This is a genomic window from Xylanibacter brevis ATCC 19188 (assembly GCF_000621725.1).
Classification (GTDB): Bacteria; Bacteroidota; Bacteroidia; order Bacteroidales; family Bacteroidaceae; genus Prevotella; species Prevotella brevis.
Window position 1 is genome coordinate 115,344 of record NZ_JHXM01000008.1, and the last position, 55,743, is coordinate 171,086.

The following is a 55,743-nucleotide window of genomic DNA, read 5'->3' on the forward strand; positions in this document are numbered from 1 at the left end:
GAATCTTGATGCCGTTTTCGGTCTGATTGTTCTCAAGCAATGCAGCTACGATGCGTGGCAGAGCCAAGGCCGAGCCGTTCAGCGTGTGACAGAGTTCGGTCTTCTTTGTCTCGCTGTTGCGATAACGGCACTTCAAGCGGTTGGCCTGATAGGTGTCGAAGTTGGAAACTGACGATACCTCGAGCCAGCGGCCCTGAGCCTCAGAGTAAACCTCGAAGTCGTAGCAGATAGACGATGTGAACGACTGGTCGCCACCGCAGAGCAACAAGATACGATAGGGCAGTTCCAATTTCTGGAGCAGACCCTCTACATGAGCCAGCATCTCTTTGTGGCTCTCCTTTGAGTGCTCGGGCTTGTCGATGCGTACAATCTCAATCTTAGAGAACTCGTGCAGACGGTTCAAACCGCGAACGTCCTTACCATAAGAACCTGCCTCGCGACGGAAACACTCGGTGTATGCGCAGTTCTTGATAGGCAGATCTTTCTCGTCGAGAATCACGTCGCGGTAGATGTTTGTGACGGGTACCTCGGCAGTGGGGATGAGATAGAAGTCGTCAACTTCACAGTGGTACATCTGGCCTTCTTTGTCGGGCAGCTGTCCTGTGCCGTAGCCAGAAGCTGCATTTACTACTGTAGGAGGCATAATCTCGGTGTAACCACTCTTGCGAGCCTCATCGAGGAAGAAATTGATGAGTGCACGCTGCAGACGAGCACCTTTGCCGATGTAAACGGGGAAGCCGGCACCTGTAATTTTTACACCCAAATCGAAGTCGATGAGGTTGTATTTCTTAGCCAGTTCCCAGTGGGGCAGGGGATTGGCGATGCCCAGCGATGGGTTGACGTCCCAGTTGCCAACAGTGTCGTTGGCAGTGCACTCCTTGAGGTTGCTCTTTACCACGCGGTTGTCCTCGGCAGCAGCACCCTCAGGTACTTCATCGTAAGGTATGTTAGGAATCTGGCAAAGCAGGCGAGTCATCTCTTCCTGAGCCTGATTCATAGTTTCTTCCAGTTGCTTATTGGTTTCTTTCATCTTAGAAACCTGCTCTTTGATGGTATCAGCTTCAGCTTTCTTGCCTTCCTTCATCAATCCACCAATCTGTGCAGCCATCTTTTTTGCTTCCGACAGATTCTTGTCGAGCTCCTGTTGGGCCTCGCGACGCTGCTTGTCAACAGCCAGAACCTGATCGATAGCTTCTTTGGCTCCCTTGAAATGTTTTTTCTCCAAACCGCGAATCACGCGCTCGGTTTCCTCAGTAATGAGTTTCAGTGTAAGCATAATTATTTTATTTTTGTTTTAGTTCATTGAGACGGGCAATATACTTACCCAAAATATCAAATTCAAGATTGACAACGCTGCCTATCTTAATATCCTGGAAATTGGTATGTTCCAATGTGTAAGGAATGATTGCCACCTGGAATGAATGTGACGTAGGATTGCAAACCGTCAGCGAAACACCGTTGACTGTTACCGAACCCTTATCTACTGTAAAATAGCCATGAAGGGCCATTTCGCGGTTTTCAGGATAGTCGAATGTGAAATAGGTAGAACCATCAGCATCTTCCATGTTGATGCAAGTGGCCGTTTGGTCCACGTGTCCCTGAACGATATGACCGTCAAGTCGGCCATTCATAATCATTGAACGTTCTACGTTTACCTTGTCACCCACCTTCAGCAATCCCAAGTTGGTGCGATCGAGGGTCTCTTTCATGGCAGTAACCACATAGTTGTTGCCATCAATTTTTACTACCGTCAGACATACGCCATTATGAGCTACACTTTGGTCGATGCTCAACTCGTTAGTAAAAGAACAAGTGAGTGTGAAATCAATATTTTCCCTGTCGTGTTCAATGGCTACGACAGTGGCGAATTCTTCGATAATTCCTGAGAACATATTGCTTATTGTCCTTTCTTAAAAATAAAAATGGGGCCGTAAGGGTGATGTGATGAAAACTCCTTTGTTAAAAGATAAGGGCGCTCTCCGTCTTTGTAATCCATCGGCATTTCGAAAAAAGCTTGGTTAATGGCCCGCCATTGACAAGAGAAGACATCCCGAGTTTCAATGTTATTTGATGAGTATCCCGATCGAACCAATACGGCCCCGATGTCTTGTTTCTGGCTGCAAAGTTACTAAATAATTTAGAAATAGTGTACCTTTTCTAAAAAAAATATGTACCTTTGTCTTCGAAATAAATAACTGACTACTTAAAATAAACAATGAGAAAACTTCTTTTCTGCGCAGCAGCTTTATTATTTACGTTATCATCTGTGGCACAACGTCGTATTTCATCCAGTCTTGATTTCGGTTGGCGCTTTATGTCGGGCGATGTTCCTGGTGCTTCTTCCGCCCAGTTTGATGATAGTCAATGGCGTATTATCAACGTCCCTCATGACTTTCAGATTGAACAGCCTTGGGTGGCACCTTCAGCAGATGAAAAGGCCGATAACGACGATCCTGCAGCCAATATTAAGAGCCGACTATCGAGTCGCGGCTTCAAGGAGATGGGAACTGCCTGGTATCGCTATCATCTCACGCCTAATGACTCCTTGAAAAATCGCAGGATACTGCTCGATTTTGGCGGTATTATGTATGTTGGTGATGTTTTCTTAAATGGCGAGTATATAGGTGGAACGAACTATGGCTATGTAGGATTTGAAATTGATATCACCAATAAACTGAAGTTTAATCAGGATAATGTGATTGCTGTTAAAGCCGATACACGCGATCCCTTCAGCTCGCGCTGGTACACGGGTGGCGGATTGTTCCGACAAGTGCGCCTGATTAGCACTGCAAAAGAGGCCTTTTTACAACGCAATCCTTTGCGAATCGTAACGCATGACAACCGCTTCTCCACCATCTATGCAGAGGTGGCAATGATGGGTAAGGAGAAGGTACTGCCGATTGATGTTGTTATAAAGGATCCTAAGGGCAACTGCGTGTACAGTGGTAAAACGGAAATTAAGCGTAATACACCCACACGTTTTGTAGAACAGAAAATAGCCGAAGTGGAGATTGCCAATGCAGAGTTGTGGGATTGCGAACATCCTAATCTCTATACAGTAGAGGTCGTGTTGCACAATGCCAAGGGAGATGTGCTAGATTCTTATAGCGAACATTTCGGATTTCGTACTATCGAGATTACGCCCGAGCATGGTTTGAAACTAAATGGTAAGAAGGTTCTTCTAAAGGGTTATGCTAACCATCATTCACTAGGCGCTTTGGGCGCTGCCGCCTATCCTCGCGCCATAGAGAAGCGTATTCAACTGATGAAGAAATATGGTATCAATCATATTCGTACTTCTCACAATCCCTATAGTCGCGAGTTTATTGAACTTTGTGACAAGTATGGCATCTTGGTTGTAGATGAGCTCTATGACAAATGGACACGCCAGCATACAGGCGGTCGAGTGGCTTTCGAAGAGCTATGGCAGCATGATGTGCCGGAATGGGTGAAACGTGATCGCAACTCTCCCAGTGTAGTGCTGTGGAGCTTAGGCAATGAGCTTCAGCAAGATCCAAATCAGCCCTTTAATGATTTTGGTGTCACCATGTATCAACTGATGAAAACATTGGTGCTGCGCTACGATAGTACTCGTCTTGTGACTGTAGCTATGCATCCCCGCTATCGCAACTGGGCGACAGATTCTCTACCTTGTGACCTGGCCATGAAGACCGACGTTCAGGCATATAATTATAGGTATATGTATTTCCCTGGTGACGGACGTCGTTTCCCATGGATGAAGTTCTATCAGAGCGAGGCATCCGTTTCGGCTATGGGACAGAACTATTTCGAGATGGATCGTGAGAAGGTCATCGGTTTGGCTTATTGGGGCGCTATCGATTACTTAGGCGAGAGTCAGGGGTGGCCTGCCAAAGGATGGAGCCAGGGCGTTTTCGATTTGGAGCTGAATCCCAAACCCAAGGCTTACTACATGAAGAGTTTCTTCTGTCCTGACGAGCCTGTGGTTCATATCGGAGTGATAGAGAAAAAAGGTGATCAGATGTGGAATGGTGTGCAGACGGGTAATGATGGTTTGAGCGACCACTGGAACCGTATTGCAGGACAACATCTTTCGCTGGTAACTTATACCAATGCCGATGAGGTAGAACTGCTTTTGAACGGCAAGAGTCTTGGCGTGAAGAAAAATGATGTAAAGAATGCCAAGATGCGTAACCAAATTCGTTGGAACGATATTGTTTATCAGCCTGGTAAGTTGGAAGCCATTGCCCGTACTAAAGGAAAAATTGTTGCTCGACACCAGATAGAAACGACAAAAGCTCCTGTTAGACTAAAGGCTGAATCGGATAATAACAACTGGAAGGCCGATGGCATAGATCTGCAACATATTCGTATTACTGCTCTTGACGCAAAAGGTCGCCTCGTGCAGACAACAAATGAAGATGTGACTTTTACAGTAGATGGAAATGCGCAGATAGTAGGTGTTGTTAATGGTGACATCAACTCAGATGAACTACATGTTGACAATCATCGTCGTCTGTTCAATGGCTCTTGTACCGTTATACTTCGTTCAACTCGCGAGGCTGGTGTTATTACACTTAAAGCGCAGGCTGCAGGTATGAAACCTGTTGTGCTTAAGCTTTCAACAAAAGAGTGATTGGTCGTTGATTATTGACCATCGGCCATCGGCCATTATCGCGTCCGTTCGGTTGCAAGTGAGCATAGGCGATTGGAATATTCTTGTCATTGCCAAGCGATGAAGTCGATGGGAACATTTAATAGCATTGGTTTTGCATTGCAAAAGCATTGTAATTGATGTTCAATAGTTATTGTTTAATCGCGTAAAACTGGCACTATTGGTTCGCTTCCAGACTCTAGAATTGCGTATTCCAGAGTCTGGAAGTTCTCGTTCTAGAGTCTGGATCTATTTGTTCTAGAGTCTAGAAATATGTTATCTAAAGTCTAGAGCTAAAGCAAGAGTTCTTGTCTTGGTTTCAGAAGGCTCTTCTTTAAGCCTGCAAGACGGCTAGAATTGGGCGACTGTTCAGCTTAAATTGAAGGGGAATACAATCGTTATTTGGGTTCAACGTGCACCGCTATGTGAGTTTCTTGTCCATAGCGATTGCGTAGTAACTCTTCTACTTCCGAAGCTTTATCGTGAGCTTTGCGCAGAGGCATATCTCCATCCATAAGAATATGAAACTCAATGGCATAGTGATTTCCTATGCGTCGCGTTCGCAAATCATGAGGAGAAGATACACCAGGAATAGATTCTGCCAGTTGTATAATTTCGTTTTCTACGGAATCTGGAAGAGAATGCTCCATCAGGTCACCGATGCTATCACGTAACAACTCAATAGATATTTTCAAGATAAACGCGCCAACGATGACAGAAGCCAGAGGATCTAATACCGTCCATTCTTGTCCTAAGTATATAGCTCCCCCGATACCGATGGCTGTTCCAATCGATGATAGAGCATCGCTGCGATGATGCCACGCATTGGCTTCTACTGCTTGTGATTGCAGTTTTCTTGCTTTTATCATGGAATATTGGTAAACGGCTTCCTTCAAAATGATAGAAATGAGTGCTGCCCAAAGCGCTAGCAGGCCAGGCGCTTTCAAGCACGCCCCATTGGTCCACGCTATAATCTTGGTAACACCACTATACATGATGCCAGCTGCCACCATTAGCAAAGCAATTCCTATTATCGTCATCGCCAATGTCTCGTATTTACCGTGCCCATAATCATGCGACTTGTCTTGAGGTAGGCAGCTGATTCTGACGAAAATAAGAACGATGATATCGGTAAGAAAGTCGGATAGAGAATGTACAGCATCGGCTATCATAGCTGCACTATGTCCCAAGATGCCTGCTATAAACTTGAATAGCAGTAGCAGAACATTGACAGCGCTTCCGATGAGTGTGACTCTATAGATTTCCTTACTTCTTTCCATATGTCCTATTGCAACTCTTGTTTCAGGAAAATAGGCGTAAAGCCTTTCTTGCTTTTGGCAACATCCTCGGGCGTACCCTCGCAAAGTAAAGTGCCGCCTTTACGTCCACCTTCTGGTCCCATATCAATAATATAGTCGGCCTGTTTGATAACATCCAGGTTGTGCTCGATGATAACAACCGTATTACCACGATCCACCAATTTATGGATGACCTGCATCAGAATGCGTATGTCTTCAAAATGAAGGCCGGTGGTCGGTTCGTCCAGGATGTAAAGCGTCTTTCCAGTGTCTTTCTTCGAAAGCTCTGTAGCCAGTTTTACGCGCTGACTCTCACCGCCAGAGAGGGTAGTGGAGGGCTGTCCAAGTTTGATGTAACCCAGTCCTACGTCCTGAATGGTCTTTATTTTACGAAGGATATCCGGCACATTCTCGAAGAACTCCACGGCTTGATTGATGGTCATATCCAGCACATCGGCAATCGATTTGCCTTTATAGCGAACTTCCAGCGTCTCACGATTATATCGTTTGCCATGACATGCTTCGCATGGTACCTGGATATCAGGCAAGAAGTTCATTTCTATTGTCTTGTATCCATTTCCGCCACAGGTCTCGCATCGTCCGCCCTTGACGTTGAAAGAGAAGCGTCCAGGTTTGTAGCCACGAATCTTTGCTTCAGGCAGATTGACGAACAGAGAGCGAATATCAGAGAAAACGCCCGTATATGTGGCAGGGTTTGAACGAGGAGTACGTCCCAGTGGTGACTGATCAACATTTACCACCTTATCTATATTCTCTACGCCTTCAATTGATTCATATGGCATCGGTTTTTTGACAGAATGGTAGAAGTGCTGTGACAAGATGGGCTGAAGTGTCTCGTTGATAAGTGTTGATTTTCCAGAACCACTGACACCTGTCACTACGATGAGCTTTCCTAATGGGAAACTAACATCTACATGTTTAAGGTTGTTGCCAGTACATCCGCGAATAACAAGACTCTTACCAGAGCCTTTTCGCCTTTCAGTCGTGTCACTACATTGAAGAATACCACTCAGATACTGAGCTGTAATGGTGTTGGTTTTCATCATCTCCTCGGGCGTACCTTGGAAGACCACTTCACCACCTTTTCTGCCAGCGCGCGGACCGATGTCTATCACATAGTCTGCTGCCAGCATCATGTCTTTATCGTGTTCTACCACAATGACCGTGTTTCCAAGGTCTCGCAGTTCCTTCAAAGAATTAATGAGGCGTTCGTTGTCGCGTTGATGTAAACCGATAGAAGGCTCGTCGAGAATATATAGTACGTTTACAAGCTGTGAGCCAATCTGTGTAGCCAGACGAATACGCTGACTCTCACCTCCCGACAGCGAAGCTGATTGACGATTCAAAGAGAGATAATCAAGACCTACATCCAGCAGGAAATCCAAGCGAGTACGTATCTCTTTTAGTATCTCAGCTGCTATCTGCTTCTGCTGATTGTCCAAGTGCTTTTCAGCCTCATCCAGCCATTGGCGCAGTTCGCTGATGTCCATCGACGATAGTTCGCTGATGTTTTTATCCCATATTTTGTATGATAGTGCTTCGCGGTTCAGACGTTGGCCATGACATTCGGGACATTCACATTCAGCCATAAATTGGTCGGCCCATTTCTGCGCACTCGACGAATCATCACTTTCCATGATGTCACGAAGATATTTGATGATACCATCGAAACGAACAAAGTAGTCGCTTGATGTTTTGACCACGTCTTTGTCGATGCGTACATCTTCAAGCGAGCCATACAATATCTCGTTCATTGCCTCATCTGGAATATCCTTGATAGGTATTTTGATGTCGCAATCATATTTTTTGAGAATGGCGTCTATCTGCCAGAAAATCAATTGGTTCTTGTATTTTCCTAAAGGAATTATTCCACCGTCATGTATGCTTGCTTTCTTATCGGGAATAATCTTGTTCAGGTCTATCTCGTTAATTTTGCCTAACCCTTTGCATCGCGGACAAGCACCTTGTGGCGAGTTAAACGAGAAGTTGTTGGGAGCAGGGTCACTATATGAGATACCAGTAGTTGGACACATCAATCTTTTAGAGAAGTATTTCACTTCACCAGAATCTTTGTCGAGTATCATGATCAGGCCTTCTCCTTGCTTCATGGCTAAGGCAACCGATTTTCTTAGGCGTTCATCTGCACCACCTTCCGTTGGCGTCTTGGGAAGGGCCATCTTGTCAATGACTACCTCGATGTCGTGGTTCTTGTAGCGATCAACCTTCATGCCAAGCTTTATCTCAACGAGTTCTCCATCAATACGCATGTTGAGATATCCCTTACGACGCATAGCCTCGAAGAGTTCGCGATAATGGCCCTTTCTTGAACGGACTAGTGGTGCTAGGATAAAGATGCGTTTGCCAGCGTAATCGTTCAGAATCATCTCTTGCACCTTCTCTTCAGTATATTTCACCATTGGTTCGCCCGTTTCGTAGCTATAGGCTTTGCCAGCACGAGCAAAAAGCAGACGCATATAGTCGTAGATCTCTGTGGTCGTACCTACTGTAGAACGAGGGTTCTTGTTAGTCGTCTTTTGTTCTATGCTTATTACAGGCGATAGGCCAGTAATCTTATCAACGTCAGGACGTTCCATTCCTCCCAAGAAGTTGCGAGCATAAGCAGAGAATGTCTCAATGTAACGTCGTTGTCCTTCTGCAAATATCGTGTCAAAGGCCAGTGAGGATTTGCCAGAACCCGATAGACCCGTAATAACGGTCAACGAATTGCGTGGTATCTCCACATCGATATTCTTCAGGTTGTGTACGCGTGCCCCGAATACTTGAATCTTATTGTTTTGTTCCATAAAGTTTATTCCTTAGTGTGTCGATGACGAAGCCCCTCCTTCGGTAAATCCTCTCAGCAGGTTAATATCTTTGCGAAACTCATAAATAGCACCATCGGCACCTTTCGCATTGACGTGGAGGAAGTAAACTCCGTCTTTCACAGGCTTCCCTTTGAATGTTCCGTCCCATTCGCCTGAAGGACTGTTCCATTCATATAACTTTTGTCCCCATCGGTTCAGAATGATAGCTTTGAACTTGACAATACTCTTGTATCCTTCTTTTGCTTTAAACGTGTCGTTGATTCCATCTCCATTAGGCGAGAACGCATTGGGGAAATCCAGCTTGCTTTCAACAATCGTAATGACGATCTCTTTCTCTTCAAGTTCTGTCCCCTGATTGTCAAGCTTCGTCTTCAGTATCACACTATATGTTCCCGATTCACGGAAAGTATATTGTGTTTCTTCCTCGTATCTAACAAATAACTCTTCGTAGTTATTATTTGTCTTTTTTCTGAAATGCCATTCGTATGATGGGGTGTAGTTCTCCATTCCTGTAGGGTTAGCCCTGAATGTTACTTCGAGTGGCGCTTGCGCATTGGAAATGTTCGATGATACTTGCGCATTTGTCTCATCATCGACATAATATGCCTGAGGATCAACATCCTGTGCAGTTGCCATCAGGGGTAAAAGCATTAGAGGTAACCAAAGGAAACTTATTAATCTATTTCTCATCGTTTTTATTGTATTAACGTGCAAAGATACTAATTTATTGAAAATAAACCCTCCTTTGTTAGAACATTTTTTGCTTTGCTTGCAATCATTTCATATTTATTTCGTATTTTTGCACTCGAAAAAGCAGTTATAAAGATTATGGCTCGATTGTTACGTAATATTTGCATCGTTCTTTTGTTATGTTGTGTAGGTGTTATCCGTGCACAATATGTGAAGGTGCATAAAGTACAGAAGAAAGAGACCGTTTATGGTATCGCTCGAATGTATGGTATCACTCAGGAACAGTTGAAGCAAGCCAACCCGGTTATGCTCCAGCCAGATTATCAGTTGAAGAAAGGTGACCTGATAAATATTCCTGTGACTACAAATGGTGATAGCCAGAATGGCCGCACGATATTTGCCGTTGACGATGTTCGCCAGCGACCTATTCGTATGGGCGTGTTGCTGCCTTTACATCTGCAAAATAACGATGGAAAACGAATGCTAGAGTACTATCGAGGCATTTTGATGGCCTGCGATAGTATGAAACACGAAGGTATTTCTGTAGATATACATGCCTGGAATCTGTCGGAAGACACAAACCTTGGAGCTCTGCTGCCTCAGATTGATGCTGCTAAATGCGATATCTTAATTGGACCTTATTACAACAAGCATGTACCCACTTTGGCAGCTTTTGCCCAGCAGCATCAATGTCTGATGGTTGTTCCATTCTCGCTGGACATCCCAGAGATTGTCAACAATCGGTATATATTCCAAATTTATCAACCCTCTGAAGATCTCGATGACATCACGGCTCGTCGTTTCGCTATATGGTTCAAGGATTATCATCCCATTATTATAAATTGCAGCGATGCGAATAGTTCTAAGGGAGGTTTTACCAGTGCCTTAAGAAAGCAGTTTGAGAAAGATGGAAAGATGTATAATCTTACAAGTATCAACTCATCGGATCTACATTTTATGGGCGCATTCTTGAAGGGTATCCCCAATGTGGTTGTACTTAATACGGAAAATACTTCGTATATACCGCAATTGTACAAGAGATTGGATACCATTCTTCAGCAGCATCCTGACGTGCAGATTTCCGTATTCGGTTATACAGAGTGGCTGGGAGGCATCTATGCTCAGCAATCTCATTTCCATCGCTTTGATACATATATTCCTGCACCATTTTACACGAATGTCAATTTTCCCCAGACCATTCGTCTGCTGCAGCGCTATCGTTGGAATTTTCATCAAGACATGATTACTATCATGCCTCGTTTCGCGTTATCAGGATTTGATCATGCGGTCTATTTCCTGCGTGGCCTCCATAAGTACGGAATGCAGTTCGATGGTGCACCTGGTCGATTCAACTATCAGGCAGTTCAAACCCCGCTGAAGTTTGAACGTGTAAGTCATGGAGGATTACAAAACAAAGCATATATGTTTATTCACTATAAGCCAGACTTCACAATCGATGCTCTCAATTATTAATAGAATGGTGAAGCGCTTTTTCTTCTCAACAGTCCTGTTGGCAGTTACTGCTGCTGCAAAGGCTCAAATTGGCGATTATCGTAATGAATTTGCCGTTGGCGTTAATGGCGGCTATGTGTTCAGTAATATTGGTTTCACACCAACTGTGCCGCAAAGTCAGCATACTGGTCTGACTGGAGGACTGACGCTGCGATATACTTCAGAGAAATATTTCAATAGTATCTGTGCTGTTGTTGCTGAGGTCAATTATACTCAGTTGGGATGGAAGGAAGATATCAAGACCCCAGACGATGAGCCAGTGATTAATGCGGTAACTGGTTTGGCAGAATCGTATCAGCGAGATATGACATATCTTCAAATTCCTGTTTTTGCCCGTTTAGGGTGGGGACGAGAACGTCGTGGCTTGCAGTTCTTCTTTCAAGCAGGTCCGCAGCTCGGTATATTCCTAAACGAGAAAACAAAGAAGAATTTCGAGTATTCGGATATCAACCTCAGTTCACGTACTTCATCAATAATAGCCCAGGATACGATGTCAGTAGAGCATAAAGTGGACTATGGTATAGCTGCAGGTTTGGGATTAGAGTTCTCTATACCTCATGCAGGCCATTTATTACTTGAAGGTCGCTATTATTATGGTCTTGGCGACATCTATGGCAATTCAAAACAGGACTATTTTGCCCGCTCCAACATTAGTAACATCGTCATCAAAATGACCTATCTCTTTGATTTAGTAAAAAGTAAAAATACCAAAATTAAATAACTATGTTTGAAAACCAACCAAAAGGTCTTTATGCGTTGGCACTTGCCAACACCGGAGAGCGATTCGGCTATTACACTATGTTGGCCGTCTTTGCTTTGTTTTTAAGAGCTAATTACGGCTTGACACCAGGCACAGCCGGTGTTATTTATAGCTCGTTCTTGATGTTTGTTTACTTTTTTCCACTGATTGGCGGCTTTATGGCCGACAAATTCGGATTTGGAAAAATGGTAACCACGGGTATTATCATTATGTTCCTGGGCTATCTGCTGTTGTCTGTTCCTCTTGGTGGCAACACGGTCGCACTTGTTGTGATGCTTGTAGCACTACTGAGCATCGGTTTAGGAACCGGATTGTTCAAGGGTAACCTTCAGGTGATGGTAGGCGACCTCTATAATGATCCCCAATATGTTGATAAGCGCGATGCAGGTTTCTCTATTTTCTATATGGCTATCAATATTGGTGCCTTGTTTGCACCCACGGCGGCCATTCGTATTATGGAGTGGGCTCAGCAGAACCTCGGCGTAAGCGAGAATGACTCTTATCACTTTGCATTTGCAGTAGCTTGTGCTTCACTGATTTTGTCTATCGCCATTTACTATGCTTTCCGTAGTACTTTCCGTCATGTTGAGGGCGGTGTTAAGAAGAATGGTAATCAAGTAGAAGAAGATACACTGTCACCCTCAGAAACAAAAGAGCGTCTCATTGCTCTTCTGTTGGTATTTGGTGTTGTAGCCTTCTTCTGGATGTCTTTCCACCAGAATGGTCTTTCTTTGACATACTTTGCTAACGAATATAATGAGACTTCTGCAGACGGTTTGAAGTCAATGGCTTTCAATGTTTGGAACCTCGTTGCCATCATTATCATGGTTTATTCTGCTTTCTCACTCTTCCAGGGTAAGACTTCAAAGAGTAAGGTCATTGCAGTTGTTGCAGTTGTTGCAGCTTTAGTATTCCTTTACTACAACTATAGTCATATTGATGGTGCTGTAGAGGTGAAAGCTCCTATCTTCCAGCAGTTCAATCCTTTCTATGTAGTAGCGTTGACACCTGTGTCTTTGTCTATCTTTGGTTGGCTGGCATCACGCAATAAGGAACCTAAAGCTCCTCGAAAGATTGCGTATGGTATGATTGTTGCCGCAGTGGCCTTCTGTTTGATGCTTTATGCTTCACTGACATTGCCTTCACCTGTAGAACAGGCAAATCTTGGTGATGCTGCCCCACGTGCTTCTTCATATTGGTTGATCAGCACCTATCTCATCCTTACATTTGGTGAGCTGTTGCTTTCACCAATGGGTATTTCGTTCGTATCAAAAGTAGCACCTCCAAAGTACAAGGGCGCTTGCATGGGTGGTTGGTTCGTATCTACTGCTCTTGGCAACCAGCTTGTAATGGTTGGTGGGCTCCTGTGGGGCGAACTTCCTCTTTGGACGGTATGGGCAGTGTTCGCTGGTCTTTGCCTATTGGCATCAACCTTCATGTTCTTAATCATGAAACGACTGGAGAAAGTCTGCTAAGATGATCCTATCCCTTCTGCTGTCCTCCTTCCTTACATTCGTTGAGTTAAACTGCGAAAACCTGTTTGACACTTCTCACGACGTAGGGAAGGAGGACAGCGAGTTTCTGCCGGACGGCAAACGTTATTGGACAAGAACCCGTTATTGGGGGAAGTTGAACAGAATTGGGCAGGAGATTTTATCTTGTTCGGATCATCTACCTGATCTCGTTGCATTGGTAGAAGTTGAAAATGATTCTGTCCTTCATCAACTGACGCGACGCTCCTTATTGCGAAATGCTGGGTATGAGTATCTGATGACCACCTCACCCGATGCGAGAGGACTTGACGTGGCCTTACTCTATCAGCCAGCTTCTTTCCGCCCGCTTTGTTATGAGTCGCTCGAAGTACCTGTGTTGCCAGAAATGCGACCCACACGTGATATTCTATATGTGCAAGGGCAGATTATCACGGGTGATACACTACATATCTATGTGGTTCACGCTCCAAGTAGATATGGTGGTGAGAAAGAAACGCGTCCGTACCGCATGAAAGTGGCAGAGATAATTAGTCGCCAGGTAAAGATGCATCATCAGGAGAGGGTGATTGTGACGGGCGACTTTAATGATTATTTCGATGATGCATCGTTGAAATATCTGGAGGAATCCTCGCTTGTCAATGTTACAAAGAATACGGTAGGTATATGTGGAGAGGCAAAAGGTACCTATCGCTTTCAGGGTGAGTGGCGCTCTTTAGATCACTTTTTATGTTCGAAGCGTGTTGCCGATTGTGTAGAATCAACCTATATCAACGACAACGCTTTCCTCCTTGACGATGATGTTCGTTTCGGAGGAAAGCGTCCTTTACGTTCTTATAATGGCATCAGATTTCAGAAAGGGTTCAGCGACCATCTGCCATTAATTGTAAAATTCAAATTTTAGAGAATGGTCTTGACGGCCTCAAGCATACCCTTGCTCTGGATGAGGTCGAGGAACTCTTTAACCATCTTATTCAGTCCATCCACTTTATTCAGGTCTTCCTGCCAGATGAAATCGGCAGCAAGTACACCGTCTGTCACCTTCTGTGTATCGTTAGTTGCCCACAATTGCTGCAGCAGTTCGATAATCTTTGGATCGTCGTTAGGCGTAATCTCTGCGCCATCCTGACGCTTACCACCTTTATAGTAGGTAATGATAGCCGCCAAACCAAATACCAATCCCTTAGGCAGTTCACCCTTACGCTCCAGGTATGTCTTTACACCGGGCAGGTCGCGAGCCTGGAATTTGGGAAATGAGTTCAGCATGATGCTGGTCACCTGATGATCCACAAATGGGTTGTCAAAGCGTTCCAGTACATCGCTGGCAAATTTCTCCAGTTCCTTCATAGGCAGATCGAGCGTCTGCATCAGCTCTTCAAACTGTACCTTGTGAATGTACTTGCCGATAACATCATGGTTGCAAGCGTCACGAACGATGTTTACGCCACTGAGATAAGCTACAGGCGAGAGAACAGTGTGAGGACCATTTAGGAGTGTAACCTTACGCTTATGGTAGGGCTCTTCAGAGGGGACGAACAGAACGTGCAGGCCTGCTTTGTCGGCAGGGAATTCGTTTGCCACCTCTTTTGGCGCTTCGATAACCCACAGGTGGAAGTTCTCGGCCTGAACAACGAGATTGTCACGATAGCCAATCTTTTCCTGAATCTGTGCAATCTCCTTACGAGGGAAGCCTGGTACGATACGGTCCACCAAAGTTGCATAAACACCGCAAGACTCCTCAAACCACTTGCTGAAGCCCTCGGGCAATTGCCACAGTTCGATATATTTACGGATGCAATCTTTCAGAACGTGACCATTCAGGAAGATAAGTTCGCAGGGGAAGATGATCAGTCCTTTTGTAGGATCACCATTGAACGTCTGATAACGACGATACAACAGCTGAACAAGCTTACCGGGATAGCTGCTGGCGGGTTTGTCATCCAGCTTGCACGATGGGTCGAAAGCAATACCTGCTTCTGTGGTGTTAGAAATCACAAAACGAATCTCGGGCTGGTCGGCTAGTGCCATGAAAGCATCGTTCTGAGAGTAGGGGTTCAGACAGCGGCTAATCACATCAATACGCTCTAGTGTGTTGACAGGTTTGCCGTTTTCGCGTCCCTGCAAATTGACATGATACAGACAGTCCTGTCCGTTCAACCATTCAACCATTCCTTGTGCCAGTGGTTGAACCACAACAACGGATCCATTGAAGTTGGTCTTCTGGTCCATATTCCAGATAATCCAATCTACGAATGCACGAAGGAAGTTTCCTTCGCCAAACTGAATCACCTTCTCGGGCATTACGCTCTTAGGTGCAAAGTGCTTGTTTAATGGTTTCAACATTTTCTTGTTTGTTTTTAGAGATATTTGTTTTTATTGTTTGCAAAATTATACATTATTTTCGATACAACCAAATTTACTTGAGTTTTTCTCTTGAAATGATAATGGTATTTTTGGTGCTATCGGTGATGCAAAAACGATGATCGGGGCGGTGGCCTACCAGCCACACAATCTCACCATTGGCATCGCATATCACCAGTGTTCTGCGCTTATCGAAAATGCTTAGGTGTACATCAGTGAGGAAGTCGCTCACCAGTCGGGTGCCCTTCATTCCAAATGGTTGAAAGCGGTCGCCATTCAATACTGGCCGAATTGTAAGCGGAAAGTGTAGCTTTTCTGCGTCCAAACAGGCACTTTGACAGTCTAAAACAATCTGTTTCCCTTCCTCTTTCTTAATGCGATACTTCTCAGTACCATTATAATGATAGACGCCTGTTTCTGGAATTCGCAGTGATGGCAGTTCTGCATGTAGTGGCTCTAGAACAAGCTGACCGCGATGAACCGTCAATTGATGTGTTGCCGAAGTCCACTCGCGTCCCGCCTGCAATTGGTTCAGCGAGTCGCTAATGCTTTCAATTGTTTGTGAAGAGAATCCTTTCGCGCTAAGCCATTCGTAGAGAATACATTCTGGCGAGGGCTCTTGGCATAGTTGTTCTATAGATATTGTATCGTCTTTAACCAGCCGTGTAAGCGCATCTGCTATGCTCTTCTCGTAGACTGCTGTGGCTTCGGTCATGTGACGAGTCGTCTTAAGGATGTTTATTTTGGCACCTTGTGATACCTGGTTCAAAAGCGGTATTACCTGCAAGCGCAATTTGTTGCGCATCACATCAGCCTCCAGATTTGTGCTGTCAGTGACATAAGCTTGTCCCTTGCTTTTAAGCCATGATTCTATGTCACAACGACTGATACATAACAATGGGCGTAGAATATAGCCATTACAAGGTTTGATGCCTGTCAATCCGCGTAATCCAGTACCGCGCAGCAAGTTCATTAAGACGGTTTCTACCGTATCGTCCTCGTGGTGTGCCACACAAATGCCAGCGCAGTGCAGGTCTTTTCTCAACTGCTCGAAGTAGTTGTAACGCAGTTCGCGCGCAGCCATTTCAATGCTGACCTTATGAAGTGAAGCATAGGTCCTGGTATCGAAATGTATCAAGTGTAGTTCAATGTGTTGCGTGCTGCAAAGCTGTTTCACAAACGCCTCATCTCGATAGCTCTCTTCACCGCGTAGATTGAAGTTGCAATGAACAGCCTCAACTTTGTATCCTAGCTCTTTTAGCATCAGCAGAAGGCAGACGCTGTCTGCGCCACCGCTGAGGGCCACAAGATATTTCTGCGATACGTCGAGCAAATGATGACGTTCGATGAACTGCCTTACCTTATTCAACATATAGAACAAGTCCTTTCAGATATTCTCCTTCTGGGTGATAAATGTTCACAGGATGGTCTGCGGGCTGATGCAATTGGTGCAGGATGCGCACTTTGCGCTTGGCTTGAGCTGCAGCCGTAAAGACTGCATTGCGGAAATGATCCTTGGTGACCACTTGTGAACAAGAGAACGTGAACAGAATGCCTCCTTTTGCAATCTTTTCGAAAGCCTTGTTGTTCAGACGGGTATAGCCTTTCAAAGCGTTATGTAGTGCACCGCGATGCTTTGCAAAAGCCGGTGGGTCCAGAATAATCAGGTCGTACTTACCTGCCATTCCATCCAGATATTTGAATGCATCCTCGCAGAAAGCCTCATGGCGTTTGTCTCCAGGAAAGTTCAGTTCCACGTTGCTACGAGTCAGGTCGATAGCCTTTGCAGAACTGTCAACAGAGTGTACCAGCTCGGCACCGCCGCGCATAGCATAGAAAGAAAAGCCTCCTGTATAGCAGAACATGTTCAGCACCTTCTTGCCTTTTGCATAATGTTCCAGCAGCGAGCGGTTCTCGCGCTGATCTACAAAGAATCCAGTTTTCTGGCCGTGCAGCCAGTCAACATGGAACTTTAGTCCATTTTCAAGGGCCGTATCATCGTTGCATCCACCGTAGATAAAACCATTCTCGGGCTCCATATAGGGTAGGGTGGTCTCACTCTTGTAGTAGATACTCGTGATCTGATCACCCATCACGTTGACCAACTCGCGGGCAATGTCGTGACGACATAAGTGCATGCCGATGCTATGTGCCTGCATTACAGCCGTTGGTCCATAGACATCGATGATAAGTCCTGGCAGATTGTCACCTTCTCCGTGCACCAGTCTATAAGTGTTGTTACTTGGATTGCCGGCAATACCTATGCTTAGGCGCATTTGATAGGCAGAAGACAGGCGCGACTGCCAGAATTTCTCGTCAATAGCTACGTCGCTAAACGACAGAATACGTACAGCAATAGACCCCTGCTGATAGTGGCCTACGGCAATAAATTCATTGCGCGAAGTCAGCACCTGAACTGTTTCGCCTTCTTCTATACCTTCATCCATTTGTTGGATGGCACCCGAGAAAACCCAAGGGTGAAAACGTAACAAGCTCTCTTCTTTACCTCTTTTGAGATATATCTTCTTATACTTCTGCATATGTATTGTCTTCTTGTTGTATTACGAGTTGATAGTCATTTGTCTCTTTCAGCCTAACCAGTTCCTGGTATATCTTGATGCATGCCCACGCATCGGTTGCTGCATAGGTTTTCTGTTTGTCGCTTAGTATGTCTGCTTCCCAGTTGCTCAATTGTTGGCGCTTGCTGATTTTCTGTCCAAACAGGTTGGCGTATAGCTTCTGCAAACTGAGATCCTCTATGCCAAGCACTTTTGCAAAGTCCTGGATATCAGTAAAACAACCGGCCTTGAAGTCGCTAAGCTTATGTAGCGCATTCAGGTCGTCGTGCCAGGATAATCCAATCTTTTTCACCGTCTTGTCGGTGAGCAGTTGTACTAATGCTGGTGTCAATCCTGTATGGTTCAACCTAAACAGGAAGCAGGTGTCTTCTGTTGATACCTGAAGCAGAGAAACCTTATGATGCTGTCCCTTCTTGAATGAAGGACGTGTCTCTGTGTCAAAACCAAGTATTGGTTGTGACAGCAGGTAGTTGACTGCCTTTTCCGTTTCACCAGCAGTTAGGATGACAATGATTCTGCCCTCAAATGATGCCACTGGCAAAGAGGCGATCCTCTTTTTATCGTATTTGTTGTATATAGTCTTTGACATTATTATCTTCTTTTGCGGTGCAAAAATACAAAAAAAATGCGATTTTTTGACCTAATGTGGATTTTTTCCACTAATTTTGCACTGAATTAACGAATGACCAAATAGAATGGCAAAGAAAACCACAAGAAACAATAGAAACAGCAAGACGCAAGCACCATCATTGATGGAGTCAATAGGGTTAAGTAACTTTAAACAGATATTCCAAAACGAGCGATTACACTTTGTAATTGGTATGTTGCTCTTTGCTGTATCCGTTTTTCTGATTTGGGCCTTTATATCATATTTCACCACCGGACAAGTTGACCAAAGTATTATCGAGGATACCAATCCTGGCGAGATGGCCAATCAAAACGGTGAGTTCCAAAATGCCTGTGGTTCATTGGGAGCCAAGTCGGCATACTATTTCATGAGTCATTGTTTCGGTGTCTCTGCTTTTTGTATTCCTGTATTCCTTTTTCTGGTTTCCTTGAGATTGATGAAGGCTTATCAAGCCAAGCTCATCAAGTGGTTCTTCTGCTTGATGTTACTCATGTTGTGGACATCGGTATCGTTGGCAATGTTTGTATCGCCCATTGTCCCTGACCTGCACTTCAATCTCGGTGGTGGTCATGGTCTGTGGGCAGGTAAGATGATTGAGGGATTTGTAGGCATGCCAGGTTTGGCTGCCATCATGATATGCATAGCCTTGCTTTTCCTGATCTACGTAAGTAGTGAGACTATTATCATTTTAAGAAAGGTGCTCAACCCCCTGAGGTTGATTCCCAAGAATGTGCCTTTTACAATTAGCTCTTCTGCAGAAGCGCATGATAACAGCAATGATGAGCCGCTTCATATTGTAGAGGATCCCGAGGTGTTCGACGACCCCATGTCAGAAACTGTGGAGTTCAAAGATGATAGCTTCGTGACTGTAGAGCCCGACATCCCTGCAACTCCTGTTGTTACCAACGACGATGAATTTGTTGTTCAGGTTCCTGCTCAGGAAGATGATAATAACAATGATGATATTATTATCGATGTCAATGCAGGCACTGCCGAAGATAAGGCAGAGGGCGCATTGGTGAACATCGAGGAGATGGAGCCTTACGATCCTAAGCGCGACTTGGAAAACTATCATTATCCCACGCTCGACCTGCTGAAAGTTTACGAGTCAGACGGTAAGCCCTACATCGATATGGAAGAGCAAAATCGCAACAAGAACCGTATCGTGGACGTGTTGCGTAGCTTTGGCGTAGAAATCAGCTCTATCAAGGCCACTGTAGGTCCTACCATCACACTCTACGAGATTACCCCAGCTTCGGGCGTGAAGATTTCGCGCATCCGCAACCTTGAGGATGATATCGCGTTGAGCCTGGCAGCTCTTGGCATTCGTATTATTGCGCCTATTCCTGGTAAGGGAACCATCGGTATCGAGGTGCCTAACGCCAAGCAGAATATCGTGTCGATGGAGTCTATCCTGAACTCGAAGAAGTTCCAGGAGTCAACCATGGAGTTGCCCTGCGCTATGGGTAAGACCATCACGAACGAGGTGTTTATGTTCGACCTCGCCAAGGCACCCCACCTGTTGGTGGCAGGTGCTACTGGTCAGGGTAAGTCAGTTGGTTTGAATGCCATCCTTACCTCGTTGCTCTACAAGAAGCATCCTGCTGAGATGAAGATCGTGCTGGTTGACCCCAAGATGGTGGAGTTCAGTATCTACCGCTCCATCTCTAAACATTTCCTGGCTGCATTGCCAGAACAGGCCGACGATCCTATTATTACAGACACCTCTAAGGTGGTTCGTACGCTTCAGTCACTTTGCGTGGAGATGGATGCCCGCTACGAGTTGTTGATGGCTGCTGGCGAGAGAAACATCAAGGACTATAACCGTAAGTTCATTGCCCGCAAGCTGAACCCAGAGAAGGGACATAAGTTCATGCCTTATATCGTAGTGGTCATCGATGAGTTCGGCGACCTGATTATGACAGCAGGTAAGGAGATAGAACTTCCTATTGCGCGTATTGCCCAGAAGGCTCGTGCCGTGGGTATCCACATGATTATCGCTACGCAGCGTCCTACCACTAATATTATTACTGGTACCATCAAGGCTAACTTCCCTGCACGCATCGCCTTCAAGGTGAGTCAGGGCATCGACTCGAAGACCATCCTGGACCGCATGGGTGCCCAGCAGCTCATTGGTCGTGGCGATATGCTCTATCTGCAGGGCAACGATCCTATCCGTGTGCAATGTGCTTTTGTGGATACTCCCGAGGTGGATGATATCAACCAGTTCATTGCTAAGCAGCAGGGATATCTTGCTCCTTACGAGCTGCCAGAACCTCCTGTTGGTGATGGTGAAGAGAGTGGGGGAGCCAACGATGCTGATTTGACTCATCTTGATCCGATGTTTGAAGATGCGGCCCGTCTGATTGTAGGCTGTCAGCAAGGCTCTACGAGTCTTATTCAGCGCAAGTTTGCCATCGGCTACAATCGTGCAGGTCGATTGATGGACCAGTTGGAAAAAGCAGGCATTGTAGGTGCAGCTCATGGTTCAAAGCCTCGTGAGGTGCTTATAAAGGATGAAGTAAGTCTCGAGAATTTGCTTAGTCAAATTAGATAACGTATAAAGATAAGGAGAGATATATAATGAAAAGATTGTTTTTTGCGCTGATGCTTTTAGCATTGCAGATGACGTTTACACACACCGCAGCACAGACGGCCAAGCAAGTGCTCGACAAATGTGCCGCTGTGGTTAGTAGCAAGAATGGTGTGTCAGCTCACTTCACGATGACGAGTGCGCAGTATGGCAATACCAGTGGCGATATTGCTGTGAAGGGACGCATGTTTCGTGCCTCAACCAATGTTGCCAAGATGTGGTTCGACGGCAAGACACTGTGGACTTATATGAATAAGAACGACGAGGTCAACGTCACCACTCCTAGCGAGTCGCAGTTGCAGGTGCTGAATCCCTATAATTTTATAAATATGTATAAGACAGGATTCAGTTACACTATGACCAAGTCTTCGGGTAGCTATCGCGTTCATCTCACTGCCAAAGATGCAAAGCGCAGGGTGCAGGAGATGTTTATCACCATAGATCAAAAGAGCTATCATCCCACCGAGGTGAAATTGCTGCAGAAATCAAAGTGGACCACCTTTACCATCAGTCATCTGAAGAAAGATAAGCTCGCTGATGCACAGTTCCATTTTAATTCTAAAGATTTCCCCTCTGCCGAGGTTATTGATTTACGCTGATGAATCGCTTATCACTTTTCCTGCTTCTTAGAAAGAATAATCGCCTGAGTTATCGTCGCAGTCCTGCATTTGAGCAAAGCGTCGTAGCTCAGGTGATGCTTTATATTGGTGCTGGCTTCATGATGATCTATCTCATCTTGTTGGGCACTATGCTTGCCATGCCAGCCAATGAGAGCAGCAAACCAGGTCTTCTCATTTCTGTTTTGCCAATCTTTCTGTTGATAGACTTCGGCATGCGTTTCATGATTCAACAGACGCCAGCGATGCTGGTCACCCCTTATCTGTTGCTGCCTTTGCCTCGCCTGTCAGTGATTGAGCATTTTCTTGTCAACTCACTGCTAAGTGGCTACAACATGATGTGGCTTTGTCTCTTCTTGCCCTATTGTGTTGTCATTCTCTTTGGTGGTGCAGGCTTTCTGACTTCGCTCGGCATACTCATGAGCGGTATGCTCTTTGTTCTTTTCAATAGTCAGTGGTATCTTCTAGTACGTACACTCATCCGGCGCTCGCTGTTTTGGTGGGCACTCCCCATCGTGGTTTATGCGAGCTATCTGGTTCCATTGATCTTTAGTGATGACAATGCTGTCTGCGATGCCTTGTTTGATTTCTTTGTAAAAGCAGGCTGTTCTGGTTGGATGGTAGTTGTCTCGTTATCGCTATTAGTTCTGTTGTTTTCTGTCAACAGGGTACTTCAGTTCCGCTATGCTTATGAGGAGGTAGCCAACATGCAAAAGAAAGAGAGCGACTTGAAGCGTGTTTTCAAGTTTTCCTTCCTCGAGCGTTTTGGGCAGATAGGCGAGTACCTGAAACTTGAGATTAAGTCTATCATGCGAAACAAGGCCATACGTTCTCGTTTCATGGGGAGCCTCACTACAATTGTATTGTTTTCGGGAATTGTGGCCTATACCAATGTGTATGATAGCTTTATGATGCGTAATTTCTGGTGCTACTATTGTTTTGCTCTTTATGGAATGACCACATTGGTTAAGATTATGGCGCCCGAGGGCAACTATATGGATCTCCTGTTGGTACATCGGGAAAATATCATTGCTTTACTACGTGCCAAGTACTACTTTCATGTAGCAATCCTCATGGTACCTCTGCTTATCTTGACTCCAGCCGTCATTGAAGGTAAGTTCACCTGGCTCATGATGCTGGCATATATAACAACCACCAGCGGACTGCTTTATTGCATGCTGTTCCAGTTGGCAGTATATAATAAGCAGACGATTCCTCTGAATCAGAAAATCACGGGTAAGGGAAATGTGGAGAATGGACTTCAGATGATTATTGAGCTGGTGGCTATGTTTCTTCCCATGGTTTTAGTTACAGTGCTGCTACTGTTGTTCGACGAGACCACTGCATTTCTCATTATGATAGCCATTGGCACCCTCTGCACGTTGTCTCATCCATGGTGGTTGCGCAACATCTATTTACGCATGATGAAGCGCAAATATGATAATCTGGAGGGTTTTCGTGCCACCAGATAGGGTAAAATTGCAGAAAATAGCATTTTCTCAAAGAAAAAGTCCTAAAAAGTTTGGTCGTATCAGAAAAAGTATGTACCTTTGCACCCGCAAAACGACAAACGATGCACCCGTAGCTCAGTTGGTAGAGCACCTGACTCTTAATCAGGGTGTCCAGGGTTCGAACCCCTGCGGGTGTACTTTCAAAAGGAAAAAAGATTCGTTTTTAGTGATGCACCCGTAGCTCAGTTGGTAGAGCACCTGACTCTTAATCAGGGTGTCCAGGGTTCGAACCCCTGCGGGTGTACAAAGTAAGAAAAGGCGATAGACTCATTCAGTCTGTCGCCTTTTTGTTTTATAGTGCTAAGTAAGAAACTGCTTACTATTCTACCTAGTCGAAGTGTCATGATGCTATCCTCGAAGATTGGACAGTGTCATGCCACCCCATACGGCCAGGATGCCTAAAACAACGCTGACGCCAACATATAGGGCAGTCAGCAGAATGTCGCCCGCCTTCATCATACCAAAGGATTCGTTGGCAAAAGTGCTGAAGGTAGTGAAGCCACCACAAAAACCTGTTACCAGCAGCAGTTTCATCTCTGGAGACAGAACGCCTTTGCCGCCCAAGCCCACCAACAAGCCGATGAGCAAAGAACCAAGAATGTTGACGACAATCGTGCCCCAAGGAAACGAGGCGTTGATGTTTGAGAGCAGATAGCGTAATACAGAGCCTGCTGCTCCACCCAATGCTACCAATAGCAGATTTCGAATCATTTTTTCTTATTTTGATGCAAAGGTACGAAAAAACAACGAGAATAGTGGATTGGGATAAGGCCTTTTTCAACCTAAAACTAACGTCTTACCAACATAAAAGCGTTACTCTTCTAATTCACGGCTTAAGTCGAAAGACCTCACGACTTAAGTCAACAGGCCTCACGACTTAAGTCAACAGATCTCACGACTTAAGTCAACAGATCTCACGACTTAAGTCGAAAGGTCCGAAAGTGGCACTATTAACACGTTAAAGTGGCACTATTAGCAAACAAAAGTGCCACTATTATGAGGGAATAGTGGCACTTTTGAATGGGTGTTATTTCAGGATCTCTGTCATCTCCTTACGAATCTTTGCCGATGGCTCGTCGGCTGGGTAGCCTAGCGGAATCAGCACTGCTGGCTCTTCGTTATCGTCTAACTCAAACGATTGCTTGCATTTCTCAGCATCGAAGTTGCAGACCCAGCAGGTGCCCAGCCCTTGTTCTGTGGCTGCCAAGCACAGATGCTCTACTGCAATAGCGATGTCGATGTCGCCATGATGCTTGCCGTCTCTGCGCACCCATTCCTGGTCGTGCAGGATACTGCAGATGATGTACATGGGGGCAGTGCCAAACCAGTTGCCTCGGTAGCACTCTCTCAGCTTCGTCTTCTCCTCTTCATTCTTTACGATACGAAACTTCCAGGGCTGCTTGTTGACTGCAGATGGAGCCATACGAACGCATTCCATCACATAATTGAGCTTTTCCTGTTCCACACTTTTCTCTTCATAGCTTCTGCAGCTATACCTTTGTTTCACTAAGTCTAATAATGCCATAATCTTAATCTGTTATTATTTTTTGCAAATATACTAATAATAAAGCATATGTCACCATGTTTTAACAACTAATTTTGAAATGTTTTCTGTGTGATGCTCCTTAATACCTATTTTTTATTAATCAGTTTTTGTTCTTAGAATCGGCTGTGTGAAAAGTGAAACACTATGATTTAGGTATTGCGCATGTTTATATTCTGTCGTACCTTTGCACCGATGAAAACAAGAACGACAATACCCACAGAGATGAAGGTGCTGATGAACCACATCTACGAGCTGAACAAAGGTGTTCGGCAGATGGTTCTGTTTACATGTCATAAGAAGTTTGGCGAGCAGGCGGTGCAGCGACTCGAGAGTCAGGGCATTCCCTATATCTTACAGCCAGCAGGTCGGCAGAATCTGAATATGTATTTTGGGCGCCGCGAGTGTCTTGAGGCCATTCGCCTCATCGTCACGCGTCCGCTCAATCAGCTTTCCCCCGAAGAGGATTTTATCCTCGGTGCTATGCTGGGCTACGACATTTGTGCGCAGTGCCAAAGGTATTGTAAGCGAAAATGTGAGCATTCGTGTGTCAATCAAAATTAACCATAATAAATAGTATAAATAAAGTATGAACACTACGATCGTAATTTATGGCTCCTCTACTGGAACATGCGAGGCTATCGCTGAGAAGATTGCCTCGAAACTGGGTTGCCAGGCCTTGAACGTGCAGGATCTCAATGCTGACGTCGTCGCAGCCAATAACAATTTGATACTCGGCACTTCAACGTGGGGCGCCGGCGAACTGCAAGACGACTGGTATGATGGATTGAAAACGCTGCAGAGTGCCGACCTCAGCGACAAGACCATCGCCCTTTTTGGATGTGGTGACTGCGCTTCTTATGGCGACACCTTCGTGGGTGGCATTGGTCAGTTGTATCATGGAATCAAGGATTGCGGTGCCAAGTTCATAGGCAGTGTAGATACAGACGGCTACGACTTTGACGATTCAGAAGCCGTTGTTGGCGGAAAGTTCATCGGTCTTCCCCTTGACGATATCAATGAGGATGATAAAACTGATGCACGTATAGAAAACTGGTTATCGGCTATTATCCCTGAATTGTAATTTAATAGCATTAATTCATAAAGTATTTGTTTAGTTTAGTTTTTTGTGGTTGGTCAGTGATGATCAACCACTTTTCTTTTCTTTTTCTCCTCATACAATAACTAACTAGGTTCGTGCCTTCTTATTATATACAACGTTATATATACAAACGATGAAAAAACTATTAGTTATCTGCTTTTTGGCTTCAGTATGCGCGATGAATACTGTTGCGCAACAAATCTACAATTTCAAAGTGAAAAATGAGTCTGGCACCGATGTTTCGTTGGCTGACTACAAGGGTAGGGTGCTGCTCATTGTCAACACTGCCACCCGTTGTGGCTTCACACCTCAGTACAAGGAACTGGAAGCCCTCTACGAGAAGTTTCATGCTCAGGGTCTCGAGATTCTCGACTTCCCCTGCAATCAGTTCGGCGAACAGGCACCTGGTTCTATCGAGGAGATACATCAGTTCTGTACCGCCAACTTCGATATTCAGTTTCCACAGTTCGACAAGATTGATGTCAACGGCGCCAATGCCCATCCGCTCTTTAGCTATCTGAAGGGGCAGCAGGGGTTCCGTGGCTTCGACGTCAACGATCCCACAGGCAAGATGATGGACGGCATGCTGCGCAAAAAAGATGCCAACTACGACAAGAACAGCGACATCAAGTGGAACTTCACCAAATTCCTGGTTGATGCTGAAGGCAATGTCGTTCGTCGTTATGAGCCTACCGAGGATATCACTCGTGTGGAAGCCGACATCCGTCAGTATCTGAATCCTACCATCAGTTCCATCATGACTCGCACCAGTATTCGTCAGTTCACCTCGCAGCCTGTGTCTAAATCACAGGTCGAGATGCTGCTTCGTGCCGGTATGGCAGCTCCCACAGCAGTCAATCGCCAGCCTTGGCATTTCGTTGTGGTGAGCGACAAGGCCAAGCTCACCGTACTGGGTGCCGGTCGCAACCGTATGCTCGAGCAGTGTCCTGTGGTAATTGTTGTATGCGGGGATCTTGATAAGGCCCTCAGTGGCAAGGCACAAGAGTATTGGGTGCAGGATTGTTCGGCTGCTACCGAGAACATCCTTTTGGCTGCTCACGCACTCGGCTTGGGAGCCGTTTGGACAGGTGTTTACCCCATCGATGGGCGTGTCTCGGCTGTGACCAGTCTTTTGCAGTTGCCTTCCGCTATTGTTCCCCTTTGCGTTATCGCTGTAGGCTATCCTGCCGAGCAGCCCACACCCAAGGATAAGTGGAAAACAGAAAACGTGTCGTACGAAGAATACGGCAAATAGTATAAAATAAAGGTGCAAAGGTACTAAAATTCTTATTTTTTTAGTACCTTTGCACACATGAATCAACCATTATCCATTTTGCGTTCAGCCTTTCTGGCTGGACTTTGCATTTCAATAGGCTGCGTGGTCAACCTCCGAGTTGGGGGCGTTGCCGGTGCCGTACTTTTCTCTTTCGGTCTTCTTGCTGTGCTTCATTATCAGTTGAAACTTTATACTGGTACCGCTGGATTTGTGCGTGCTAAAGGCGACTGGGGCATGTTGGCGCAAGTGTTGATAGGTAATGTGTTGGCCTGCAGTCTGTGTTCGATGGTTTTTGCTTATGCTCAGCCAGACATATTGCCAGCTGCTGAAACGATTGTACTGTCACGCCTGAGCAAAGGACCTTTGGCCTGCTTCCTGCTAGCCATTGGTTGTGGTTTCATTATGACAACTGCTGTTCAGTTTGGTAGAGGCGGCAAGTTCCTGCCTCTGTTGTTTGGTGTGCCGGTGTTTATCCTTTGTGGTTTCACCCATTCCATAGCAGATGCCTTTTATTTTATGGCAACGCCACAGTTTATTGATGGCAATCTGCTCACCATCTATATAGGCGAAGTATTGGGTAATTTTGTTGGTTGTAACCTTTATCGATGGGTCATTAGCCCCGAAAACCAAGTTCAGGGGGCATAAAAAGAACTTTGGCAGCGAAAAAGTAGCAATTATATTTGTTGGAAAACAAAAAAATGATTACCTTTGCAACTGCAAAATCAAAAGGAGCAGGCCGACATGGCTCAGTTGGTAGAGCAACGCATTCGTAATGCGTAGGTCCCCGGTTCGAGTCCGGGTGTCGGCTCCACTTTATTTTCATACATTTCATAAGCGGGACCTACAAGTCCCCTTTTTCTTTGAAATACGTTGCGGAATTAGCTCAGTTGGTAGAGCATTGGCTTCCCAAGCCGAGGGTCGCGGGTTCGAGTCCCGTATTCCGCTCAAAGTCTTTTATGGCATAATCCTTTTTTATGCCGATATTTCATCACCTGCTAAACTTTCTTAACAATTTATTTGCATTATATATTTTTTTATGTATCTTTGCATCATCTATAATGTGATGATATGAAGCTACGAACCTTATTCTTGTTTCTGATACTAGTATTCCCGTTGTGTTCAAATGCAGCGGAAACTGATAGGCAATTTAAGTTTCTAAATGCTGCCAATGACTTGGCGGATAATAGCGCTCAAATAGTGGTCTGCACGAAAACAGGCCGAATGATCATTTCTACTCTGGGCAATCTGAACTTCTTTGATGGCGTAAGTTTCACGCATATTGACACCCGACCAGAGTTTCAATATTTGTTGCCCGCATATCATGGAAATTGCCACCTATACTTTGACAACCGGCATCATGTCTGGTTGAAAAACAAAGGCGTGGTGACTTGTGTGGATATGATGCTGGAACACTTCATTGTGAATGTGGATAGTGTTATTCGCGAAATGGGATGCAGAGAGGCCGTGAATGACTTGTTCGTAGATACGCTGGGAGCGGTATGGATGGTCACAGCGAAAGGTCTTTATTCTGTAGATGAACAGAAATATCATCGTCTCTACTCCAAGAAAAACCTTCAGGATCTGGATGTTATTGGAAATACGCTTCTGACATTCTTTGAAGATGGCGAGGTGGTAGGTCAAAGTTTAAAAACTGGCCGTTTGATGTTTAGAAAGAGAGCATACGACGGTGCTGATATAGATAAATACACGAGAACGTCAGTACTCTTGAGATATGAGAATGGTTTCTTTCAGATACGTCAAGGAATAAAGGATGCTATCTTGCTCTATTTTGATGTGAAAGCCAGGAAGTGGACCACTTTAACAAAGATTTCTTATCATCTGAATAATTTTGCTCTGAAGGACGATAAACTCTATATCCCAAGTGATTATGGCTATTGGATCTACGATATTGCAACGAAAAAGTTTGAGCAGGTAGAGAAGTTTACGCTGATGGATGGCTCATCGTTAGAAACAGACTGCAATATGCTTGCCTTCGATCGCCAGGGGGGAATGTGGATAGGAACAGAAAAAAGGGGTGTGCTCTATTCTGGTCCTATGGCATCACCTTTTCATATCTACCGTATGGAACAGCCCGAATGCATTCCATTTTTTAAGATTCTGGGACGAATACCGCAGCCAAACATAGAGTATCGTGGTATTGCCTCTAACTGCCTGTTCCGTGACAGTCGTGAGTGGCGATGGCAGGGAACCATGCGTGGTCTTTATCTATATCGCTCTGAGGATGAAAAACCAATCGTTTTTACCAAGCAAACTGGACTCCCCAATAATGTTGTTCATGCTGTTGTAGAAGACAAAAATCATAATATATGGGTTTCTACATCTGCAGGTATCGCTTGCATATTGATAGAGCAAGAAGAACCCGTATTTGTGAACAGTTTCACGGCTCTGGATAATATCCCCATCGAGTCCTTTAAAAATAATCGTGCACTTTCGTTGGACGATGGTACTATTATGATGGAAGGATTAGATCATATCGTGACGTTCCATCCAGACTCGTTTGGTGTCATCAACGACAGAAAGCCTCATAAGCTTTATCCAAAGATGACGCGATTGCAGGTGAATGGAAATATTGTTCTGCCAGGAGAGAAACTCGATGGCAACGTGGTGATAGATCAAGCCTTTACACGTGCTACGGATATCAGCCTGAATAGTGATCAGAACTCGCTATCCTTGACATTCTCGGCACTGAACTATTTCCGTCCTTTGCAGACTTATTATCGTGTAAGGGTGATTGGATTGGATAATCAAGGCGAGTGGCAGACATTCTGCTATAATGACGAACATGAGCAGGTTGACATTCAGGGACGATTGCATCTGTCGTTGCTCGGACTGTTGCCTGGTGATTACACGCTGGAAGTTCAGGCTTCGATGTTTCCTGACCTATGGGAAGGCGAACCTTTTAAATGGCAGATTCATGTCAACCAGCCTTGGTGGCAGACGCAGGCAGTGCACATACTTCTTGGCTTACTTGTTTTGACGTTGGTGATCTTTAATTTCATTATCTACAATAAGAATACGCGTCTGCGTGTACGTAGGGCTAATGCTGAAGGTGAGATGATTAGAAAGATATGCTCGTTTGTAGAGCGCTGTGATTCTTTCTCCACGGAGGTCCTAATGCCCACTCAAGAGGATTTGGCTGGTTACATGCGAAACGAAAGTGCCAAGTTGTCGCCAGAGTTTATTGCCGTCATGTTGAAGATCATTCCCTTTGTGCGTCAACAGGACAGACGTTCTCTTACGATGCAGAAACTGAGTCAGGCATGTGAGATTAGTGTGGTGAAACTGTATGAGTTGATGTCAAGCGAACTCTATAAGAATCCACGAGAACTGGCTCGAGTCTTTCGTCTGCAGCGTGCTGCAAATTTGTTGCGCACCACCAATTTCTCAATAGAAAATATTGCCAAGGAGTGTGGGTTCTATACACCAAATTATTTCCTTGGAAATTTCTTCCATGAATTTAAGATGACGCCCAAAGAATATAGAGCTAAGAAGAATTAAAGTCGGAATGTCTTTTGTTGGTATCCGACGAGTCGCCAAACACGTTCGCCTGTGCCGCGATAATAGACAAAAGCTTGATAGGTGTTTTCTGTTTGAAAGAATGAACCTTCCTCAGGAACAAGATGAGTGGTGCCGTCCATGTCCTTCATCAGAAAGTGGTAGTTGTAGTATCCCAGCTTCTGCATGATAGTGGCATGATAGGCTTTCTGTTGTTCATCGTAGTTCATGATATAATAATCCTTGTCTTCTGTTGTCCATCGTCCATCGACGATAATATGAGCATTGTCATAGGGACGTTCTGCTCTTAGGATGTAGTGTACAAAGACATATTCTGATGTTCGTGATGCTTCGTAGTTGTCGCTGTTACGTAGTAAAAAGGCACCGTTGGCATCTTCATCGTAGAGGTAGCTGGATTGCATGGAACAAGGAAAGGGAACAGCATGATAGGCCTCGTCGTCTTCGTCCCAGGTAATGGAGGCCAACCCCATAGTAATATGACTTGGGTCTAGAACCTCGAATTTATGGTATTCGTTGCCTGCTTCAAAAATGAGGTGGCGATTGTGCTCCCAGCGCAGACTTTTAGGTGTGATATAGTTGGGCGCAATATTTTCCTTCATATTGTCCTCACGTCCGTTTTGAAGAACAAAGGTTTGTAGTTGTTCATCAGGGCGAGTGACATTGATCGTGTTAAAGTTGATTGTCATGTTCACTTGCTGATGACTCTTGTTGAGGTCTATATCGGTATTTGTTGTTATGCCGAGGCCAATATTCATCAACGATTCAGACACTCGAAACTCCACGATGGCAACTGTTTCGCCGTCTTGGTCTTCATCGTTAATGTATAGACGATAGTTTCCGCTCTGCTTGATGTTGCATTGAGAATTTGGGAACCTGTAGTTGTAGTGGGTGTAGAGTGTGCGGGTGTTGATGGAGTTCTCGTAGTCTTCAATCGGAGTGTCGTTGAATCCCACTAGCCAGTCGCTTTCAAAAATACCTTCTGCTGGTGTCCAGTCAGGATTGCATGGCTCCAGGTGGCAAACGTAACGGTGGTAGTTGTGTGAAAGTTCGTCGAAGCCTATCTGCAGATAATCGTTGCTACCTAATTGAAGTACGGGTAGGGATGTGAAGTCATCATTGAGAACCACTTCGAGTGATTTGACATTTGGCGAGATGACTTGATGATGTGCGCTTGTCAAAATGGGAACAAGCATCAGCAGATAGAGTAGTCGCTTCATAACTGTCTTTTTCTTAAAATGAAAAAAGGAAGTCTGCTAAAAGTAAACAGCAGACTTCCTTATCGTAAATGATCTATTTTTTACTTCTTGTTCAGTGCGAGGTCGATCTCAACAGCGATAGATACGGTGGCACCTACCATGGGGTTGTTACCAATACCCAGGAAGCCCATCATCTCTACGTGTGCAGGTACTGATGAAGAACCAGCAAACTGAGCATCAGAGTGCATACGACCCAGTGTGTCGGTCATACCGTATGAAGCGGGACCTGCAGCCATGTTATCGGGGTGCAGAGTACGACCGGTACCACCACCTGAAGCTACTGAGAAGTAGGGCTTACCAGCGAGTACGCGCTCCTTCTTGTAGGTACCAGCTACGGGGTGCTGGAAACGGGTTGGGTTGGTTGAGTTACCAGTGATTGATACATCAACGTTCTCCTTCCACAGGATGGCTACACCCTCACGAACATCGTCAGCACCATAGCACTTAACCTTGGCACGAGGACCATCAGAGTAAGCAACTTCCTTAACGACCTTAACCTCACCGGTGTAGTAGTCGAACTGAGTCTGTACGTATGTGAAACCGTTGATACGGCTGATGATCATAGCAGCGTCCTTACCAAGACCGTTCAAGATAACGCGAAGAGGCTTCTTACGAACTTTGTTTGCCTTCTCTGCAATCTTGATGGCACCCTCGGCAGCAGCGAATGACTCGTGACCAGCCAAGAATGCGAAGCACTCAGTCTCCTCGCGGAGCAGACGGGCAGCCAGGTTACCGTGGCCCAAACCAACCTTACGGTCGTCGGCAACAGAACCGGGGATACAGAAGCTCTGCAGACCGATACCGATAGCCTCGGCAGCCTCGGCAGCGCTCTTTACACCCTTCTTGATAGCGATGGCAGCACCGCATACATATGCCCATTTTGCGTTCTCGAAGCAGATACGCTGGGTCTCTTCACACATCTGGTATGGATCAACGCCAGCCTTCTCGCAAATCTCGTTAGCCTCTTCAATGCTATTGATGCCGTTCTCCTTCAGAGCAGCCAGCACCTGGTTGATGCGACGCTCGTAGCTCTCGAATGATACTTTTCTAATCATAATTTCTGTCCTCCTTACTCTTTACGTGGGTCAATAGCCTTAACAATTCCCTGCTCAGCAGTGGTACGACCATAAGAACCAGTGAACTTCTTCACAGCCTCGTTGGCGTCCATGCCGTCCTTGATGGCTTCCATCATCTTGCCCAGGTGTACGTACTCGTAGCCACAAACCTGATTGTCCTTGTCCAGGAACTGCTTGGTGATGTAACCCTCGGTCAGCTCCAAGTAGCGTGTGCCCTTAGCAACTGTACCGTAGAGAGTACCTGTCTGTGAACGCAGACCCTTACCCAGGTCTTCCAGACCAGCACCAATAACCAGACCGCCCTCAGAGAAAGCACTCTGTGTGCGTCCGTATACGATCTGCAGGAACAACTCGCGCATAGCGGTGTTGATAGCATCGCAAACGAGGTCGGTATTCAGAGCCTCGAGGATAGTCTTACCAGGCAGAATCTCAGAAGCCATAGCTGCAGAGTGAGTCATACCTGTGCAACCGATGGTCTCAACGAGAGCTTCCTGAATAACACCGTCCTTAACGTTCAGGCTCAGTTTGCAGGCACCCTGCTGAGGAGCGCACCAGCCAATACCATGGGTATAGCCCGAAATGTCCTTGATCTCTTTGGCCTGAATCCACTTACCCTCTTCGGGGATGGGGGCAGGACCGTGGTTGGGGCCTTTTGCCACAACGCACATGTTTTCAACTTCCTTAGAATAAATCATTGTAACCTATTTTATAATAAAATATGTGTATCGTGCTGCAAAGGTACTGATATTTTTTGAGATTACCTACATTTAGGTAGTTTTTTTATTGCCAAATTATCATAAAAACGGATAGCATTTGCTTATTACCAATAAAAAAGTAGTATCTTTGCAAAGCAAAATGAAAAAGTAACATGCTGAAACAGTTATACATAAAAAACTATGCGTTAATTGACCAACTTGACATTAACTTTGAGTCGGGCTTCTCGGTCATAACCGGTGAGACTGGTGCAGGTAAGAGTATTGTCCTGGGCGCCATCGGTCTTCTTCTTGGACAGCGTGCAGACTCAAAGTCTATCAAACAAGGAGCCGAAAAATGTGTGATTGAAGCTCATTTCGATTTGTCTCGTTATCAGATGGAGGCTTTTTTCGAACAGAATGACATAGAATATGATGCTGAAGATACGATAGTTCGACGCGAACTGACAGCTGCCGGAAAAAGTCGTGCTTTCATTAATGACGAACCAGTGGCACTCTCCTTGATGAAGGAGTTGGGTGATCAACTCGTGGATGTGCATTCTCAGCATCAGAATTTGCTTTTGGGAAAACAGGATTTCCAACTTGAAGTGATTGATATTGTGGCAGATGATGAGGCACTTATAGCTCATTATCGTGAAAGCTACGAGAAGATGCATGCAACCGAGCGTGAACTTGAAGATATGCGTCAGGAGATTGCGCGTAATCAACAACAGGTGGACTTTCTGCGTTTTCAGTTTAATGAACTTGATGCGGCCGGGCTCGTTGATGGTGAGCAAGATGAGTTGGAGCAGAAACAGGAGCGCATGACGCATGCTGAGGATATTAAACAGGCTCTCTATGAGACGGATACCTTGTTGATGAATGAGGCTACAGGTGCTGTCGGTGCCTTGCGTAAGGCTGCGTCTTCTCTGCATTCCATAGAGCATGTGTTGCCGGAGTTAAAAGATTTGGCAGAGCGCTTAAATTCATGTTATATCGAAGCTAAAGATGTTGCATCGGATGTTAGTGGACAACTGGAGGATGTGGATTTCGATCCTGCAGAACTCGATCAGGTAAACACACGATTGGACAAAATCTATGATTTGGAGAAGAAATATCGTGTGGAGACTATCGGCGAACTGATCTCTCAGCGCGATAAGCTGAAATGTCAGCTGGATGCCATCGATAATAGTGATGATGCGCTGACTTCATTAGAACAACGCTTGCAGAAAGAGCGCAATGACGCCACAGAAATTGCAGAGAAGTTGACTAAGAAACGTTTGGAGGCTTCTCATCTTATCTACAAAAAGATGATTGCAAGTTTGCAATTGTTGGGGATGCCGCGTGTCACGTTTCAAATTCAAATCGATAAGGCAGATTTGGGGCCAAAGGGTCAGGATCGTGTGGCATTTCTCTTTAGCGCCAACTCTTCAACACCTTTGTTGCCCATCGCGCAGGTTGCTTCAGGTGGTGAGATTGCCCGTGTGATGCTTTCGTTGAAGGCTATGATTAGTGGTGTGGTGAAATTGCCAACCATTATCTTTGATGAGGTGGATACGGGTGTTAGTGGAAAAATTGCGGAACAGATGGCACAAATAATGTCGGATATGGGACAGAATGGTCGTCAAGTTATCAGCATTACGCACTTGCCACAGATTGCAGCAAAAGGTTGTGCTCATTATAAGGTCTATAAGGAGGAAACCGACAGCGGCACAAAGAGTCACATGCAGCGTCTCACAAATGATGAGCGTATTAATGAAATTGCTCAAATGCTTAGTGGTAGTGATATCAGTTCGGCAGCCATTGAAAATGCTCGTCAGCTACTGAAGATAAGTTAAACTAAATAATCATATATAAAGCACTTAAAAGATGAAGAAGTTTTCATTTTCAATCATATTATTCTTTTGTTTTAGCTTCACTGTATTGGCAGGTCAACCCTCATGGACTAAGAAAATGTCGAAAGCGGTGTTTACGCTTAAGACATTCTCTGCCGATGGAGAACTGCTGGGCAGTACCAGTGGCTTTTTTGTGGGAGAGCATGGCGAGGCTATCAGTAGCTATGCCCCTTTCAAAAATGCAGCTAAGGCAGTAGCTATTGATGAATCTGGAAAAGAATGGGAGGTGGAGAAGATACTTGGAGCCAACGAGACTTATGATGTGATTAAGTTTCGTGTGACTATTAAGAAGTCGCAATCCGTAGAGCTGGCTACTGCTAATCCCGCACTGAATAGTCCTTGCTGGATATTGCCTTATAAAGGGGCAAAATCGCTGGTGCAGACGAAGATTCTGAAGACTGAGACGTTTAATACGGATTACACATACTTCACGATGTCGCTTCAGTCGCCTTTAGATCTGGTTGGGTGTCCGTTGGTGGATGAAAGTGGTAAGGTCTTAGGATTGATACAACCCAAGAATAGCGAAGGTGATACGCTGGCCTATGCCGTTGGTGCAGCCTTTGCCGAACAATTGAAGTTGACAGGTCTGGGGCTTAATGATCCTGCCTTGCGTGCAGTACATATCAAGAAAGCTATACCGGATGACTTAAACCAGGCGCAGTTGATGTTGCTCATGGCTGGTGCACAGGACTCGTTGACATTTGCTACTGTTATCTCCGACTTCTTGACTCAGTTTCCTAAGGAACCAGATGGTTATGTGAGCAGAGCCCAGCAGTCCTATTCGTACGGTCATTTTGATGAGGCCCTGCAGGATATCAATAGGGCCTATGAATTATCTCCACAGCCGAATTACTTGTATCAGAAGGGTACCATACTATTTGCTCAAGATAAGTATGCCGAGGCTTATGATTTGTATCAGTCGTTGTTTGATTCGTCTGTTCGTTCTGCCGATTTGTTCTTTATGGCTTCTCAGTGTAAGGCGAAGCTGAATGACAGTATTGCACAGCAAGCATTGCTTGATAGTTGTGTGGCACAATTCAGTCGTCCTTTGCTGAAGGAAGCTGCGCCATATCTGTTGGTTCGTGCGCAGGTAAGACTTCAAGCAAATCGTTTTCGTGACGCTGTTGCTGACCTGAACGACTATGAGCAGTTGATGAAGAGCCAGCTGAACGACAATTTCTATTATATCCGTTATCAGGCGGAAGTGGGCGGAAGACTGTTTCAACAGGCCTTGAATGATATAGAAAAAGCTATAGAATTGGCACCTCAAAATGAGTTCTATTATGCTGAAAAAGCGTCACTTTTAGTGCGTGTAGGTATGTATGATGACGCGATAACTACGTCGAAAGCACTTATTCAGTTGCAACCCGACTATAGCGATGGCTATCTGTTTCTTGGTTTGTCTCAATGCTTGAAGGGAGAGAAAGCAGAAGGTATCGCAAACTTGCAGAAAGCAAAGGAACTTGGCGATACGCAGGCAGAGGGCTTTATTCAGAAATATAAATAAAAGCGGAGTTCTTTGGGTATTCCATAAATAAGAACGGAGTTCTTTAGGTGTTACATAAATAAGAATTGACGTTCTTATAGGTGTTAGTAAGGAAGAGGATTTACTCTTCCTTATTTTCTTCATCATAGGGATGCTTGAATACTTTATGGTGAATGAAATCGACAGCCTCCAAACAAACAAGTACCATTGCTGTTGCTGTGGCGGCAACGGCATACATGCCTGTACCTGCTGTCATACCAATGGCTGATGTCACCCAAAGACCAGCAGCTGTGGTGAGTCCTTTTACGACGTTCTTTTGAAAGATGATGGTGCCGGCTCCAATAAAGCCAATGCCGCTGACGACCTGAGCTGCAATACGGCTTGGGTCGCGTTGTATGCCTTGTATGCCTACAAAATCATCGAAACCGTGAAGTGAGAGTACCATGAAAAGTCCGCTGCCAAGTCCTACGAGGAAATGGGTGCGGAAGCCGGCTTCCTTTGATCTGTATTCGCGTTCGAAACCGATGGCACCGCCTAATAGTGCTGCAATGAAGATGTTTAAAATATAGCCAGTAGTCATGATGTTTATTGTTTTATTTAAGATAAGGATTCATGCTTAGTTCATCACGGATGATTGTCTTTGGGCCGTGTCCTGTATAGACGATGGTGTCTTCAGGAAGTTTGTCAACGATGCGATGCATGCTGTTCATCAGTTCTGTCCATGAACCGCGCTGTAGGTCGGTACGTCCTACGCTCATCCTGAAGAGTGTGTCGCCAGAGAATGCAACCTTTTCCTCTTCGCAGTAGAACAGCACGCCACCTGGCGAGTGGCCCGGCACGTGAAGAACCCTTAGTTGGTGATTGCCAAAACGGATGATGTCGCCATCATTCAGAAATGCTCCTACAGGTGGTACCTGCAGGTTGATGGAGGCGCCCATCATGGCTGTGGTTTGCTCGTTGGTTGCAAGATACAGGAACTCGTCGTCATGGTGCATCTTGGGTTTTAAGCCAAAGTGCTGATAGATAGTTCCCGCTCCAAACACATGATCGAAATGTGCATGTGTGCAGAGCAGATGGATGGGCTTCAGTTCTTGATGACGGATGTAGTCGACAATAGCATTGCGCTCTTCTTCGAAAAAAGCGCCACAGTCAATGATGACGCACTCCTTGCTTTCATCACTGACAATGTAGCAGTTCTCCTGTAGAGGATTGACGACGAAGGTCTTGATGTCAAACTGGAACATAGATGCAATGCTTTTCTTTGAACCACTCTTCTTGGAAGTACTGGGTCAGTTCCATCGTTTGAACGATTCTGCGGAACGGACGGCTCTCAGCCTGAAGGTCACCTCCTTTGAGGCAGATGACGCCATTGGGCATGGCGTTCCGCTGATTGGTGGAGATGTTCTTCTTCACGATTTTCATCAAGTCGGGTAGGGGCATCACGGCTCTGCTTACCACGAAGTCGTACTTGCCCTTTTCGTCTTCGCCACGCAGATGTTCAGGATGACAGTTGTCCAAACCAATAGCCTGGCAGACTTCCTGTGCCACACGTATTTTCTTGCCAGTTCCATCTATCAGTTTAAACTGACATTCAGGAAACAAGATGGCTAGGGGAACACCAGGAAAACCGCCACCTGTGCCAAAGTCGAGAATCTCTGAACCTGGTTTGAAGCCAATGAACTTCGCGATAGCCAGGGAGTGAAGCACGTGGTGCTCGTAGAGATTGTCGATGTCTTTGCGCGAGATGACATTAATCTTTTCGTTCCATTCGTGATAAAGAGCATCAAGGGCAGCTAGTTGTTCTAGCTGCCTTGATGTCAGATTAGGGAAATATTTCTCAATGATATTCATATTTATATTACTTCAATGCCTTGTTGTTTGCAGAGTTCCAAACTCATCTCCTTCAACTTGAACTTCTGGATCTTGCCAGAGCCCGTCAGTGGGAACTTGTCAATGAAGAATACGTACTTTGGAATCTTATAGCGGGCAATCTTGCCGCGACAGAACAACTGGACGTCTTCTGCAGTCATCTTGGCACCCTCTTCAAGGATGATAAAGGCACCAACGGCCTCGCCATACTTCTTCGAGGGAACAGCAGCCACCTGCACATCGCGGATGCCTGGCATGTGGTAGAGGAACTCTTCGATTTCGCGTGGGTAGATGTTCTCGCCGCCACGGATAATCATATCCTTGATGCGACCAGTGATCTTGTAGAATCCTTGTTCGTCTTTCACGCCCAGGTCGCCAGAATGCAGGTAACCGTTTTTGTCGATAACCTCGGCTGTGGCTTGTGGGTTCTTGTAGTAGCCCTTCATCACGTTGAAACCCTTACAGCACATCTCTCCCTGTACACCTACGGGGCACTCTTCGCCAGTTTCTGGGTCAAGCACTTTGACGTCAACGAATGGGAAGTCGCGACCTACGGTGGTGCAGCGCTGTTCGAAGGTGTCGTTCAGGCAGGTCTGCGTCATACCTGGCGAAGACTCTGTCAAACCATAAACGCTGGTGATGGTCATATACATCTTTTCGGATACCTGCTTCATCAGTTCGATGGGGCAGAGAGAGCCTGCCATGATGCCTGTGCGCAGACAAGAGAGGTCGAACATGTCGAACATGGGGTGGTTGAGCTCTGCGATAAACATCGTGGGCACGCCATAAACGGCAGTACAACGCTCTTTGTGAATAGAAGCAAGAACCACCAGTGGGTCAAACTTCTCTACCATCACCTCGGTGCAACCGTGGGTTAAGCAGTTCATCGTAGCCAGCACAACGCCGAAACAGTGGAACAAGGGCACGCATACGCAGAGCTTGTCGTCCTGTGTGAATCCCATGTTCTCGCCCGTGAAGTAGCCGTCGTTGGCAATGCCATAGTGGGTCAGCATGACACCCTTAGGGAATCCCGTGGTGCCGCTGGTGTACTGCATGTTGCACACGTCGTGACAGTTCACGTTCTTCTTCATCTCGTTGAGTGTGTCGTCCTCAACGTTTTGTCCCAGCAATAGCAGTTCGGCAGTGTTGTACATACCGCGATATTTCTCCATACCAATATATACCACATTCTTCAGGTAGGGGAAGCGTTCGCTGTTCAGATGGCCGCGTTCGCAGGTCTTCAACTCGGGAAGCATCGTGTAGGTCATGTCCACGTAGTTACAATCCCATGTGCCATCGGTGATGCAAAGCACCTCCATGTCAGAGTCTTTGCAAAGATATTCCAACTCGTTCTGCTTGTAGTTCGTGTTCACGGTTACCAGTACGGCACCAATCTTGGCGGTGGCATAAAGGAACGTGAGCCAATCGGGTACGTTGGTAGCCCAGATACCTACGTTCGAACCTTTCTTGACGCCAATAGAGATGAGGCCTTTGGCCAGATTATCGACGCGCTCGTTGAACTGGCTCCAGGTGAAGCGCAGGTCGCGGTCAGAGTAAACGATATACTCCTTGTCGGGGGTTGTCTCGGCCCAGTGCTCGAGCCACTGTCCCAACGTGCGTTCAGAGAGGGTATAACCAGTGCTGCCTGTTTCGGCAGGATATGTTCTGTCTGGCAGGGGTCTGCCTGCCATGTCTAATTTTACGTTGCTCATCCTTTATCTATGTTTAGAAAGGAATATAAACTATAGCCATGATTTTTGCGGCTTTGCCTTCAGCACCGTGGATGTGGTGCTTCACGATGGAGTCGTAGTAGATGCTGTCGCCTTCCTTCAGCGTGTATTTCTCTTTGCCGTAGTCAATCTCTATTTCTCCCTGCATGACGAAGATAAACTCCTCGCCCTCGTGGGCAGATGAAATGAATTCTTTCTCCTCGCTAGGTTGAATATCTACAATAAATGGCTCCATGTGGCGGCCAGCCTTCTGCTTGGCCAATGGGTGATATTCCATATGTTTGCGTGCATCAGTCGTTCCGTTAGAGAAGCTAATGCTCGTCTCCTGTTCGCGGTCTTTGGCACGGCATACTACAGGGCCTATTGCGTCGTTGTCATCCATGAAAGTGCCTAGTCTCACACCTAGTGCACGTGCAATCTTGATTAACGGTCCCAGCGATGGTAGGTTTTCATTGTTTTCAATAGCGATAATCTGGTCGTTGCTCAGACCACTACGTTCTGCAATCTCTTCAAGTGAGAGTTTCTTAGTTTCTCGGATGCTTTTGATTTTCGATCCGACAAGGGAATGCTGATTGGACATAATCTTCTTTTTGATATTAGTGTTATCTGTTTAATTTTGGTGCAAAGATACAAAAAAAGCATGAAACGCAAAAAGAAAACTTGTTTTTCTTTCCTTATCATGCCGTGCGTAGAGCTATCCGAAGAGAGCTCTCAGGGCTTCTTCAACCTTGCGTACGGGGTGAAGTTCTATTTTGTATTTCTTGGGGTTGATGCCCTGCATGTTGTATTTGGGTATGATCATATGCGAGAATCCCAACTTCTCGGCTTCTGCTATTCGCTGCTCAATTCGGTTCACAGGGCGCACCTCTCCACTTAGTCCTACTTCGCCCGCCATACACCATCCGCTCTCTATCGGCGTGTCAACATTACTGCTCAGTATGGCGGCAATCACCGAGAGGTCCATGGCGAGGTCTGTGACACGAAGTCCACCGGCAATATTAATGAACACGTCCTTCTGCATCAGTTTGAATCCAACGCGCTTTTCGAGCACTGCTAAGAGCATGTTCAGACGGCGCTGGTCAAAGCCTGTGGCAGAACGCTGTGGTGTGCCGTAGGCAGCAGATGATACCAGCGCTTGGGTCTCTACGAGGAAAGGTCTGACGCCTTCGATAGCACTGGAAATGGCAATTCCAGAGAGGCCTTCGTGGTCTTGCGTGAGGAGAAGTTCTGAGGGATTACTTACCTGCCTGAGTCCTGTTTGCTGCATTTCATAAATGCCTAGTTCCGAGGTACTTCCAAATCGATTCTTAATGCTTCGCAAGATGCGGTACATGTAGTGCTGATCACCCTCAAATTGTACGACCGTGTCCACAATGTGTTCCAATATCTTAGGACCAGCCAGTGTTCCCTCTTTGGTGATGTGTCCAATGAGGATGACGGGCACGCCGCTGGTCTTGGCAAAGCGTAGCAAAGAGGATGCGCACTCCCTTACTTGCGCAATGGAACCCGCACTCGATTCTACCTCGTCGGTGGCTATCGTCTGTATAGAGTCAATGATCACCAACTCGGGTTTTTCTTCCTTGATATGTTCAAAGATATGCTCCAGTGAGTTCTCGCAAAGGATAAGGAAATTGTCAATATCTTTGTGAGGAATACGCTCTGCTCTCATCTTTAACTGATGAGCACTTTCTTCACCGCTGACATATAGGATTCGTTTCTCAGGCATGTTCAGGGCCGTCTGTAGCGAAAGGGTAGATTTGCCGATGCCTGGCTCACCGCCAAGAAGCACGATAGAGCCAGGCACCAAGCCACCGCCCAGCACACGGTTCAGCTCTTCGTCGTGCATATCGATGCGCGGGTCATCGTGACTACTGATGTCGCGAAGACGCTGCACACGGTTGTTTCTCAGTGCGTGGCCCGCTTGTGCGGCTATCGAGGTGGCCGTAGAACGACTGCTGTCAGACTCTATTTTGATTTCCTTAAACGTGTTCCATTGCCCACATGCAGGACATTTGCCAATCCATTTAGCCGACTCCTGTCCGCAATTGGAACAGACATAAGCAGTTTTTCCTTTACTCATCTGGTTTTTAAGTTTTTTTTATGCTACAAAGTTACACATTTATTTCGTAGTATCAAAGAAAATATTTACTTTTGCGACAAAATCGAAATAAGTGATGAAATACACCTATATATATATACTAGCAATCATGTTGGTTTATGCTTGTTCGTCTTCTACCGAAGAAAAACAACAAATTGAGCAAGAGGCTTTGCTGCAGAAGATGAGGGAGGATTCGCTGGCTTTGAAGATAGCCGTGATGCCAACTCTCGATTGTATGCCGCTGTTTCTTGCTGAGGCTCATGGCATGTTCCAGCGTGAAGGTGTAGATGTTCGATTACTTAGCTATACGGCTCAGATGGATCAAGACACAGCCTTCCAGCGAGGAAGGGTAGAGGGACTTGTCACCGACTTGGTGCGAGCAGAGCATCTGAGGCTGAAAGGCACTCCCCTGGATTATGTTTCCTCCACGACCCTCTATTGGAAACTCATCACGAGTCGCACGGCTCGTATTGCCCGCCTGAAGCAGTTGGAAGACAAGATGGTGGCTATGACGCGCTATTCAGGTACGGATTTCCTGATCGACTACCTGGTGGACAGCCTCAAACTCAAGTCAGAGTATGTTTTTCGCGTGCAGGTCAACGACGTGACAGTGCGCATGGATATGCTGCGTAATGGCGTGATGGACGCCCTCTTCTTGCCAGAGCCAATGGCAACAGAGGCACACAATAAGAAGCATCGCCAGCTGTTTGACAGTCGCGACCTTGACATACAACTCGGCGTGATGGCCTTTAATCCCATTGTTCAACAAGACACCATGCGTCAGCGCCAGATGAAAGCCTTTGTAAAGGCCTATAATATGGCGTGCGACTCACTCAATACTAAAGGACTAAAAAACTACAAAACTATAATCACTCAGTATTGTCTTACAGACGAGACAATCTGCGATTCGCTGCCAGCCAACTTGACCTATCATCACATCACGCCTCCTCGCGATGCCGATGTAAAGAAAGCAAAAGACTGGTTGAATCGAAACCTAAACCAACAAACCAAAAACAATGCAACAAAATGAAACTCTAAATGCGATTATCGGACTTATCGAGAATCGACGATTAGGTAAAGCCATTGACGAACTTGAGAATTATCTGCTATCGCACACCGGCATGCGCGATATGGAGATACTGTCTGGCATCAGGTCTGACTATCAGTTGATGGCAGAATACTGGCAACGAGGGTTTGCCGATACCAAACGTGCAGAACTGTACGACAAGTTGCTGCGCCGTCTGTATATGCTCACTGTGAATGTGATGATACACCAGCGCATTCGCAATAGCTCTTTCTTGAATTCCCTGTATAATCGCCCACGCCAGATCAGAAAAGATTGGGCTATGTCTAATCTGAAACACGATCTCGAAACGTTTGTTTCTACGATAACTGTTCTGGAACTGGAACCCCCACATACGCGTCAGGCAAAGCTCGACCTAATCTATCAGGAGCATCAGGACCTGATGCACGACCTCTTCGACTATATCCTGACTTCACGCCTGTGGAAAGATTGTCTGGCAGACGCTTTCGAAGATATCCTGCTGTCGCCTACGATAGATATCAACGACCAGCAGTTGATTGTGAGTGCCATCACCATATCTGCTATGAATGCATTCGGACCTAACAAGTTCAAGGTCTTGATGCATGTCTATCAGAAGGCCACCGACGAACGACTGCGCCAGCGTGCCCTCGTGGGATGGGTGCTCTCAATGAATGCCGAGCGTGCGTTACTCTATACAGAGATGAAGGATGTGATTCGCGAGGTGTGCAGCGACGAGAAGTGCTGCAAGGAGATCACCGAGTTGCAGATGCAGATGCTGTACTGCATGGATGTAGAGAGCGACAGCAAGAAGATACAAAACGAGATCATGCCCGACCTGATGGCAGGCAATAATCTGCGCATCACGCGTCATGGGGTAGAGCAGAAAGAAGACGACACCCTGGAAGACATCTTGCATCCTGATGCTGCCGAGCAGAATATGGAGCGCATGGAGATGAGCATGCAGAAGATGATAGACATGCAGAAGCAGGGTTCAGACATCTTCTTCAGTGGTTTCTCTCAGATGAAGCGCTTCCCGTTCTTCAATGATGTACTCAACTGGTTCATGCCTTTCTATCCGCAGCATCCCACGATCAGTCAGATATGGAACAACTCAAAGGCCAAGAGCGTGCTGCACAACCTCATCAAGGTGAGTGCCTTCTGCGACAGCGACCTCTATTCCTTCGTGTTGGCTTTCGACCAGGTGTATCAGCGCCTGCCTGGTGACATGCTGAAGATGATCAACGAAGGCGAGGCTTCTGCTGTGATCCTAGGCGGACAAATCGCTGAGGAGGAGAAGCGCAATCCTGCTTTCATTCGCCGACTCTATCTGCAGAATCTCTATCGTTTCTTCATGCTCTTCCCTTATCGCAACGAATTCCAGAATCCATTCTCGTCAGACGCCAGTCTTATAGAGTATGCCTTCTTTGGCAATAAGTTGTTCAGGGACACGCCGCTGGAGAGCCATTTCGTAGAGGTGGCCGCCTTCATGGTGAAGCATCATTACTATAAGGAGGCCCAGAGCGTGTTGGAAAACTGCAGTGAAACGTTGCGCGACTATCAGTTCTATATGTTGAAGGGCAGCATCTTGCGCCACTTTGATCGCATCAACTCCTACCAGTATCAGATGGCGCTCAGCCTGAAGCCACACGATGAAAGGGCGATGGCAGCCCTGGCCAGAGCCTATTTCTCAGAGGGAGCCTATGAGGGCGCGATGAAGATATACGAGGATCTGCTGGTAGAGCATCCTGACAACAAGGGCTATCAGCTCAACGATGCCGTGTGCCTCATTCACGTGAAGCGCTATGAGGAGGCCATGAAACTGCTTTATAAGTTGTCTTATCTTTATCCTGACGACGTCGAGATACAGCGCGTCTTCGCATGGGGCCTCACCGTCAATCGCAAGTTTGACCAGGCGGAAAAGATATTCTCGCAGTTGCTCACCACTGAGACGCCCAACGTACAAGACACCTTGAACTATGGCTATTGCCTATGGTTCGAGGGAAAGCCACTGGATGCTTCCAGCATTTTCCGTGCTTTGAATGAAAAGCATGTGGACTTCGAGCGAGAGTTTAAGTACGAAGAAGAGCTCATCGCCGCGATGGGCATCGGCGATGCAGAAGTGCACCTGATGCTAGATACCATCTGCGTGGGACACTGATTGCGATTAAAGGAGTGGGCTGAGCAGATAGGCGAACCATCCACGAAACTTTTGCCAGGGGGTGCGGAATTCGTTCCACACCTCCTTTGTCATATAGACGCTTTCCTGCTTGTCTCTGTCAAACATATGGTCCAGCTCACGGGTGGTCTCCTTGTCGATGATCACAGCATTCTCTTCGTAGTCGAAGCGAAGGCTGCGTGCGTCAAGATTGGTGCTGCCTATGGTGCAGAACTTCCCATCTACCATCATGATCTTAGAGTGGTGGAAGCCTGGTTGGTAGAGCCACACATGGGCCCCTTTCTTCATCATGCGATGCATGTTGTAGAAAGCACAGTCGGGCGTCAGGGGGATGTCGCTCTTGGCCGATATCATCAGTTCCACCTTCACGCCGCGCTTGATGGCCCTTTTCAGCGCTTTCGTGATGCAGGGGCGCAGGGTGAAGTAGGGGTTGATGATGCGTATTGAGTCTTGGGCGTCGTCGATGGCGTTGACGTAGAAATAGCGCATCACGTCGTTGGTGGTGCGAGGCTCACGGTTCACTATTCCAATACATTTGTTGCCAGCATCCTCACCACGAAAGTATTCCGCCTTCTGGCTGATATCCTCCTGGGTAGTCTTCTTCCAAATCTTGGCAAAGATATGCTGCAGGTCGTTGACGGTGTTGCCCTCTATGCGGCAGTGCATATCGCGCCAGGCCCCCACCTGCTCTGTGCCTTTGATGTAGTAGTCGGCCACGTTCATGCCTCCAGTGTATGCTATCTTGCCGTCGATGACTACTATTTTCCTATGATCACGCGGCCAGATGTGGTTCACCCAGGGGAACCTGATGGGGTCAAACTCCCAGATATCTATTGAGTCGCTGCGCAGCGCTTCTACGTGCTTTTTCAGCAGGGGCTGATTGTTGGAGTCGTTGCCAAAGGCATCAAACAGTGCACGCACCTCCACACCCTCGCGTCGTTTCTCTTTCAGGATGTCGAAGAGCAGCATGGCTATCGAGTCGTTTCTGAAGTTGAAATACTCCAGATGGATGCTGTGGCGCGCCTGGCGTATGTCCTGAAACAAGCAGTCGAACTTCTCCTGCCCAGACATAATCACCTTGATGCTGTTGTCGTGAGAGAAGCGGATGCCGTAGTCCTTCAGCTGCTGGTAGATGAGAGAGTCTGAAGACGTGCCGCTCTGCTGTGCTTGTGCTGTAGAAAAGCAAAAGGCGAGTGCCACCATGATGAGGCCTCTCGTCTTTATGCCTGTGAGTCTGTTTGTCATTGTCTGTATTTCATGCGGTACTCTGATGGTGAGATACCGAATCGTTCTTTAAACATATTAATAAAGTGCTCGGCAGTGGGAATACCGATGTTGGATGCCAGCTCACTCATGTTGATATTAGTGCGCTGCAGCAGTACGCAGGCACTCTTCAGTCGCAGGTCGCGCACCACCTCGGCAGGCGTCTTTCCTGTGATGTCGCGCACCTTCTGGAAGAAGGGCTTCATGCCCATTCCCATTGCGGCAGCCATTTCCTCAAGATTGATCGTGCCGCGACTCATGTTCTGTTGCACATACTGCTCGATGCTTCTGATCAGCTGTCGGTCAATGTTGTAGGTCATGCTGTCGTCTTCCTGCTCGTTGCCCATGATGAAGGCATCGTCGCTGCCTTCCACGTGGTGATTGCGCACGGCAATAGACACCGTCTTCAGCTCGTCGTCGATGTCCACATGCTTGCTAGCCGTCTCGTAGTCGGCACTCTCGGTGGCGGTGGTCATACTAGAGTTGCGCCCCTCCAGCATGCGCGTCTCGGCACCCTCGATGAGGTTAGAGTCGAGCTCGATAGGTCCGATGCCCAGCAACTTGTTGATGCGCATCACGGCCTCATTCAGATTGAAGGGCTTAGGCAGATAGTCGTCGGCAGCCATCGTGATGTTTTGGTTCATCATCTCGTTGTACGACAACTTCATGTCTGTCATCAGTATGAACTTGATCTTGTTCATCGTGTGGTGCATCTTGATCTGATTACAGAGTTCGCTGCCGCTCATCTCGGGCATATCCTGCTTGCACACAATCAAGTCTGGTTGCACCACCTCGATGTCGGCCAGAGCCTTCCTCACGTTGTCGTAGGGGTGGAAGTCGTAGATGTAGCGCAGGCGGTTGTTGATGAACTTGATAAACTCAGGATTGTCGTCCACGAAAGAGATGCGGAACTTAGACGTGGGCAGATCCTGCGTGGGTCTGATCTCAGAGGTCAGTTCCTCTTCTACCATTTCAGGCAGCGAAAGCTGATCGGAGATGGTGCCCAGCTCGAAGTTCTTGTTCACCACCTGCTGTGCCTTCTCCTCAGGATGCTCCAGTGCCAGCTGCATGTCGCTGACGCGCGTGATGACGGTCAGCATCTGCGAGTGCAGGGCGTTGAGCTGTTCGCGCTCCTCGGGCGTGCTGTCCAGTTCGGCCAGGTTCATGATGATAGAGGTCATGCGCGACATGGGTTGACGCAGGTCGTCGCTGGCAGCCTTGATCTCGTCGCGCTGCACGGCCAGTTCTCTGAGGATGGCGTGCTTCTTCACCCACAAGGCCCTCAGCACGTTCCAGCCCTTGCGCCAGATGAAGACGATGCTCGCCAGCAAGAGTGCGTAGATGATGAGCATCCACCACTGCAGGTACCAGGGGCGCTCGATGGTGATCTTCAGCACGCGTTCCTGGTCGCTGATCTGTCCGTCGGCATTCATGGCCTTCACGTGCAGGATGTATGTCTTGCTGGGCAGGTCGGTGAAGGTGACGCCATGTTTCAGTGCGTCACCGTTTTTCCAGTCGTGATCCAGTCCTTCCATCCAGTACATGAACTGCAGGCGCTCACTCTGGTTGTAGTTGCCGCCGGCAAACTTGATGGTGAATGTGTTCTGACTGCTCTTCAGCGAGAGTCGGCTTATCTCGTTGAGCGCACTGGTCAGTGGCACGTTGCCGTCGTACTCATGTCCTGTGAGTATCTCCTCGTCGCCGATAAACAGCTGTGTCAGCATGACCTGTGGCAGCGATTCAGTGTCGCCCTTAGTCTTTGGTCGCACCATGTTGATGCCGTAGAGTCCGCCCATCACCACTTCGCCGTCGGTGCGCGTCAGTATGGCACCAGGGTTGAACTCGTCGCTCTGCAATCCGTCGTTGTGGTCGTAGTTATAGAGACCGTAGTTGAACGTGCCCTCTTCGTGATCTCGCTGTATGACGATGCGGCAGACGCCATTGCTGGTGGTGATCCAGATGTTGTGGTGCTTGTCTTCGGTGATGCCGCAGATGTTGTTGTTGCAGAGACCTATCTTCTCTGTGATCTGCGTCATGTTGTCGGTCTCCATGTCGAGCACGTTCACGCCCTCGCGTGTGCCTATCCACAACAGTTTTCTGGAGTCCTCGAAGATGTCCGTGATATAGTTGTTGGTGAACTTCACGATGCTGCTCTGATTGCCCACCAGGTGGGTCATCTCGCCTGTAGAGATGTTCATGATGAAGACGCCCTCCGAGGAGCCTATCAGCAGGCGGTTTCTCGAGGCGTAGAAGAGCGAGGTGATGGAGTTGGTCTTCAGCTTTCCGTTCTCCTTGGTGTAGTTAGAGAACTGGTTCATGCGTGGGTTGTACATCTGCAAACCGCCGTCGGTGGCTATCCAGAGGTTGGCGCTCTTATCCGTGCACAGGTCGTTGATGTGATCATCAATCAGCGTTTTGCGGATGCTGTCGTTGGCCGTAGAGTAGATGATGGCCGTGTTGTTGAAGATGCGCGTCAGTCCGTTTTGCTTCGAGCCCACCCACAGGCTTCCGTCGTTGGTGTAGGCCATTGCCGACACCTTCATGCTGGCCAGACGTCCGTCGTAGTCAATCAGGCCGTTGTCGCTGGTGCCATACCACACCTTTCCGTTGGCATCCTGCGCCATGGCGGTGACGTCGCCGATGAGCTCCGACTGGAACTTATAGATTTTCTCGCCGATATAGGCCACACCAGCCTTGGCGGTGCCTATCCAGAGCAGTCCTGTGTTGTCTATATAGACGCTCTTCACGCCCATGTTGTCGTTGATGCGTCGCATGGGCGACATGCTCTTCAGCTGTACGGGCTCTATGGTGTGGCTCACGGCGTCGATGTGCACCAAGCCGTGACGATTGGTGCCCACCCACACGTTTTTGTTCTTGTCGCTGTAAACGGAGCTCACGGCATAGTCGGCATTGCCGCCTGTCAGTCCCAGCTGGTCGCCGATGTGCGTGTCCCAGATGTTCAGCTTGCGGTCGTAGCAGAACAGGGTGCCCTGTCCGTAGAGCCAGATGATGTTTTTCTTGTCGGTATATACGCGCAGCGTGTTCGAGTGGCGCAGTCGCTGCAGGGCGATGTCCTGGTTCTTCCACACCACGCGCTGCTTCACCATGACGTCGCAGCACACCAATCGGCCGTCGGTATAGACGAGGATGACGCCCTCGTTGCATTCGCCGATGGAGCAGATGTCGCCCTGGGGGATGCCAGTGGCGTCGTTGGTGTAGCCAAACTCATAGAGCAGCTGCTGCTGCATGTCGTAGCAGAACACGCCCTTGCCAGGCTGATAGCCCCACAGGTTCTTGTGGCGGTCTATGTAGATGATGTTGGGAGTGCTCTTCATGCCCAGCTTGCTGAACACTTGTCGCATGTCGCGCTCGAAGTTCTCCGTCTGGGGGTGATAGATGCAGTAGCCTGCCGAGGTCTTCACCCACAGGTCGCCCGAGAGTGCCGCCTGGATGCTCTCCACGTAGCTGTCGGGCAGCGACGATCCGTCTTGCGAGTCGCTCTGGAAGTGGCGAAACGTGTAGCCGTCGTATCGGTAGAGGCCGGCAGGCGTGCCAAACCACATGTATCCTCTGTCGTCCTTCAGGATGCAGTTGATCTGGCTCGAGGTCAGTCCGTCTCTTGCCTCCAGTTTCTTATAGAGGTATTCTGCAGCTGCGGCCGTCTGCAGGAGTGCAGACAGCAGCAACAGTGTGGTGCAGATTTTTCTTATTCCTTTCATATAGTAGTAATAGAGTTCTAATCGAAATTAGGTGTGTGTGTTATAGCATGCAGGAGTAGTGATCCACGACGCCCAGCAGGTGGCGCTCCTCGCTGACCACCAGCACCGAGTGTATCTTGTAGCGCTGCATGATGCTCTGTATCTCAGAGATCTTCGTCTCTGCCGATACCGTCTTCGGCTCGCGTGTCATGATGTCGCTCACGGTATGGTCTATAAAGCCTGCCTGCCAGCGCTCCATGGCGCGACGTATGTCGCCGTCGGTGATGAGGCCCACGATCTTGTCGTCCACCGTGGCCACACCCAGCCCCAGCTTGCCTTTGCTCACCAGAATGATGGCTTCGCCCAGATGCATATCAGGGCTGATGATGGGCAGGTCGTCCTCGCGCATCACGTCTTGCGCCGTGGTGAGCAGACGCTTACCCAGTTCGCCGCCAGGGTGGAAGTGGGCAAAGTCCTGCGGACGGAAGTTGCGCTTCTGCATCAGTGCGATGGCCAGCGCGTCGCCCATGGCCAGTGTGGCGGTGGTAGAGCTGGTGGGTGCCAGGTTCAGCGGGCACGCCTCTTTCTTCACGCCCACGTTCAGGTGGCACGTAGAGTATTTGGCCAGCAGCGACTGCGGGTTGCCGCTCATGCCGATGATGGGTATCTGCATGTGCAGCACCATGGGGATGAAGCGCAGCAGCTCGTCTGTCTGGCCAGAGTTGGAGATAGCCACCACCACGTCTTCATGTGTCATCACGCCCAGGTCGCCATGATAGACGTCGAGCGGGTTGATGAAGAAAGCCGGTGTGCCTGTCGATGACAGCGTGGCGGCAATCTTGGCGCCGATGTGTCCGCTTTTGCCCACGCCCGTCACGATCACCTTTCCCTTGCAGTCGTACATCAGGTTCACAGCCTTCTCGAAGTTATCGTCAATCTTCGGAATCAGTTCCAAAAGTGCTTCGGCCTCGTCTTTGATGGCCTGTATTCCATATTCTATCGTTGTCATCATTTCTTTATTTCTTCGGATGTTACGATTCGTCTCTCTTTTGCCTACGGATTTCTTTTTTTTTCTTGCCTACGGATTTTACGGATTTTACGAATTTTCTTTTCAGCCGACGAACTCAACGCATCATTTCGATTCATTTTATCCGTGTAATCCGTATAATCCGTAGGCGGTCTATCCCTCCGTTGGCGGTCTTTTCTCCCTACGGATCCATCTTGTTATTCCTTCTGGAGGTATTGAAGAATCTGTGATGCTTCAAGCTTAGTTCCCCAAAATTAATCAATAGTCCGCTTTCATATCCTGTGGCATTTAAATAATTTAGCACCTGCGAGTCGAAGGTCTTGTTCAATTCTGCAACAGCTTTCAGTTCAACGACGATGCTGTTAAAGCAGACAAAATCTGCAACATAGTAGTGTGCTAGTGTTACGTCTTTATATTTTATATTTACTAATTTCTCTCTTTCAAATGGTATTTTACGATTTGCAAACTCAATAGCAAGAGCATCTCCATATACTGCTTCAAGGAAACCACATCCCAGATGGCGATGTACTTCCATCGCTGCACCTATTATTTTGTAGGTCGCTTCGTCATATCTCTTTTTGAGTTCCTCTATCGAATACATATTTTATATATCAACTTTTCTTTTTTTTCTTGCCTACGGATTTTACGGATTTTACGGAATTTTTTTTCTGTCTACGAACTCAACGTAATCATTTCGATTCATTTTATCCGTGTAATCCGTATAATCCGTAGGAGTTTTTCTCCCTCCGCTGGTCTTTTTCTTGCCTACGGATTTTACGGATTTTTTTTCAGCCTCCGAACCAACGTAATCATATCGTTTTATTTAATTCGTATAATCCGTAAAATCCGTAGGCAATCTATCCCTCCGTGGGCTTCAAGAGCTCCTTTATCAAGCCCTCCAATTTGTTCAGCTCCAACATGTTGGCTGCATCGCTCAGACCTTCGTCGGGGGTGGGGTGCACCTCGAAGAAATAGCCTGTGGCACCAAAGGCCTTGGCAGCCAGCGCCATGGCGGGCACGAAGCGACGGTCGCCACCCGTCTTGCCCCCTGCAGCATCAGGGCGCTGCACACTGTGCGTGCAGTCCATCACCACCGTGGGCACAATCTCTTTCATGTCGGCAATGTTGCGGAAGTCCACCACCAGGTTGCCGTAGCCCATCATGTTGCCGCGCTCCGTCAGCCACACCTCCTCGGCGCCTGCCTCGCGCGCCTTTTCCACGGGGTAGCGCATGTCGCGACCAGCCAGAAACTGCGCCTTCTTGATGTTCACCGTGCGCCCCGTCTTTGCTGCTGCCACCAGCAGATCCGTCTGCCTGCACAGGAAGGCGGGTATCTGAATGACGTCGCACACCTCGCCTGTAGGCTCTGCCTGCCACGCCTCGTGAATGTCGGTCAGTATCTTCAGCCCGTATTTCGACTTCACGTCGCTCAGCATCTGCAGCCCCTTGTCTATGCCAGGGCCGCGAAAAGAGCGTATCGAAGTGCGGTTGGCCTTGTCAAACGAGGCCTTGAATATGATGTCCGTGCCCAGACGCTTGTTGATGTCCACCAGTTTCGCTGCCACTACATCCAGCAGCTCGGCCGACTCAATCACGCAGGGACCTGCAATGAATTTTATTTGTTTGCTCATTATTACAATAATGTTTATTAGACGTGCAAAGATACGTATTTCCACTGAAACTGCCAAGAAAACAACAAAGAATTGATGGAAAAAGCAAAAAAAAGCAGAAAATTTTTGTGCGTTGAAAAGTTTTTTATACTTTTGCAGCCGAAAACATAATCAATCAGCCTTTCTGCCTAGGCAGGGGCCCATTAAGTTTAATTAAAAAATTATCTAACAATGAAAAAGATTGTAATGACTCTGGTTGCCATGATTGCAACCGCAACTATGAACGCACAAGACATGTATGTTGGAGGTACCGCAGGTCTTTCTACCGATGGTAACAACAATCGCGATCTTTACATCGCTCCTGAGTGGGGTATGAAGCTGGACGACAAGCTGGGCTTCGGTCTGCGTCTGAACTACGGCTATGGTAAAGAAGAGAATGTCTTTGGCACAACTAGCACAACAGATATCACCGTTAATCCTTATCTGCGCTACGACTTTGCCCAGATCGGCAAGCTCAAGGTCTTCGTAGATGGTGGTGTTTACTTTGGCACTTCTAAGACTGACGACTTTGATGCCAACAACAACTTTGGTTTGAATGTTGTTCCTGGCGTTGCCTACAACATCACCGACAACTGGAGCATCGTGGCTCTGGCCAACAACGTATTCTCTTGGAACATTGCCGCACCTGCTCACAGCCACTGTCGTCACGACATCAGTCTGCTTGAGGACTTCGGCATCAACACCTTCCGTTTCGGTTTCTTCTACAATTTCTAAGCCGCCGGTTCGGAAACAATAATAATCCCCACCTAAACAACAAGCAGCGCACCTATTCAGGGTGCGCTGCTTTGTTGTTTAAAGTGAGAAGTGAGAAGTGAGAGGTGGTGCGCCTATGGCGCAAACCGACCCCCTCTAAATCTCCCCAAGGGGGAGACTTTCTTATTTCTGACCCCTCCCCTTGGGAGGGTCGGGGAGGGGTCGCTTTTTTCCTCCCCTCCCATGTAGGGGAGGGGGCGGGGGTGGGGTCAGTGTTGTTCTAACTGCCAATGGAGATACAGACCCCACCCCTGCCCCTCCCCTTGAAGGGAGGGGAGTGCCTACGTAGAAATCAGCGGAATATTGTTTAGTTACAGACCCCACCCCCAGCCCCTCCCCTTGAAGGGAGGGGAGTTCAGCGGAAGGGAGGGGCTAATTCATACAACTTGCCACGCCGAGGCTAGTGGCGATCGCCGTGAGGATGGCGATGATGGTCTGCACGATAAACTTCCAAGTTTCAATTTTGTTTTTCATGGTATTATTCGGTTAATTTGGTTGTTTTTAAAGGCCTACGGATTCTTTTAGTCGGCGTTCCGCCTTTGTAAAAGCGGCAAAGCCGAGCGATACGGATTTTACATGCGGTTGTTTTCTTAGCTTGAACCTTGCGCAGCCCCTCCCCTCCCATGTAGGGGAGGGGTCGGGGTGGGGTCAGTGTTGTTCTAACTGCCAATGGAGTTACAGACCCCACCCCTAGCCCCTCCCCTTGAAGGGAGGGGATGGGTTTGTCGGGGAGGGGTCTGTTAGTCCTCATTCTCCCCCTGACTCGCGGTCTCAATTCCCGCCAACTCCTTCACGTTGAGGAGCGAGGCACGCTTCTTCAGCGACTTCGACGTCAGGTCGTTCAAGTCCATGCGACTGGGCTGGAAACGCAGGTATATTCCGCGCATGTTGGACGCCAGGTTGAACTCCTCCTCAGAGTCGGCACCCGTGGTGTGCGTAGAGAGATAGAATGTACCCAGGTCGCCAAACTGCACCTTCTTACCCTCCATCAGCTGCTCCAGGATACACGACTGCAACTTGTTGGCAACGCCCA

Annotated in this window: 44 protein-coding genes, 4 tRNA genes and 1 pseudogene (1 of these 49 cut by a window edge); 22 read left to right on the plus strand and 27 right to left on the minus strand. The window is 47.1% G+C overall.

The annotated features are described in order from the left end of the window. Positions 1–1,276: the 5' portion of a serine--tRNA ligase gene (gene serS, locus T433_RS0105540; protein WP_027450399.1), read on the minus strand. The gene continues 44 nt to the left of window position 1, outside the view; the window shows 1,276 of its 1,320 coding nt (coding positions 1–1,276); its start codon is at positions 1,274–1,276; its stop codon lies off the left edge, out of view. A 7-nt stretch (positions 1,277–1,283) separates the two neighbouring features. Further along, the gene (locus T433_RS0105545; protein ID WP_027450398.1) at positions 1,284–1,892 is read right to left on the minus strand and encodes a riboflavin synthase; all 609 of its coding nucleotides are present in this window, start codon (positions 1,890–1,892) and stop codon (positions 1,284–1,286) included. A gap of 323 nt (positions 1,893–2,215) precedes the next feature. Here T433_RS0105545 and T433_RS0105550 point away from each other — a divergent pair, with 323 nt between their 5' ends. Beyond that, positions 2,216–4,615, plus strand: coding sequence for a glycoside hydrolase family 2 TIM barrel-domain containing protein (locus T433_RS0105550; RefSeq protein ID WP_027455163.1), 2,400 nt, complete (start codon positions 2,216–2,218; stop codon positions 4,613–4,615). A 416-nt stretch (positions 4,616–5,031) separates the two neighbouring features. Here T433_RS0105550 and T433_RS0105555 read toward each other — a convergent pair whose 3' ends face one another. Genes T433_RS0105555 through T433_RS0105565 form a run of 3 tightly spaced genes read right to left on the minus strand, consistent with a single transcriptional unit; the run spans position 5,032 to position 9,413 of the window. Next, positions 5,032–5,913, minus strand: coding sequence for a cation diffusion facilitator family transporter (locus tag T433_RS0105555; protein WP_044109292.1), 882 nt, complete (start codon positions 5,911–5,913; stop codon positions 5,032–5,034). A 5-nt stretch (positions 5,914–5,918) separates the two neighbouring features. Then, positions 5,919–8,756, minus strand: coding sequence for an excinuclease ABC subunit UvrA (gene uvrA / locus T433_RS0105560; protein WP_027455164.1), 2,838 nt, complete (start codon positions 8,754–8,756; stop codon positions 5,919–5,921). A gap of 12 nt (positions 8,757–8,768) precedes the next feature. Further along, a complete protein-coding gene (locus T433_RS0105565) occupies positions 8,769–9,413 on the minus strand; it encodes a T9SS type B sorting domain-containing protein (protein ID WP_231478029.1) in 645 nt (214 codons plus the stop codon). 228 nt (positions 9,414–9,641) lie between these two features. On the opposite strand from T433_RS0105565, the gene T433_RS0105570 reads away from it, so the two are divergent. From T433_RS0105570 to T433_RS0105585, 4 genes are read left to right on the plus strand one after another with little or no spacing between them, the layout of a single operon-like run. Then, positions 9,642–10,940, plus strand: coding sequence for a LysM peptidoglycan-binding domain-containing protein (locus T433_RS0105570; RefSeq protein ID WP_162164176.1), 1,299 nt, complete (start codon positions 9,642–9,644; stop codon positions 10,938–10,940). 4 nt (positions 10,941–10,944) lie between these two features. Then, positions 10,945–11,700, plus strand: coding sequence for a porin family protein (locus tag T433_RS0105575; protein WP_044109320.1), 756 nt, complete (start codon positions 10,945–10,947; stop codon positions 11,698–11,700). A 2-nt stretch (positions 11,701–11,702) separates the two neighbouring features. After that, on the plus strand, positions 11,703–13,214 hold the full coding sequence (locus tag T433_RS0105580; RefSeq protein WP_027455167.1) for a peptide MFS transporter: 1,512 nt from the start codon (positions 11,703–11,705) through the stop codon (positions 13,212–13,214). 1 nt (position 13,215) lies between these two features. Further along, a complete protein-coding gene (locus T433_RS0105585; protein WP_027455168.1) occupies positions 13,216–14,133 on the plus strand; it encodes an endonuclease/exonuclease/phosphatase family protein in 918 nt (305 codons plus the stop codon). Here the strand turns inward: T433_RS0105585 and T433_RS0105590 are convergent. From T433_RS0105590 to T433_RS0105605, 4 genes are all read right to left on the minus strand, one after another. Beyond that, a complete protein-coding gene (locus T433_RS0105590; RefSeq protein WP_027455169.1) occupies positions 14,130–15,569 on the minus strand; it encodes a tagaturonate reductase in 1,440 nt (479 codons plus the stop codon). The genes T433_RS0105585 and T433_RS0105590 overlap by 4 nt on opposite strands. A 76-nt stretch (positions 15,570–15,645) precedes the next feature. Next, positions 15,646–16,962: a tRNA lysidine(34) synthetase TilS gene (tilS, locus tag T433_RS0105595; RefSeq protein WP_027455170.1), complete on the minus strand. Its 1,317-nt coding sequence runs from the start codon at positions 16,960–16,962 to the stop codon at positions 15,646–15,648. Then, positions 16,952–18,130 carry a class I SAM-dependent rRNA methyltransferase gene (locus tag T433_RS0105600; protein ID WP_044109294.1) on the minus strand — a complete coding sequence of 393 codons (1,179 nt, stop codon included), beginning with the start codon at positions 18,128–18,130 and terminating at the stop codon, positions 16,952–16,954. The genes tilS and T433_RS0105600 overlap by 11 nt, the downstream gene beginning before the upstream one ends. Further along, complete coding sequence (locus T433_RS0105605; RefSeq protein ID WP_027450388.1) at positions 18,117–18,758, minus strand: 3'-5' exonuclease; 642 nt, start codon at positions 18,756–18,758, stop codon at positions 18,117–18,119. The genes T433_RS0105600 and T433_RS0105605 overlap by 14 nt, the downstream gene beginning before the upstream one ends. A gap of 106 nt (positions 18,759–18,864) precedes the next feature. Between T433_RS0105605 and T433_RS0105610 the strand changes: the two genes are divergently transcribed. From T433_RS0105610 to T433_RS0105630, 5 genes are all read left to right on the plus strand, one after another. Then, positions 18,865–21,354: an FtsK/SpoIIIE family DNA translocase gene (locus tag T433_RS0105610; RefSeq protein ID WP_027455172.1), complete on the plus strand. Its 2,490-nt coding sequence runs from the start codon at positions 18,865–18,867 to the stop codon at positions 21,352–21,354. 26 nt (positions 21,355–21,380) lie between these two features. Next, positions 21,381–21,989 carry an outer membrane lipoprotein periplasmic chaperone LolA1 gene (gene lolA1 / locus T433_RS0105615; RefSeq protein WP_027455173.1) on the plus strand — a complete coding sequence of 203 codons (609 nt, stop codon included), beginning with the start codon at positions 21,381–21,383 and terminating at the stop codon, positions 21,987–21,989. Next, positions 21,989–23,479 (plus strand): DUF5687 family protein, encoded by a 1,491-nt coding sequence (locus tag T433_RS0105620; RefSeq protein WP_027455174.1) that lies wholly within the window; start codon positions 21,989–21,991, stop codon positions 23,477–23,479. The genes lolA1 and T433_RS0105620 overlap by 1 nt, the downstream gene beginning before the upstream one ends. Positions 23,480–23,582: 103 nt before the next feature. Continuing rightward, a tRNA-Lys gene (locus T433_RS0105625) sits at positions 23,583–23,655 on the plus strand. Between the two features lie 34 nt (positions 23,656–23,689). Next, positions 23,690–23,762, plus strand: a tRNA-Lys gene (locus tag T433_RS0105630). 104 nt (positions 23,763–23,866) lie between these two features. Here the strand turns inward: T433_RS0105630 and crcB are convergent. Continuing rightward, complete coding sequence (gene crcB / locus T433_RS0105635) at positions 23,867–24,229, minus strand: fluoride efflux transporter CrcB (protein WP_027455175.1); 363 nt, start codon at positions 24,227–24,229, stop codon at positions 23,867–23,869. Positions 24,230–24,545: 316 nt separating this feature from the next. Beyond that, positions 24,546–25,043, minus strand: coding sequence for a nitroreductase family protein (locus T433_RS0105640; RefSeq protein ID WP_027455176.1), 498 nt, complete (start codon positions 25,041–25,043; stop codon positions 24,546–24,548). A gap of 213 nt (positions 25,044–25,256) precedes the next feature. Here T433_RS0105640 and T433_RS0105645 point away from each other — a divergent pair, with 213 nt between their 5' ends. From T433_RS0105645 to T433_RS0105675, 7 genes are all read left to right on the plus strand, one after another. Next, positions 25,257–25,625, plus strand: a complete 369-nt coding sequence (locus tag T433_RS0105645) for a DUF2023 family protein (RefSeq protein WP_027450382.1) — start codon at positions 25,257–25,259, stop codon at positions 25,623–25,625. 25 nt (positions 25,626–25,650) lie between these two features. After that, a complete protein-coding gene (fldA, locus tag T433_RS0105650) occupies positions 25,651–26,145 on the plus strand; it encodes a flavodoxin FldA (protein WP_027455177.1) in 495 nt (164 codons plus the stop codon). 151 nt (positions 26,146–26,296) lie between these two features. Continuing rightward, on the plus strand, positions 26,297–27,418 hold the full coding sequence (locus T433_RS17010; RefSeq protein ID WP_081778383.1) for a nitroreductase family protein: 1,122 nt from the start codon (positions 26,297–26,299) through the stop codon (positions 27,416–27,418). Positions 27,419–27,475: 57 nt separating this feature from the next. Then, positions 27,476–28,084, plus strand: a complete 609-nt coding sequence (locus tag T433_RS0105660; protein WP_081778384.1) for a formate/nitrite transporter family protein — start codon at positions 27,476–27,478, stop codon at positions 28,082–28,084. Positions 28,085–28,174: 90 nt separating this feature from the next. Next, positions 28,175–28,250, plus strand: a tRNA-Thr gene (locus tag T433_RS0105665). A gap of 61 nt (positions 28,251–28,311) precedes the next feature. Beyond that, a tRNA-Gly gene (locus T433_RS0105670) sits at positions 28,312–28,384 on the plus strand. A gap of 276 nt (positions 28,385–28,660) precedes the next feature. Further along, positions 28,661–30,958: an AraC family transcriptional regulator gene (locus T433_RS0105675; protein ID WP_162164177.1), complete on the plus strand. Its 2,298-nt coding sequence runs from the start codon at positions 28,661–28,663 to the stop codon at positions 30,956–30,958. Here T433_RS0105675 and T433_RS0105680 read toward each other — a convergent pair. The 3 genes from T433_RS0105680 to T433_RS0105690 all read right to left on the minus strand — a co-directional run bounded on the left by T433_RS0105680 (position 30,955) and on the right by T433_RS0105690 (position 34,003). Further along, a complete protein-coding gene (locus T433_RS0105680) occupies positions 30,955–32,193 on the minus strand; it encodes a type IX secretion system plug protein (protein WP_027455180.1) in 1,239 nt (412 codons plus the stop codon). The genes T433_RS0105675 and T433_RS0105680 overlap by 4 nt on opposite strands. 80 nt (positions 32,194–32,273) lie before the next feature. Continuing rightward, complete coding sequence (locus T433_RS0105685) at positions 32,274–33,287, minus strand: GGGtGRT protein (protein WP_027450377.1); 1,014 nt, start codon at positions 33,285–33,287, stop codon at positions 32,274–32,276. A gap of 14 nt (positions 33,288–33,301) precedes the next feature. After that, positions 33,302–34,003 (minus strand): iron-sulfur cluster assembly scaffold protein, encoded by a 702-nt coding sequence (locus T433_RS0105690; RefSeq protein ID WP_027450376.1) that lies wholly within the window; start codon positions 34,001–34,003, stop codon positions 33,302–33,304. A 173-nt stretch (positions 34,004–34,176) separates the two neighbouring features. On the opposite strand from T433_RS0105690, the gene recN reads away from it, so the two are divergent. Together recN and T433_RS0105700 are read left to right on the plus strand one after the other, a co-directional pair. Continuing rightward, positions 34,177–35,838 (plus strand): DNA repair protein RecN, encoded by a 1,662-nt coding sequence (gene recN, locus T433_RS0105695; RefSeq protein WP_027455181.1) that lies wholly within the window; start codon positions 34,177–34,179, stop codon positions 35,836–35,838. Between the two features lie 31 nt (positions 35,839–35,869). Beyond that, on the plus strand, positions 35,870–37,402 hold the full coding sequence (locus T433_RS0105700; protein ID WP_155808393.1) for a serine protease: 1,533 nt from the start codon (positions 35,870–35,872) through the stop codon (positions 37,400–37,402). Positions 37,403–37,553: 151 nt separating this feature from the next. On the opposite strand, the pseudogene T433_RS0105705 reads toward T433_RS0105700, so the two are convergent. The 6 genes and pseudogenes from T433_RS0105705 to radA form a co-directional block, all read right to left on the minus strand. Next, positions 37,554–37,970 (minus strand): annotated as a pseudogene (locus tag T433_RS0105705) (MgtC/SapB family protein); the annotation flags it as partial. A gap of 4 nt (positions 37,971–37,974) precedes the next feature. Continuing rightward, the gene (locus T433_RS0105710; protein WP_044109296.1) at positions 37,975–38,625 is read right to left on the minus strand and encodes an MBL fold metallo-hydrolase; all 651 of its coding nucleotides are present in this window, start codon (positions 38,623–38,625) and stop codon (positions 37,975–37,977) included. After that, a complete protein-coding gene (rsmG, locus tag T433_RS0105715; RefSeq protein ID WP_044109298.1) occupies positions 38,612–39,232 on the minus strand; it encodes a 16S rRNA (guanine(527)-N(7))-methyltransferase RsmG in 621 nt (206 codons plus the stop codon). The genes T433_RS0105710 and rsmG overlap by 14 nt, the downstream gene beginning before the upstream one ends. 2 nt (positions 39,233–39,234) lie before the next feature. After that, positions 39,235–40,941: an AMP-binding protein gene (locus tag T433_RS0105720; RefSeq protein ID WP_248616491.1), complete on the minus strand. Its 1,707-nt coding sequence runs from the start codon at positions 40,939–40,941 to the stop codon at positions 39,235–39,237. Between the two features lie 34 nt (positions 40,942–40,975). After that, complete coding sequence (locus T433_RS0105725) at positions 40,976–41,560, minus strand: helix-turn-helix domain-containing protein (RefSeq protein WP_027450370.1); 585 nt, start codon at positions 41,558–41,560, stop codon at positions 40,976–40,978. Between the two features lie 114 nt (positions 41,561–41,674). After that, complete coding sequence (radA, locus tag T433_RS0105730; protein WP_027455186.1) at positions 41,675–43,060, minus strand: DNA repair protein RadA; 1,386 nt, start codon at positions 43,058–43,060, stop codon at positions 41,675–41,677. A 94-nt stretch (positions 43,061–43,154) separates the two neighbouring features. On the opposite strand from radA, the gene T433_RS14765 reads away from it, so the two are divergent. Together T433_RS14765 and T433_RS0105740 are read left to right on the plus strand one after the other, a co-directional pair. After that, positions 43,155–44,108 (plus strand): ABC transporter substrate-binding protein, encoded by a 954-nt coding sequence (locus tag T433_RS14765; RefSeq protein WP_044109299.1) that lies wholly within the window; start codon positions 43,155–43,157, stop codon positions 44,106–44,108. Next, on the plus strand, positions 44,095–46,281 hold the full coding sequence (locus T433_RS0105740) for a tetratricopeptide repeat protein (protein WP_155808394.1): 2,187 nt from the start codon (positions 44,095–44,097) through the stop codon (positions 46,279–46,281). Before T433_RS14765 ends, T433_RS0105740 begins: the two co-directional genes overlap by 14 nt. Before the next feature lie 6 nt (positions 46,282–46,287). Here the strand turns inward: T433_RS0105740 and cls are convergent, their stop codons facing one another. The 5 genes from cls to kdsA form a co-directional block, all read right to left on the minus strand. Next, on the minus strand, positions 46,288–47,544 hold the full coding sequence (gene cls / locus T433_RS0105745; RefSeq protein WP_052342141.1) for a cardiolipin synthase: 1,257 nt from the start codon (positions 47,542–47,544) through the stop codon (positions 46,288–46,290). After that, complete coding sequence (locus tag T433_RS0105750; RefSeq protein ID WP_027455188.1) at positions 47,541–51,281, minus strand: two-component regulator propeller domain-containing protein; 3,741 nt, start codon at positions 51,279–51,281, stop codon at positions 47,541–47,543. The genes cls and T433_RS0105750 overlap by 4 nt, the downstream gene beginning before the upstream one ends. 40 nt (positions 51,282–51,321) lie before the next feature. Further along, positions 51,322–52,272, minus strand: coding sequence for a KpsF/GutQ family sugar-phosphate isomerase (locus tag T433_RS0105755; protein WP_027455189.1), 951 nt, complete (start codon positions 52,270–52,272; stop codon positions 51,322–51,324). A 196-nt stretch (positions 52,273–52,468) separates the two neighbouring features. Beyond that, positions 52,469–52,888 (minus strand): GxxExxY protein, encoded by a 420-nt coding sequence (locus T433_RS14770; RefSeq protein WP_044109302.1) that lies wholly within the window; start codon positions 52,886–52,888, stop codon positions 52,469–52,471. Between the two features lie 256 nt (positions 52,889–53,144). Then, positions 53,145–53,930, minus strand: coding sequence for a 3-deoxy-8-phosphooctulonate synthase (kdsA, locus tag T433_RS0105765; protein ID WP_282706092.1), 786 nt, complete (start codon positions 53,928–53,930; stop codon positions 53,145–53,147). Positions 53,931–54,128: 198 nt separating this feature from the next. On the opposite strand from kdsA, the gene T433_RS0105770 reads away from it, so the two are divergent. Next, positions 54,129–54,671 (plus strand): outer membrane beta-barrel protein, encoded by a 543-nt coding sequence (locus T433_RS0105770; RefSeq protein WP_027455191.1) that lies wholly within the window; start codon positions 54,129–54,131, stop codon positions 54,669–54,671. A 411-nt stretch (positions 54,672–55,082) separates the two neighbouring features. Here the strand turns inward: T433_RS0105770 and T433_RS16440 are convergent, their stop codons facing one another. Beyond that, the gene (locus tag T433_RS16440) at positions 55,083–55,184 is read right to left on the minus strand and encodes a smalltalk protein (protein ID WP_155808395.1); all 102 of its coding nucleotides are present in this window, start codon (positions 55,182–55,184) and stop codon (positions 55,083–55,085) included. A gap of 266 nt (positions 55,185–55,450) precedes the next feature. Beyond that, a partial coding sequence (locus T433_RS16635) for an HU family DNA-binding protein (RefSeq protein ID WP_487237257.1) occupies positions 55,451–55,743 on the minus strand: 293 nt, incomplete at its 5' end.

What these genes read in the sequence shown, in the direction of transcription:
- T433_RS0105700 (WP_155808393.1), top strand. Translation starts at nt 35,870, where the DNA reads ATGAAGAAGTTTTCATTTTCAATCATATTATTCTTTTGTTTTAGCTTC.
- T433_RS0105605 (WP_027450388.1), bottom strand. Translation starts at nt 18,758, where the DNA reads ATGTCAAAGACTATATACAACAAATACGATAAAAAGAGGATCGCCTCT.
- T433_RS0105550 (WP_027455163.1), top strand. Translation starts at nt 2,216, where the DNA reads ATGAGAAAACTTCTTTTCTGCGCAGCAGCTTTATTATTTACGTTATCA.
- T433_RS0105685 (WP_027450377.1), bottom strand. Translation starts at nt 33,287, where the DNA reads ATGATTAGAAAAGTATCATTCGAGAGCTACGAGCGTCGCATCAACCAG.
- uvrA (WP_027455164.1), bottom strand. Translation starts at nt 8,756, where the DNA reads ATGGAACAAAACAATAAGATTCAAGTATTCGGGGCACGCGTACACAAC.
- T433_RS0105750 (WP_027455188.1), bottom strand. Translation starts at nt 51,281, where the DNA reads ATGAAAGGAATAAGAAAAATCTGCACCACACTGTTGCTGCTGTCTGCA.
- T433_RS0105585 (WP_027455168.1), top strand. Translation starts at nt 13,216, where the DNA reads ATGATCCTATCCCTTCTGCTGTCCTCCTTCCTTACATTCGTTGAGTTA.
- T433_RS0105575 (WP_044109320.1), top strand. Translation starts at nt 10,945, where the DNA reads ATGGTGAAGCGCTTTTTCTTCTCAACAGTCCTGTTGGCAGTTACTGCT.
- rsmG (WP_044109298.1), bottom strand. Translation starts at nt 39,232, where the DNA reads ATGAATATCATTGAGAAATATTTCCCTAATCTGACATCAAGGCAGCTA.
- T433_RS0105620 (WP_027455174.1), top strand. Translation starts at nt 21,989, where the DNA reads ATGAATCGCTTATCACTTTTCCTGCTTCTTAGAAAGAATAATCGCCTG.
- T433_RS0105640 (WP_027455176.1), bottom strand. Translation starts at nt 25,043, where the DNA reads ATGGCATTATTAGACTTAGTGAAACAAAGGTATAGCTGCAGAAGCTAT.
- T433_RS0105555 (WP_044109292.1), bottom strand. Translation starts at nt 5,913, where the DNA reads ATGGAAAGAAGTAAGGAAATCTATAGAGTCACACTCATCGGAAGCGCT.
- T433_RS0105645 (WP_027450382.1), top strand. Translation starts at nt 25,257, where the DNA reads ATGAAAACAAGAACGACAATACCCACAGAGATGAAGGTGCTGATGAAC.
- T433_RS0105600 (WP_044109294.1), bottom strand. Translation starts at nt 18,130, where the DNA reads ATGCAGAAGTATAAGAAGATATATCTCAAAAGAGGTAAAGAAGAGAGC.
- T433_RS16440 (WP_155808395.1), bottom strand. Translation starts at nt 55,184, where the DNA reads ATGAAAAACAAAATTGAAACTTGGAAGTTTATCGTGCAGACCATCATC.
- T433_RS0105710 (WP_044109296.1), bottom strand. Translation starts at nt 38,625, where the DNA reads ATGTTCCAGTTTGACATCAAGACCTTCGTCGTCAATCCTCTACAGGAG.
- T433_RS17010 (WP_081778383.1), top strand. Translation starts at nt 26,297, where the DNA reads ATGAAAAAACTATTAGTTATCTGCTTTTTGGCTTCAGTATGCGCGATG.
- T433_RS0105720 (WP_248616491.1), bottom strand. Translation starts at nt 40,941, where the DNA reads ATGGCAGGCAGACCCCTGCCAGACAGAACATATCCTGCCGAAACAGGC.
- tilS (WP_027455170.1), bottom strand. Translation starts at nt 16,962, where the DNA reads ATGTTGAATAAGGTAAGGCAGTTCATCGAACGTCATCATTTGCTCGAC.
- T433_RS0105580 (WP_027455167.1), top strand. Translation starts at nt 11,703, where the DNA reads ATGTTTGAAAACCAACCAAAAGGTCTTTATGCGTTGGCACTTGCCAAC.
- T433_RS0105660 (WP_081778384.1), top strand. Translation starts at nt 27,476, where the DNA reads ATGAATCAACCATTATCCATTTTGCGTTCAGCCTTTCTGGCTGGACTT.
- T433_RS14765 (WP_044109299.1), top strand. Translation starts at nt 43,155, where the DNA reads ATGAAATACACCTATATATATATACTAGCAATCATGTTGGTTTATGCT.
- T433_RS0105610 (WP_027455172.1), top strand. Translation starts at nt 18,865, where the DNA reads ATGGCAAAGAAAACCACAAGAAACAATAGAAACAGCAAGACGCAAGCA.
- T433_RS0105565 (WP_231478029.1), bottom strand. Translation starts at nt 9,413, where the DNA reads ATGGCAACTGCACAGGATGTTGATCCTCAGGCATATTATGTCGATGAT.
- lolA1 (WP_027455173.1), top strand. Translation starts at nt 21,381, where the DNA reads ATGAAAAGATTGTTTTTTGCGCTGATGCTTTTAGCATTGCAGATGACG.
- T433_RS0105725 (WP_027450370.1), bottom strand. Translation starts at nt 41,560, where the DNA reads ATGTCCAATCAGCATTCCCTTGTCGGATCGAAAATCAAAAGCATCCGA.
- fldA (WP_027455177.1), top strand. Translation starts at nt 25,651, where the DNA reads ATGAACACTACGATCGTAATTTATGGCTCCTCTACTGGAACATGCGAG.
- T433_RS0105690 (WP_027450376.1), bottom strand. Translation starts at nt 34,003, where the DNA reads ATGATTTATTCTAAGGAAGTTGAAAACATGTGCGTTGTGGCAAAAGGC.
- T433_RS0105740 (WP_155808394.1), top strand. Translation starts at nt 44,095, where the DNA reads ATGCAACAAAATGAAACTCTAAATGCGATTATCGGACTTATCGAGAAT.
- crcB (WP_027455175.1), bottom strand. Translation starts at nt 24,229, where the DNA reads ATGATTCGAAATCTGCTATTGGTAGCATTGGGTGGAGCAGCAGGCTCT.
- T433_RS0105545 (WP_027450398.1), bottom strand. Translation starts at nt 1,892, where the DNA reads ATGTTCTCAGGAATTATCGAAGAATTCGCCACTGTCGTAGCCATTGAA.
- T433_RS0105755 (WP_027455189.1), bottom strand. Translation starts at nt 52,272, where the DNA reads ATGATGACAACGATAGAATATGGAATACAGGCCATCAAAGACGAGGCC.
- T433_RS0105680 (WP_027455180.1), bottom strand. Translation starts at nt 32,193, where the DNA reads ATGAAGCGACTACTCTATCTGCTGATGCTTGTTCCCATTTTGACAAGC.
- cls (WP_052342141.1), bottom strand. Translation starts at nt 47,544, where the DNA reads ATGACAAACAGACTCACAGGCATAAAGACGAGAGGCCTCATCATGGTG.
- T433_RS0105770 (WP_027455191.1), top strand. Translation starts at nt 54,129, where the DNA reads ATGAAAAAGATTGTAATGACTCTGGTTGCCATGATTGCAACCGCAACT.
- radA (WP_027455186.1), bottom strand. Translation starts at nt 43,060, where the DNA reads ATGAGTAAAGGAAAAACTGCTTATGTCTGTTCCAATTGCGGACAGGAG.
- T433_RS0105675 (WP_162164177.1), top strand. Translation starts at nt 28,661, where the DNA reads ATGATCATTTCTACTCTGGGCAATCTGAACTTCTTTGATGGCGTAAGT.
- recN (WP_027455181.1), top strand. Translation starts at nt 34,177, where the DNA reads ATGCTGAAACAGTTATACATAAAAAACTATGCGTTAATTGACCAACTT.
- T433_RS14770 (WP_044109302.1), bottom strand. Translation starts at nt 52,888, where the DNA reads ATGTATTCGATAGAGGAACTCAAAAAGAGATATGACGAAGCGACCTAC.